Origin of the sequence: Siminovitchia jepli (assembly GCF_047228825.1) — a bacterium.
Classification (GTDB): Bacteria; Bacillota; Bacilli; order Bacillales; family Bacillaceae_C; genus Siminovitchia.
In genome coordinates this window covers 1-41,850 of record NZ_JBFEGN010000028.1, presented here as the reverse complement: position 1 = coordinate 41,850, position 41,850 = coordinate 1, and the positions used below count along the sequence as shown (strand labels likewise).

Sequence of the window (41,850 nt, the reverse complement as noted above, 5' to 3'; positions counted from 1 at the left end):
TTAACAAGCAGGTTGATAACGAGGGCTTTGATTGCTTCACCGGGAGACATATCTGTTCGCTGCGGATCCCAAGATACACGCTCGTTTATATGGCCAACCACATTCAGTGAATCGCAGAAATGCGCGATGACGGAAGACGAGCGTGCATGGATGATTTGTAAATCATCGGCCAGCTTTGGCACAGGAATCACTCCATTCATAGGTTGTTCAGAATGGATTCGACGCAGTGAATCAGGATTCCTTTTATTAAACAAAACAATTCAAATTTCTACATTTATTGATATGCGGAAGATGGGATGCATATACATATATTTCTACAAATAATGGAATATCCCTTTTTCTTTTTCCCCACAGTTTCCTTCCAAAATAGCGTTTGCCCATCTTCAAATAAGGACGCCTTAATGGCATAACTTGATTACCGCTGACAGGTAATCCACAAGAAAAATCGAGATCCCCTCTTTATAGAGATAAGAAATTAGGGTCATCTTTTTTATAAACGGTTAAATTTTTTTCAAAACGGTGCGACTTTTTTAGTTTAACGGTTCCAAATCCACCTCAAAGCCCATGTCCTCAAGCATTTGCCAATCTTTTGTTCCTTCCTGCCCTTCGGTTGTTAAATAGTCTCCGATGAAAATGGAATTGGCCGGATACAGACCGAGCGGCTGAAGGCTGCGCAAATTGACTTCCCGCCCCCCTGAAATTCGAATTTCTTTCATCGGATTAATGAATCGAAACAGACAGAGCACCTTCAAGCAATAACGCGGATTTAACTCATTCGTCCCTTCAAGGGGCGTCCCATCCACTGCGTGAAGAAAATTGACCGGGATGGAGTCCGCGTCTAGCGCCTTGAGACTGCGCGCCATATTGATGATATCTTCTTTCGTTTCCTTCATGCCGACAATGACCCCGGAACATGGCGAAATCCCGGATTCTTTCACCGTTTCCACCGTGCTGACACGATCATCATATGTGTGCGAAGTCGTAATATTGGCATGATGCCGGCTTGACGTGTTGATATTATGATTGTAGCGGTCCACTCCCGCTTCCTTTAAGCGGACAGCCTGTTCTGGCTTCAGTATGCCCAAACAGGCGCAAATGGTCATATCCTGATGGATGGATTTGATTTCCTTTACGGCATCGATCACGATATCCAATTCACGGTTGGCCGGGCCGCGTCCGCTTGCCACGATGCAGTACGTTCCTGCATGCAGTTCGGCAGCCCTACTCGCCCCCGCCACAATTTCGTCTTTCTTCATCATGGCATATTTTTCAATTGGCGCCTTCGATACGATTGATTGGGCACAATACCCGCAATTTTCCGGACACAGTCCCGATTTTGTGTTGATGATCATGTTCAGCTTCACTTTGTTGCCGTAAAATTGTTTCCTCACTTTGTACGCTGCATGAAGAAGCGGCAGCAATTCTTCATCCGGGCTTTCCAGAACGGCCATCGCCTGCTCATCTGTCAGCTCTTTTCCTTCAAGTACCGTGTCAGCCATATGTTCATATACACTCATTATAACACTCTCCCCTATTTCCCCGTTTTAACGATTTTCCTCATCCGATGTGCAAACACTCCGGCAAATACCGCCAAAATAATATCCTTTGGAAGCGGAACCGCCATCCATGCCCAAGCTATTTTATAAGAAAAAGCCTCTGGAGCCTGTGCCCAAAGTTTATAGGCCATATACATCCAATTCGTACCAAACAAATAACTGACAGCCGTTCCAATCAATGCTGCCGTGACGAAACGGAACACGCTCCTGTTTTTTTCAACCATTTTTCCTGTTATGTATGCCGTAAAAATAAAGGCAATAATAAATCCGAAGGTAGGGCTTAATATTTGGCCAATCCCTCCGTGAAAACGTGCAAAAACCGGAGCCCCCGCAAGGCCGATCAGCGTATATACTCCCATGGAAATAGCCCCAAGGCGCCCTCCGAGAAACGCCCCTGCCAGAACCGCGAAAAAAGCCTGCAGTGTGATAGGAACTCCGCCAACAACCATGAAGGGCAAAAAAGAGGTGATATTGGCTCCTATCATCATCAGGGCGGAAAATAAGCTGATATATACCATATCCAGTGTTCGCAGCCTGCTTTTACTGCTTACCGACGACATGCTCATTTATTTATCACTCCTTTTTCATACTATGTAGAGAATAATAGATTTCCAGCAATATTGTCAACCTATTATTAATAATAGTTAACAATTGTAACAAATTTCACCTTCAAGGTACCAATCATAAAGCACGAATGTTGGAGGGGGAAACGAATGATCCTGAGGGACTGTATCGAATCATGCGGCGAAGTGGCCAAACTGCAGAGGAAACACAAAATCGGGTACAATCCCGAGGGTTTGTAACCCGATGGTAGAAGGAGTCCCCTTCTATTTAAAATCGTTTTGGAACAGCCTCTTGTCCAGATTTATTAAAGGGCGCCCTCTTTTGGACGCCCAGATTTTTATTTAAACACTTTGAACCGCTCTTTAATGCTTTGAAATTCTTTTTCACCCGGATGGGCCGTCGGTTTTCCAAATGGCATTTGGGCGAGCAGCTTCCAGTCGGAAGGGATGCCCCATATTTTTTGGACAGCTTCATCAATCAGCGGCTGGTAATGCTGCAGGGATGCTCCGAATCCTTCGATTTCCAATGCCGTCCAAACGATATATTGCAGCATGCCGGATGACTGCAAGGAATAATCCGGAAACTTATCGGCGTAAGTCGGGAATTGCTCCTGCAACGATTTTACGACAGACAGGTCTTCAAAAAACAGGACGGTTCCATACCCCTTCCGAAAGCCTTCCATTTTTTGAGCAGTAGGCCCGAAATTTTCTTCGGGAACTATTTCTCTTAAAGCAGCTTCCGTTATGTTCCAAAGCTTGTCATGATTTTCCCCGAGCAGCAATACCACCCTGCCGCTTTGGGAGTTAAAAGATGTCGGGGCATATTTGATGGCATTAGCGAGCAATTCTTCAATCTGCTGGTCGGAAATATCCGACTCCTTGCTAATGGCGTAGTAGGAACGCCTTTCTTTCACAGCGGTAAAAAAATCTTGTTTTGTTTGAATCATCATGCATGCTCTCCTTTATGTTCAACTTCTAAATAAATTCGGATACCAGATGGGTCTTTCGTCATTATGATGTCATTTTTCACAAAAATGGATGCATTGATTTTTTCCAATTGCCGGGCCGCTTTTTCCCGTTCTTCTTTACTCGGAAAAAGAATGGAATACCGTTTTAATCCTGTACTGTTTTCTTCAGGGGGAGGCGCATCTATACTGTTCCACGTGTTTAAACCGATATGATGGTGGTAGCGATGTTTGGAAATAAACAATGCTTGGCTGCCATAATGGAGCATCTTGTCAAAACCGAGTCCATTACAGTAAAAATGCTCGGAAGAAGCCAAGTCCGCCACTTGCAAGTGGATATGCCCCATCACGGCTGCGGCAGGCATTCCTTGCCAGCCGGCCGCAGAAGCTTCCTGCATCAGGTTTTCTGCATCAAGCGCTGTTGTCGTCATAAACACTTGATCATTCTTCCAGCGCCATTCTTCTTTCGGCCTGTCTGCATATATTTCAATTCCGTTTCCTTCCGGATCCGCCAGATAGATCGCTTCACTGACATGGTGGTCGGATGCACCTTGCAAAGGAAGGCGGATTTGGATAAAATGCTTTAATACATCAGCGAGATACGGGCGGTTCGGCAAAAGAAACGCCATATGATACAGTCCGGCCGTTCCGGGCGCCCTTGGCTTCGCATTTTTACTTTCCGCAAGCGTAAGCATGACGCTTTTTTCATCTGCTGTAAACGATGCGGAACTCCCGGTTCGATTCAGCAACTGCAGGCCAAGGATGTGTTGATAAAAACCTGCGGTGCGCTCTATATCCCGGACGGTCAGCTGAATTTCACCCACAATAGGATGAGCCATTTAGTGCCTCCCTTCTCAATAAGCTTACTTTATGTAAGTAACTTTATATTAGTTAACAAATGATGTCAAGTCATGTAAAATATATTTTATATAAATCATGCTTCTAATGATATAATAATGTTGAGCGAGGTGAGGACAATGAATGCGAATAAATGTCCGAAGTTTGAAAAAGCGATGGGTATATTGGGGCAGCGATGGACAGGACTGATTATTCACCAGCTTTTGAATGGCCCGCAGCGTTTCTGCACTGTGGAAGCAGCCATGCCGATTAGTGCCCGCGTCTTATCAGAACGCTTAAAGGATCTAGAAAAAGAAGGCATTGTCAAACGTGAAGTATATCCGGAAACCCCGGTAAGAATAGAATATTCGCTGACTGAAAAAGGATTAGCACTTGGTCCCATCATGAAAGAAATTGAAAAATGGAGTGAAAAGTGGATCGAAATCCCGGCAAAATCTTAAAGGCCGATTGCTTTTCATAAGACAGTCGGCGTTTTTTTGTTTATCCCGCTTTAACTGGCAGTAAGACCCCCCTTCAAAATTTGCGGTAAAACGAGAATGGTAAGTGGGGGATAGGAGAGTCCTCCACTGATTGCAGTTTCACTTTATTGTATCCTCACTTATTTACATTAAAAAGAAAGGAGATAGAAAAAATTGAAAAACGAAATCATTAACAGATTTACTTCTTATGTAAAGATCGATACGCAATCGGATGCAAGCAGTGATTCATGCCCATCCACTCCCGGACAATGGACACTGGCCCGGCAGCTCGCGAAAGAATTAAAAGCGATTGGAATGATCGATGTCACAGTTGACGAAAATGGATATGTTATGGCTACCCTCCCGTCCAATACGGATAAAGACGTGCCGACGATCGGATTTTTGGCCCATATGGACACGGCCACCGATTTTACCGGTGCGGGGGTAAACCCGCAAATGATTGAAAGCTATGACGGGAAAGACATCATTTTGAACGAAGAAAAACAGATGATCTTATCCCCAAAAGAATTTCCGTCATTGCTGGATTATATCGGCCATACGCTCGTAACGACAGATGGGACGACACTGCTTGGCGCCGACAATAAAGCAGGAATTGCCGAAATCATGACGGCGATGGATTATTTGCTGAAGCATCCGGAAATAAAACACGGGAAAGTAAGGGTGGCCTTTACCCCGGATGAAGAAATTGGAAGGGGTCCTCACAGGTTTGATGTGGAAGCGTTTAACGCCGCTTTTGCCTATACGGTGGACGGCGGCAGGCTAGGCGAGCTGCAGTACGAAAGCTTCCATGCTGCAAGTGCGGAGGTCACATTCAAAGGAACCAATATACATCCGGGATCCGCCAAAGGCATTATGGTCAATTCGCAAAAGCTTGCGATGGAATTTCACGGACAGCTTCCCGCCCATGAAACCCCTGAATGGACGGACGGATATGAAGGCTTTTTCCACCTTTTATCGTTCCAGGGCAACGTGGAAGAAACAACGTTGCACTATATCATCCGTGATTTCGACCGCCAAAAATTTGAAGAAAAAAAAGCGCTCGTTCAAACCATTGCCCGCGGGCTTGATGAAAAATACGGCCAGGGCCGCGTGTTCGTCAATATAAAAGACCAGTACTACAATATGCGGGAAAAAATTGAGCCCGTTAAAGAAATTGTCGATATTGCCGCGGATGCCATGAAACAATTGCAAATAGAACCGGTCATTCTCCCCATCCGCGGGGGTACGGACGGATCCCAGCTATCGTTCATGGGACTGCCGACACCAAACCTTTTTACGGGGGGAGAAAACTTTCACGGCCCTTATGAATTTGCATCCGTCGATGTAATGGAACAAGCCGTATATACGATCGTAGAAATTTGTAAATTATTTGAGGAACGCGCGGAAAGCTTTAACCATCATGGTCGATAAATTGATTTATTAATTTATTTTCGCCAAAACAGTTGACTTTCAACTATCTACCTGACATAATACTTAAGACAATTTCATCTTTCTGCCTTTAAATCGGTCCCGTGAGGCTGGCAAGGTGTTCGATCAACCGTATGCATACGGTGGACTTTTTTATGGATCATACAAAGCACCTTGCCATTTTCGGACAAGGTGCTTTTTTGCGGACAAAAATAATCATAGGAGAGAATAACATGAGCCAACGAGAAATTCAGGTCCATGAACGACTGCCCATTTTAAAAAGCTTGCCACTCAGTTTCCAGCACTTATTTGCCATGTTTGGTTCCACCGTTTTGGTTCCGTTATTGTTTAAAGTGGACCCCGCGACCATTTTACTCATGAACGGCATTGGCACGTTGCTTTATATACTGATCACAAAAGGAAAAATACCCGCTTATCTCGGTTCCAGTTTTGCTTTTATTTCTCCGGTATTTGCCGTTTTGGGCAACTATTCGGGAGGAGAGGGTTACGCATATGCACTCGGTGGATTCCTTGTTGTCGGGATTGTCCTTATACTCATAGCGCTGATCGTAAAACTGGTCGGAACGGCATGGATTGATGTTATTTTTCCCCCTGCCGCCATGGGAGCGATTGTCGCCGTCATCGGTCTCGAACTGGTTCCGGTTGCAGCCGGAATGGCAGGTTTGGCAAAACCGGAGGACGCCGCGGCCAATTGGGCGCCCGATCCCCAGGCCATTACCGTCTCTTTGCTGACGCTTGGCATTACGATCGTATGCTGGGTCACGATGCGCGGGTTTTTAAAAATCATCCCCATCCTGCTTGGGATTGTTTCCGGATATTTGATTGCCTTAGCGATGAACATGGTTGATTTGACTGCCGTCCAGCAAGCGGATTGGATTACAACGCCCACATATTATGCAATGAAATTCAATTGGGCGGATGTCTTTCTCATCCTGCCCGCTGCCCTTGTACTTGTGCCGGAGCATATCGGCCATCTTGTCGTCACAGGAAACATTGTCAAAAAAGACCTGGTCAAGGACCCCGGGTTGGACCGCTCTTTAATGAGCAACGGGATTTCGACCATCATATCAAGCTTTGTCGGTTCCACCCCCAACACAACGTATGGAGAAAATATCGGTGTTTTGGCCATTACAAGGGTTTATTCGACCTGGATTATCGGCATCGCGGCATGCATTGCCATTGTTCTTTCGTTTTGCGGCAAATTGGCGGCGCTCATTTCATCAATTCCTGCGCCTGTCATGGGCGGCATATCACTTCTGCTCTTCGGGATCATCGGAGTAAGCGGCATCCGGATGCTTGTGGAGGCGAACGTCAATTATAACACTTCATATAATATGATCTTGACGTGTGTTGTCCTGGCCATCGGCATCAGCGGCGCATCCATTCACATGGGCACTGTTCCTTTGTCCGGAATGGGATTGGCTACGGTCGTTGCCATCATATTGAGCTTGTTCTTTAAACTGTTGGAAAAACTGAATTTAACGAATGACTAAAAAGCCGGGCGCAAGCGCCCGGTCTCCATGTTTCAAGCTGTTTTTTGCACTGTATTTTGGCTTCCAGGTTCCACAACCACGCAGGCGGAAGCGTCCCCCACTATATTCACGGATGTCCTGAGCATATCCAAAATCCTGTCAATCCCGGCAATTAAGGCAATTCCTTCAAGCGGCAGATTTACGGCAGCCAGCGTCATGGTCAGCATCACCAATCCCGCACCCGGCACACCCGCCGCTCCAATCGAAGCAAGCGTTCCCATAAGCGCGGCGATTAAAATTTGCGCAAACGTTAATTCAACACCGAAATACTGGGCTACAAACATGACGGCAATCCCTTGATAAATGGCCGTTCCGTCCATGTTGATCGTTGCGCCGAGCGGCAAAACAAAGCTTGTCGTCGTTTTTGATATTCCCAAATTTTCCTCGGTGTTTTTCATGGTTACCGGCAGTGTTCCTGAACTGCTGCATGTTGCAAAAGCGACGGAGGCGGCAGGAAAGATTCCCTTAAAGAAATAAAGCGGATTCATCTTTCCGAATGTTTTTACCGCAGCCGAATAAACGAGGGCAACATGGACGATGACAGCGACAACCATTGCGATGATCACTTTCATAAGCGGCAGCAGGACGGATGCTCCGTACGTTCCGACAATGGGGGCCAGCAAGCCAAATATGCCGAGCGGAACAAGTTTCATCACAATGCCGGTAATTTTATACATCACTTCAGCCATTCCCTCGAAAAACCGCTGGACAGGAGCGGCTTTTTCACCAACGAGAGAAATGCCAATTCCGGTAAAAACCGCAAAGAAAATGATTTGTAATACGGCACCGGTCGTTAAAGCTTCGATTGGATTGGTCGGAATAATGTTTAATAGCGTTTCAATGACGCCTTCAGTCTCGGCTGCTTCAATAGCTTCCCCTTGGGCAGCCACTTCGACACCCGCGCCCGGCTGAAAAACAAATCCCGAAAAAAGTCCGAGCGCAATGGCGATAAAACTGGTCACAAGAAAGTAGACAAGCGCCTTTCCCCCGAGCCTCCCCAGTTTTTTCGCATCACCAGTACCCGTTACCCCTACAATAATCGTGGACAATATAAGGGGGACAATAATAAATTTAATAAGCCTTAAAAACAAATCCCCCAGCGGCTGAACAACTGTTGCTCTTTCCCCGAAAATCCATCCTGCCAGCACAGCAAGGATAAAGGCGGCCAAAATTTGAAACATAAAGTTCTTTCTCATGGGCAGATCTCCTTTGTTCCTCAAGGTGATTGAGGGAGAATTCAATCATCATGAAAGTTGCTGATATATTCATCCCGTTGTAAAACTGGAATGTCCGGCACATCGGCATTCAAATATTTCAGCCCCATCCCGGTATTCACTGTGACCACTGCATCATTTTGATCAACCAATCCGGCACTACTTAGTTTTCGTGCCGCCAAAAACGCTGCCGCTCCTTCCGGGCATACAAAAGCGCCTTCTGTTTGGACAATTCGTTTTTGTTCCTCCAAGATTTCATGATCATTTACGGCCAATGCCACGCCGTTCGTTTCGTAAATGGCTTTCAGCACCAAAAAGTCCCCCAAAGCTTTCGGAACATTGATCCCAAAAGCAACTGTTTTGGCGTCATCCCAAAATTCCGATTGCGTTTTTCCCTCCTCCCACGCTTTTACAATGGGAGCACAGCCTGCCGATTGGACGACAACAAGTCTCGGCATTTTATCTTGATCAATCCACCTTAGTTGCTGTAATTCGCGAAATGCCTTGTAAATCCCGATTAACCCGACTCCACCCCCTGCAGGATAGATGATGACATCAGGGACTTTCCAATGCAGCTGCTCTGCAATTTCATAGCCCATTGTTTTTTTGCCCTCAATTCTGTACGGCTCTTTTAAGGTGGAAGCATCGTATAAATGGAAATCGGCAGCGGCTTTGGCAGCCATTTTCCCCGCATCGCTGATCCAGCCGTTCACGAAGAATAGTCTGGATCCTGTTGCTGCAACTTCGGAACGGATGAATGGAGGAGCATCAACAGGCATGATAATAACCGCTTCGATTCCCGCTTTGGCTGCATAAAGGGACCAGGCGGCTCCGGCATTCCCGTTTGTCGGCATGACGAGTCTTCTTACCCCAAGCTCTTTCGCTTTGGATATGCCAATCGCGGCGCCGCGGGCTTTAAATGTACCTGTAGGAGACAAACCTTCATCTTTCATCCACAACTTGGGCAAGCCCATTTCAGTCCCGATTTTCTTCATCGGGATCATCGGAGTCATCCCTTCGCCAAGTGAGACAATATTGTCGGGATTTTTGACAGGCAGTAATTCATGGTAACGCCAAAGGTCATTTCTTCTTTTTAAAAAATGTTCCGGTTTTAATTGCATGGAGATGGCTGCCAAATCGTAGTTTACGAGAAGCGGGGACCCGCACCGGCACAGCTGTTGTACTTCGTCAGGCTTGAACACCAATGAACACTTGGCACAGGATAAGTGCGATATATGGCTAAATGACATACATTCTCCTCCCTCGATACATCATATGCCCCGTTTGGCCGCTTTATTAAAAAAGAGGAGATTAATTAAGAACAAGCATTTTTTTATCCACAAAAAACGGGAACCCGCATCAGGCTCCCGCAAATTCGTTTTCTGTATTATGCCAATATCTCTTCATCAGATGGAACTTGAAGTCCAAGACCTTCGGCCACTTTCGTTCCGTACTCGGGATCCGCTTTGTAGAAATGGCGGATTTGGCGAAGTTTGATTTCATCTTTTTCAACCGGCTTCATGGAAGCGACGATATTCGCAACAAGCCGCTCGCGCTCTTCCTTGGTTAAGAGGCGGTACAAGTCGCCCGGTTGTGTGTAGTGGTCATGATGGTCATAGCTGGTGCTTGCCGCAACTCCGGAGACAGCATATTCAGCTTGCTTATTTTCCGGTGTTTCTTTTGGACCGCCGTAACTGTTTGGCTCATAATAGACGGACCCGCCGCCATTGTCATCAAAACGCATGGCCCCATCGCGCTGATAGTTGTTAATACCATTGATCGGACGGTTAATCGGCAGAAGCTGATGATTCGTTCCGACACGGTAACGGTGGGCGTCATGGTAGGCAAACAAACGGCCTTGGAGCATTTTATCCGGTGATACGTCGATGCCCGGAACGAGCGTGCCTGGAGAGAATGTCGCCTGCTCGACTTCTGCAAAGTAGTTTTCGGGGTTGCGGTTCAGCACCATCTTTCCAACTTCAATGAGCGGATAATCCTTTTGCGACCATACTTTCGTGACGTCAAACGGATCAAAGCGGTACGTGTCGGCATCTTCAAGCGGCATGATTTGTACATGCAGCGTCCAGGAAGGATAGTCGCCATTTTCAATGGCATTATACAGGTCTTCGGTATGGTAATCCGGATTTTCTCCGGCCAGTTTTGCCGCAAGATTTACATCAAGATTTTTAATGCCTTGATCGGTCTTAAAGTGGTATTTTACCCATACACTTTCACCTTCGGCGTTCGTCCATTTAAATGTATGGCTTCCATAACCGTTCATATGGCGGAATGTTGCCGGAATACCGCGGTCTGACATTAAAATGGTTACTTGGTGAAGCGATTCAGGCGACAAGGACCAGAAATCCCAAACCGCATTCGGATTTTTCAAATGTGTTTTCGGATCTCTTTTCTGCGTATGAATAAAGTCCGGGAACTTAATCGCATCACGGATAAAGAATACAGGCGTATTGTTTCCCACCAAGTCATAATTGCCGTCTTCCGTGTAAAATTTCACGGCAAATCCGCGCGGATCCCGGACGGTGTCCGCTGAACCGAGTTCTCCGGCAACTGTTGAAAAACGGATAAACATGGGCGTTTTCTTGCCAACTTCCGATAAAAACTTGGCTTTCGTATATTTCGATACATCATTCGTTACCTGAAAATACCCATGTGCCCCGGCACCCTTTGCGTGAACAACCCGCTCGGGAATTCTTTCCCTGTTAAAATGAGCGAGCTTTTCCAATAAATGAACGTCTTGAATGAGCGTCGGTCCACGGGAACCGGCAGTAATGGAATTTTGGTTGTCTCCTACAGGCGCACCCCAGCTCGTCGTCAAGCGGTGATCTTTTTTCGTCACAATGCATCCCACCTTATTTATAATAATTCTAATCTTTTTCATCATAACATGGTCAATAATGAGTTTCAAGTTAAAATAATTATCATTTTAAAATATATATCATAAACAGCCTCCCTTAACACCACTTTGAGGTTTTGTCTATTTTTTAAAGAATATATTCAACCAAACAGACGATCAGTACTTTACAGCATCCGAAGTATTATTGAGAACTATTTTCAACGTAAGATGCATGAGTATTATATTTCGAAATATTTAGGCATTTTGATCAACGATTTATTTTTGATTGTTCCAAGTTCGTCTATGAACATATCTTTTTCAGTAGTATAAGATAGGCTGTGGAATACAAAAATCAAACAATTTGCTCATTTTTGGTCAACTCAAAAATACTCAAAAAAAGGCTGCCCTCAGGCAGCCATTTATATGCTCAATATTTCTTTTATGTCTTCTTCAGACAGGCTGGACAGCATTGTTTCTCCGGGCTGAATAACCTGCTCGATCAGCTCCCTTTTCCTTTGCTGAAGATGATAGATCTTTTCTTCAATGGTGCCTTTTGTAATCAGCCGAATGACCTGAACGACATTTTTTTGTCCAAAGCGATGGGCCCTCCCTGCCGCCTGATCTTCTACAGCCGGGTTCCACCATAAATCATACAAAATGACCGTATCGGCTGCTGTCAGATTGAGCCCCGTACCGCCTGCCTTTAACGAGATAAGGAAAATGGCCTTCTCGCCTTCATTAAACCGTTCACTCATGCGCAGCCGTTCCTGCGAAGGAGTTTGGCCGTTTAAATAAAAATGCGGATAACCGGCCTTTGTCAACATGGCTTGAATGATGTCCAGCATGCTCGTAAATTGAGAAAAGATGAGGAGCCGTTTCCCGTTTGCAATGGAATTTTCGACAATTTCCATAAGCTGTTCCAATTTTCCCGAGGTCCCATGATAGTTTTCCAAAAAAAGCAGGGGATGGCAGCAAAGCTGACGCAATCTCGTGATCCCTGCCAAAATTTTCATCCGGCTTTTTTGGAATCCCTCTCCTTGCAGGGAAGCAGCCGCTTCCTGCTGGATGCGCTGCAAATAGCCAACATACAGCTCTTTTTGTTCTTTTGACAGCTCTGTAATATGGGTCGATTCAATTTTGTCAGGAAGCTCTTTTAACACGTCAGACTTAAGTCTGCGCAATATAAAAGGCCTGATCATGTTTGAAATTTTTTCGGGCTCCATCTTTTTGAAATCTTTCAGCCCCGGAAACAGCCCTGGCAAAATCGCCTGGAAAATGCCCCATAGTTCATCTACGGAGTTTTCAATAGGCGTTCCGCTTAATGCAAACTTCCTCGATGCCCGGATTTTCCGGACTGCAGAAGCAGCCTTCGTCGTATAATTTTTAATAAACTGGGCTTCATCCAAAATCAGCGTATGAAACTGTTTGTCTTTATACCATTCTATATCCTGTCGAAGCGTTGAATAGGAAGTGATCAAAATGCCGGCCTCTTTCCCATTCAAAATTTTTTTTCGTTCACCTGGTGTCCCCGAAATAACCGCTGTTTTGACGCCGGGAGCAAATTTGTCCCATTCGCTTTGCCAATTATAAATCAGGGATGCAGGAGCAACGATTAAATGCTGGTTTCCCTCCATCACCGATAATAAATAAGCAATGCTTTGCAGCGTTTTTCCAAGCCCCATGTCATCGGCCAGAATTCCGCCCAAATGATAATGGGACAGCGAGCGGAACCATTGATAACCCGTTTTCTGGTATTCCCGCATCGAAGCCTGCAATCCTTCCGGAAGCGGATATGTCTGTTCCTCCGGCCTTTTTAAATGATCAAGCAGCATGCGGAAAGACGGGTCGTACTGCTTTTTCGTGCGGAGCGCTTCATCCACCTGCATGCCTCTGTAAATCGGCACTTCCAATTTGCCCTTTGCCACTTCACTGCTTTTAATATGGAAATCGGCAAACATCTCCTGGAGCGACCGAAATTCCTCGGTTTCAAGAGATAAAATCGCTCCGCTTTTGAGTTTGTAAAACCGTTTTTTTTCAATGGTGTTTTCCATGATTTTTGCAATTTCTTCCTGATCGACCCCATCCATTTGAAAACTGATTTCCAGTAACCCGAAAGATTCATCTGTTCGAACCGCCGCTTTCGGCACGGGCTGCTCTTCCAATACCAAAAGACGGAGGCGTTTGGTCATATACAATTCACAGCGTTCGCCAAGAGCCGGCAAAATAGTCAATATAAATTCGTAAAGCTCCTCTTCATCAAGCCGCAGATGGAGCTCCTTCCCGTTATATTTCATCCCCGCATTCTCAATAATGTTCATGATTTCCTGCTCTTTTTCCACGTCCCTGATTAAAATGGTCTCACCCTGCCCCTGCGGCTGAAAAGGATCAACCAGAAAGTCTCCATAACGGTATTCAAGCCTGGCCTTAATCGTATCTTCTTCGAGATCGAGATACGCCTTTGCCGTCAGCGGCACCTGGATAATTTGTTCTTTTACCTTTTCCGCCACTTGAACGGTACCGACTTTTTTCAGCCTCGGGAGCACTTCCGAAACAAATGCGTCTGCATGATCGGTCGGGATAAATACCCGGTTCGTTTTATTTTCAATATCCAAAATTTTTTCTATGAGCGGCAAAATTTCCGCGGCCGGATAATAAATCATCCCGTTCAAAAAAACAAGTCCATATGGCTTCATAAAAACGGTATTTTCCATATGCGGCAAAAGAAGTTCCAATTCCTTCTCTTCGTTTTTGTCGAGTTCAAACCGAAACGGAAAGGGTTCATCCAACACTTTTATTTCGGAAAAAGAGCTTCTTTCCAATTTTCCGACGGCGTTTCTCTGTGTCAATTTTTCCAAAAGTGACTTGGCAAAGAGCGGGGGAATCATGACGGAGCGGGCCGTTGAATAAATCGCAGTGCCCGAATTATAATAGCGGAGACCCTCTGCGTACAGCCGTTCGTTTTCGATCATTGCCAAAAGCTCATATAATATTTCCCGGTCTGCCGAAGTTACTGCATGTTCTTCGGGGCTGTAAGTAAATTTAGCGGTAAAAGGGTGTTCACGGCCTTCCTTTATATTATGGATGAATTCGCCCACATTTCGTACAACATATAAGTGATCTACACCCGCTTTTATTTCAACGAACAAAGCTTGTGGATTGGAAAAATCGCAGTCATATTGGATTTTCATTGGCTTTTTTCCAAACGAAGAAACGGGAGATTCAGCGGGCGCAGCAACAATCGATTGAAGCAGTTCTTCCGCGGCATAATATTTCCCGTTGTCCAAGTACTTCGCCATCTTTATGATATCCGCTTCCTGTTCGCACATTTTCAGCATCACTGCCACGATATGCTTGCATTCGCCATATTGCATAAACGCTTTGCAGTCACAGGAAATGGTGATAGGCTCCTGGTTTTTATTCAGTTGTACTTCTACCATGTAAGAATGACTGCCCTCTACATATGCCCAGCAAGTCCCATTAAAATGTTCAAAGTTTAATTTTCCAACCCGATCCTGAAAATAATACTCCCTCCCACGCCTGTAAAAGATGGGGGTGAACATTCTCTCGACATCGCTTTTATTAAAAGGTACCAAAATAGTGATGCCAACCTTCTTTCTATCCTTTATTTCAATTTTTCTATATCTAACCTATTTTATCATTAGATGTCAATATTGAGCAAAACTGCATGAAGATGTCTGAAACGAAGTGATGACGTCGGTTGCTTTGGTGAAAAGCGCCTCCCCGCAATTCGTCTTGTGCTTGTCGCTGGGATTCCCAAACTAAACCGATCTCCCATGATAGGTTTGGGGCGAAAGTCTCGCTGCCCGAATCATGCAAGATTAAACCGATCCATCACCCGTTTGCCGCCCATGGCAAAAGGGAAAAGCCATAGGAACCTTGCGGAAGGGAGTGTGTACGTGAAAGAAAACATTGGCCTCAACCTGGCATTTTTGAAAAACGTTTCAATAAAGGATATTTTTCCATTTTTTGTATATGTCGGTTTCATTTTTCTTGCCAAAAATGGAATCATCTTTCTTCTAAAAAAGACTTTCCGTTCAGTCCAATCAAAAAACAATTGGATCCCTACGGTTGAAGCGATATTCAATTGGGCTTCATTTTACGGAACCATCATTTTATTTCTTTTTTATTTTTCAAAAGAAAATTGGCTGTTTGCACCGTTATATAGTGTAAAAGGACTGGATGTCTCGCTTTTTCTTATTTTGGTGGCCATTTTGGTGATCACTTTCGCAAATCGTGTTGTTAAAACGCTCACCAAACATTTAATGCCGATCTTATATGACCGGTTTTCGGTTGATGCCCGGATGAGATACACGATAAACCGGTTAATTTATTATACGGTGATGATCACGGCGGTCATTGTGAGTTTTTCAATTGTTGGTTTAAACTGGAAAGGAATTGCGATCGTTTTTAGCACGCTTGGGATTGGGATCGGATTTGGATTGAGAAATGTTGCCGCGAACTTTGTTTCAGGACTGATTATATTGTTCGAAAAGCCGCTCGAAGTAGGAGAGGTCGTAGAAGTGGACGGTGAAATTGGGGTTGTTTCAAAGATTAGGCTCCGCTCTACCTCTTTGTATCTGTATAAAGAAGGAACACTCATCATACCAAACCAATATCTCATTGAAAATGTCATTATGAACAGGTCGAATTCTCCTCTTTTTGCAATCGTTCATGTTGGTGCGGCATACGGAAACGATACAGAAAAAATCAAAGCACTTTTAAAAGCGGCCGTTAGTGAAGGAATTAAAGAGATAGAGGGAGTGCTTCCGGAACCTTTACCGGCAGTCCGGTTTGTCGATATTCGTGATGCTGCCCTGCTTTTTGCCGTAGAGGTACCCGTAAAGGATGCCAAAGTAAAAGAGAAACTTGAGGACAAGCTGCGCCATCATATTATCTCGGCCTTTTATCAAAACAAGATTCAACTCGCTGATTCTCCGACGGATATCGATGAACATTAAGAAAAATCATGAATGAATCTATAAAATCTGCCATAATAAAAAAAAGAGGATGAAAGGATGATGCATATGTCTACTTTAATACAGCTTAATACAACAGATGAATGGGAAAAAGTCTTGCATAAAACAAACGAGGGACCTGTATTCGTTTTTAAACACAGCTCGACATGCCCGATCAGTGCCAACGCCTTTAAAGAATATGAGAACTTTCCATCAGACATGGATAAATATTTCTTAATCGTCAGTGAAAGCCGGACTGTCTCTGATCAGATTGCGAGCGACCTCGACATCAAGCACGAATCTCCGCAAATCTTCCTCATCAAAGACGAAAAGGCTTTATGGAATGCATCCCATTGGGATATTACCGAAAAAAATATCGAAGATGCGGTAAAAGAGCATTTAAATGCGTAGCTGAGGGAAGGTGCCGGCCGGCCATCGTACAAAAGACTTCCGTCGGCATCTGTGATTCCCTTTAATTCATCCACCCTGAAACCTCTCCCCATTGAAATGGGGAGGTTCCGGGACCCTAAAGGGTCACGATTCCATTGCGACAAATCGCAATGGCGCGTGTGTACTTTGGGCTTTTCCCTTTCCAGATGAGGTTCTGGTTTCGGACTGGAGCTTTTCCACACGACGTTCGCGTACAAATCGTTCTGTCGAACGAGGGGACTCGCTCGAGGCTTCCCTTGCGGTCGGCTCTCACAACTTAACGTACGCATCCGGTGTTTGACCTATACAACACCAATAGACATTGACACCCACTGTCTCATGACAGGAGATATGCCTATCTTTCGTGGGTTTCATCACGACAAAGGTTATATCTATATCATTTAGAATCCAATACTGGAAATGTGTTTTTCACCTAAAGAGCGCATTTTTTCTTCGAATGATTGATACATCTCATAGAACTTATTAAACTCATTCAAGCATTTTTGCCGATCTGCTTTATCAAGCGTTTTGTTTACATTCTTAATGAGCCAGGCTGAGAAAATATCCCGCTGGATTTTTCGTCCGCAGGGAAGGTTGTGGAAGCGGAGCGACAAAGGCTTTTTGACAAATGTATCTGCGATTGGGCAGTACTGACTGGCCTTTACAGTCCAGGTATTGACATAAATCAATTGTCTGCCCTGGTATTTCAGTTTCCGGTCAAGTATCTCCAAAAAGGCGGCAGGTGCCTTGATCCCGATTCGTTTTCCTAACCGGGTTTTGTGCAGCCCGTTGTAGTTCATCCGTTCCGTATATACTTCATTGCCTTCGGAAAGAATTTCATTCGCAAGTTTGTTATGCATCATTTTCCTTGCAGCTGCTATTTTCCGGCAAATCTCCTTTAACTCGTATAGAGTCTTCCAATAACGTTTGGAGCGAATCCATTTATCTTTGTTTCCTTTTTTAAAGGTCCCGTCATCATTGAATTTGTTGGGGTTTGTTGCCCGCCTTGATCGGTCCATCTTCCGGAGCAGGATGCGGCGTTTTCTGTCCAGCTCATCCAAGCCTTTGCAAAACTCTTGTACGTTCACGCTTTTGTCGCTGACTGTGGCTACTGTGGAAATGCCGTTATCAACGCCGACTTTCCCTTCAACCGGTTTCCTCTTTTGGGGCGGGATGCCTTTCATGACCAGCTGCAGATAAAACTTCGTTCTGCCACGGATGATTTTGCGCACAATCCGGCAATAAGCGATTTCATCGTGCAAAGCTGCTTCCAGGTATGGATCTTTACCTGGTTTTGGCATTTCTGCTTTTATTTTTAATCCGTTCCACTCCACAAAGCCGTTTTTGTATCTGATCCCTGATTGATTGGTTTTGCCTTCGAGTGTATGAAAATCTCCATACTTTTTAAAATGGACCTTTTTTGTTTTTGGGTTGAAAAGATAACCTTCGATCGATTCCCAGACATTAAGTGCCATTTTTTGCACGACATGGGCGTCTAAATGCACCTTTTGTTTGTGCTTTTCGTTTTTGGGCTTTTTGCCAAAGAAGTGTTTTCCCATATTCTTGACGGTACGCTCCGCACCGGTTTTGCTGACATCATATGCCTCTCGGATCTCGTTTAATTTTTTTGTGCGTGTCTTGGATTTCTCTTGTTTGAGCCAAAATTGATACGTTTCATCTTTTCTCATTTGTTGAATGTGATCCAGCATTTTTCGCTTGCAGGCGTTATAAATATGGCGGCCGATTTCAAGGCGTTTCTCTAATATATGAACTTGAAAAATCTCCGTTTTGAGGAATAGTTCTACGACATAGTGGGGACCTTTTTTCGCCATATTTACCCGGCCTCCGAACGTAAGTTCTGTATTAATAATATAATATTTAAAAAATAAAAGCAAGGGCCGATTTCTTTTTTAAACCTATGTTTCTGGCATTCATCCCGGCATTGAAATACCGGGCCTTCTGCCAGTTTTTTCCCCACTGATTGTTAGTTGAGCAAATCGGGCTTTTACCGGCAGCAGTCCCCCACTTGCCATCGCCGTTTTACCGCAAATTTTGAAGAGGGGGACTTACTGCCAGTTCAAACGGGGTAAAGCGAAACCGTTTCTTTTTTAACCTGAACATTGTACGATAAACATAAATATTTCAGTTACGTATTGGAGGCTGTAAATCATGCTGACTTTTAACCCGGATGATATGACATCAAAAGATGTATATAAAATGATGACCGGAACGATTGCCCCACGCCCGATTGCATTTGTCACAACCGTTGCAACTGAAAAAGGAGTGATTAATGCGGCTCCTTTCAGCTTTTTTAATATCGTTTCCAGCAAACCGCCGATCATCTCGCTGTCCATCGGCAGAAGAAACGGCGAAATGAAAGACACTTCCCGCAATGCCGTGGCCAGCGGGGAATTAGTTGTCCATATTAGCACGGAACATATCATTAAAGAGATTAACGAAACGGCAGCAACCCTGTCGGCCGATGAAAGTGAATTGGAATTGACTTCCCTTCAAACGGCCAAAAGTACAAAAGTGAATGTACCGGCTGTTGCAGAAGCGAAGGTACGGTTCGAATGTAAAGTGGAGCACCATTACGAAATAAAAAATGATGAAGGCGTGACAGCGGCTGACCTTATTTTGGCACGGATTATTTACATTCATATGGCAGAAGACGTATATGACGCAGAAAAGGGGTATATTCTAACGAACGAACTCCAGCCTGTCGCCCGCCTGGCGGGAAATGAATATGCGGAAATCGGAAAAATTTACAAGCTTATAAGACCAAAATAATTTTCAGGGTCGTTCAGATTGCTTGAACAGAAACACTAAGCAATTAGCCGACGTGTTGTGAATTAAAAAAAAACGCTAAAGGGAGGTATAAAATAGTGCCTGCAATAAAGTTTATCCCATAAAAAAGTATTGATATGTCCAGACGGGACAACATAATGACGGGGAAAATTGATTCATTCGGAGGGATCCCGTCATGGAAAAAAAGAACTATTATAAACCGGCAAAAAAGGCTCCAAAAGAAGGGCTTGAACCAAGCCCTACCGGATACGGGTTCATGTCCGTTACGGAAAACGAAGGGGAAAAGAAACGGAAAGATGATGAAGAAAATGAATCGTTGTATGGAATGGAAAAAGGGACAAGCCTTGAATCTGCAGATTTTCCTGTAACCGACAATCCTTATTTCAGCGATCAGGAAGGGGTGTAGACATGGCAAAAAAAGAAAGATTGAATGAAGAAGCGGCTCCCAATAACAACATGTCTTATGCCGATATACAACGGTCTTTAAACTACGAAACCGCGGAACAGCTTTCCGATGATGGAGAAAGAAACAAGCTGGCCAAAAGACGAGGCTTAACCAAAGGTTAAAGCGCAATAATCAGTGGGGGTTTTTTCATCCCCCACTGATTGTCAGTTGAACCAATCGCCATCTGTCACCACCTCTATCGATTCACCCCAATAGCTTGGCTGCCAACGACTTGGCTTTGGCAGTATCTTTTGTGCCATGGACAAGCAGGCGGCCGTCGCGGAATAAAACAATCCGATGCCCGTCAAATTGACAGGCCACTAGATGCGGGTTGGATATAAGATTTGTTACAATCGGGCGAATGGTTTTGGAAAGCGAGCCGAGCTCCACTGTCCGTTCACGTGACAATGTGATTTGCACCGTATCCCGGCCGCATAAAATTGCTGTTTTCGTTTGTTTCTCTTTGGACAAAAATGGAAATACAGCCTGTTCAGAACAACTTGGACAATCCGGGCGCCGCAGCGGCCTTACATCAATGGCCGCTTGATCGCCCGTCCAAAGATCAAATGATTTCAGCCTGTAATCCACTTCTTCTCCTACAATATATTTGAATGCATTTGCCACCTGATGGGCTGCAACCACCTGGATGATCGGACTGATTACCCCTGCTGTATCACAGGTGAGCGTTTGCGGCGGCAGCGTATTGAGCAGACAATGGAGGCAAGGCCGATCTTTCCAGCCAATTGAATAGATCAGTCCATAACTGGCTACCACTGCCCCCATAAAAAACGGTATATTCACTTTTCTGGACGCATCATTCATTAACAGTCTCGTTTCGATATTGTCTGTCGCATCCACAATCAGTGTTTTTCCCTTGGCAAGCACTTCGGCATTTTCTGCTGTTACATCCGCAACAATCGTTTCAATGTCGACTCCGCTGTTAATCTCGCCAAGCCGTTTTTTGGCTGCAACCGCTTTTGGAAGCTGGTCCATTACATCTTGTTCGGTATAAAGCTGCTGTCTTTGCAAATTGCTCCAATCAAGAATATCCCGATCTACAATTGTCAGTTTCCCTGCTCCTGCACGAACCAGCATTTCGGCACTCGCCGATCCAAGCGCTCCTGCTCCGACAATTAAAATATGGGACTGAGCAATTTTCTTTTGTCCGGATTCACCGATCGGTTCAAATAGCACTTGCCTCGAATAACGGCTATTCACGATGAAAGCAATCCTTCAACCGGACTGCTCGGCACCGCATAATCCCTCTCTTCGATCCGGCCGGCTTCAAATCCGAGCCGGCCGGCTTCAATGGCCAGCTTCATGGCAAGGGCCATCTTCACCGGATCCTTTGCTCCCGAAACGGCAGTGTTTAACAATACGGCGTCCGCTCCCAATTCCATTGCGTAAGCCGCATCCTTCGGAGAACCGATTCCTGCATCAATAATGACGGGAACCGTTGATTGCTCAATAATAAATTTGAGGTTTAAAGGGTTTAAAATTCCCCGTCCCGAGCCAATTGGGGAAGCGCCCGGCATGACTGCATGTACACCGAGTTCTTGCAATCTTTTAGCGAGCACGACATCGTCTGAAGTATAAGCAAGTACAGTAAAACCCTCCTCCAAAAGCATTTCAGAAGCTTTCAGCGTTTCAACAGGGTCAGGAAGCAGCGATCGGTCACAGCCGATAATCTCCACTTTTACCATATCGCATAAACCGGATGCACGTGCAAGGTTTGCCGTCCTGACCGCTTCCTCTGCCGTTTTGGCACCTGCGGTATTTGGAAGAAGTGTATACTTTGTCAAATCAAGCATTTCCAAGAAATTGGGCTGGGAAGATTCAAATACATTCATCCTTCTTACGGCAAACGTAAGAATTTCAGCCTCCGATACGCGAACTGCTTCTTTTTGTATTTCGAATGAAGGGTATTTTCCGGTACCTAACAACAATCTTGAACGAAATGTTTTTTCTCCTATTTTTAACATGCTTATCCTCCTCCTACAAAATGGATCATTTCAATTTCATCCCGTTCACGGATCTGTTTTCCATAATCGGACTTTTGAACAATTTCCTTGTTTACTTCAACGATCACAATCCTTTCGGACAAGCGAAGATGGCCCAGCAAATCATGGACGGTCGACACACTTTCGGGCAGCTTATAAGACTGGCCGTTTAATTTTATTTCCATCTGTCTTCCCCCTCTCATATAATAAACTGGCAAGCCTCATGATAAGATTCCGCGGCAGAGACAGGAACCTCGCTGTCAAAAATCGATGACATGACGGCAATGCCTGCGGCCCCCGCTGCATTCAGTTGAAGAATATGCTTCGGTTGAATGCCTCCAATCGCGTAAATCTCGGTGTCATCATGTTTCTCGGCAATTTCTGATAACTCTTGAAGCCCGCGCGGGGGCAAATGCCTTTTGCTGGCTGTTTCAAATACATGCCCATATAATATCCAATCAGCTCCGCGCCTGATTGCCTGATCAGCCTCTGCCGCAGAATGGACGGAACAACCCGCTAATAGCCGGGGAAACCGGCTTTTTACCATTTGAACATCCAACCCGTGCCCCGGAAGATGCACTTTTCGAATGTTTGCCGCCACAGCTACATCAATCCGATCGTTTATGATAAGCTTTTCGGAAGAGACTCCCCCATTCAATACAAATTGGATCAGCTTCATACATTCATCGGCCGTTTTTGATTTTTCCCTGATGATAAAATGATCGACAAACGGCTCTGCTTCCACCATTATTTTTCCTAATTTTTCGATCGGCCACCTATCATTTGTAACAGCTATCAGCTTCAACGGCATTCCCCCTTTAAACGCAAAAAACCACTTTCCACAAAGGAAAGCGGCCATAATTGTCACACAATCGGCATGCCACTTCCCTCCGCAGGTTCCAGCCTGTTCAGGTGATAAGGGTATCAGAGTACACACTCTTCTCTCAGTCCTTTTTAAGGATTCCCCCAGTGTTTCTTGCATTTATGAATATTCTTGTAATCATGATAGCATTAACCCGGCAAATTTGAAAGCTTCCTAAATTTCTTTTGTGATCTCTTCATAAAATTGGTCATACTGGTCCGCCACTTCAAAGTCCAATGCCGTCAGTCCACGGGCTCTCCAGGAAGAAATTTTGAGGGTCACAAGCTTGTAGTCGATCGATATAAAAGGGTGGTGCTGCGCTTTTTCCGAGGCCTGTGCCACTTTGTTTACAAATTCGATACCTTTTAAATAGTCGCGGAAACGATACTTTCTCACAATCCATTTTTCATCAACAAGTTTCCAATTGCCATTTTTCTCCAATTTCGCCGCTATTTCTTCCTGCGACAACCGCTTCATAAATATCCCTCCAAAATAAGAATATCATCATTTTTGGCGAGCAAAATAAATTTCAATTGGCACGTAAAACGAATGATTGGACGTGCTGTTGCAAACACATTATCATCTTTTATAAGAGAAACCAAGGAGTGATTCAATTGTTAAAATCACCTGACATAAAACTGTTTGCCGGCACCCCGTTGTCTGTTCTCGATTTGGCCCCCATTACAGAAGGAAGCACGGCAACAGAAGCTTTTAAAAACAGCGTGGAATTGGCACAGCATGTCGAACGTTTTGGATTCAATCGCTACTGGCTTGCCGAGCATCACAACATGCCCGGCATCGCCAGTTCGGCTACATCGGTTCTCATAGGACATATTGCAGGCTCCACAAAATCCATCCGTGTCGGAGCGGGCGGGATCATGCTCCCGAACCATGCGACACTTGTCATCGCTGAACAATTTGGAACCCTGGAATCGCTGTATCCCGGCAGGATTGATTTAGGCCTCGGACGGGCGCCGGGAAGCGATCAGGCAACCGCCTATGCACTCAGGCGGACGCTCAACAGGGGAGCTGAAGAGTTTCCGCAGCAGGTGGAGGAGCTGGAGGATTATTTCCATGGCAAAGCACAGGTGCGCGCCATCCCCGGTGAAGGCCTGAAAATTCCGATTTGGCTGCTTGGTTCAAGTGACTTCAGCGCCCGGCTGGCCGCTTATAAGGGGCTGCCATTTTCTTTTGCCAGCCATTTTGCCCCTCAATACACTATACCGGCCATACAGCTTTATAAAAATAATTTTCGTCCATCGGCCACTTTAGACCGCCCTTATGCGATGGTCGGAGTCAACGTGATAGCGGCTGATACGGATGAAAAAGCAGCCTGGCTTGCCACATCCCAACAGCAGCAATTCCTGAGCCTGGTACGCAATATGCCGTCGCAATTAAAGCCTCCAATTGAAGATATAGAAAAAGTCTGGTCGCCTTTTGAAAAGGCATCTGTCGAGCAAACGCTTGATCCAAATTCCACCATTATTGGAAACCCGGATACAGTGAAGCAAAAGCTCAAAGCGTTTATTGACAGGACTGAAGCAGATGAAGTCATCATCAACTCGCAGATCTATTATCAGGAAGACCGTTTGCGCTCGTATGAAATACTGGCCGAAATGATGGACTGATTTTGCCTCAGTGAAAAAGCAGATCTACTCTGTTTTTTATTCCTGACAATTACCAAAGAGCAATTGCACCGTCCGTTCTTGATTCTGTTCCGGCCACCAACACGCCCGTTTTGGGATTTCTCCATATAATTTGTCCCCGGCCGAAATTATTTGTCTCAAGGGCAATCCGAATATCATGTCCCTGGAATGCCAAGCTTTCCGCAAAATGGTGAGGGAAACGATGTTCCACTTCCACCGTTTTCCCTTTAATCCATTGCCAACGCGGTGCATCAAGCGCTGCCTGAGGATGAAGCCCGAAATCTACAGAGTTCATAATCACCTGGACATGGCCTTGGGGCTGCATGAATCCGCCCATTACGCCAAACGGGCCGACCGCTTCATCGCATTTCGTCAAAAATCCGGGGATGATGGTATGAAATGTTTTCTTTCCGCCTTCAAGGGCATTCACATGGTTCGGATCCAAAGAGAAGTTTTTCCCGCGGTTTTGCAGGGCGATGCCCGTGCCAGGGACAACCAAGCCGGAACCAAATCCCATATAATTGCTCTGGATAAAGGAAACCATATTCCCTTCTTTATCGGCAGTCGCCAAATAAACCGTTCCCCCGGTAGACGGCCTGCCCGGTTCCGGCATGCTTGCTTCGGTCGTAATCAGCTTGCGTCTCTCCTCGGCATAGGCATCACTTAAAATTTCCTCCACAGTGTACTTCATATGCTCCGGATCTGTAATATGCTTATATCCATCAACGTAGGCAAGTTTCATCGCTTCAATCTGCTTGTGATACGTATCAAGCGATTCTTTTCCCGTAAACTCAAAACCTTTTAAAATATTCAATGCCTGAAGAGCCACGATCCCCTGTCCGTTTGGAGGAATTTCCCAAACATCATACCCATGATAATGGATGCTGATCGGATCAACCCATTCGGCTTTATATTCCGCCAAATCCTCCTCCGTAATGAATCCCCCTGTTTTTCTTGCGAAAGCAACTATTTTCTCCGCAATCTCACCACGGTAAAAAGATTCTCCGTCTGTTTCCGCGATGGACCGCAAGGTATCGGCATGCCCTTGAGACCGCCATACTTCTCCTACCGCTGGAGGGTACCCATCCGGAGCAAATGTATCGAACCAATGTTTGAATACATCAGCTTTCAGGTCCTCAGAATATTCCATAAATGCTTTTCTCCAAAATCTGCTCAATGTAGGGGAAACTGGATATCCTTCTTCGGCATATGTAATGGCATCTTTCAGCACATCTATTAACGGAAGCTTTCCGAACCGTTTGGAGAGCTCAACCCAGGCACCGGGGGCACCAGGGACCGTAACAGGAAGCCATCCGTACTTGGGCATCTCCTCATATCCAAGCTCCTTTACCTTTTCAATGGATAAGCTTTTGGGTGCCCGTCCGCTTCCGTTCAATCCATGAAGTTTTCCTTTCGTCCATACTAGCGCAAACGCATCGCCGCCAATCCCGTTGGATGTCGGCTCACACACAGTCAGGCACGCTGCAGTCGCTATGGCCGCGTCAATAGCATTCCCTCCTTTTTGGAGGATCCCCAATCCCGCCTGGGCAGCAAGCGGCTGTGATGTGGCGACAACGCCCTTCATGGCATAAGCTGAGTTCCTTGTAATGGGATAAGGGTGTGACAAATGATTAAACGTAATCAATAGACTCTCTCCCCTATTTTCTTTAAAGCGCTATCAACGCACTTTGTACTAAGTGATAAACAAAATGGCCCATACTCCATTTCATCGTACGAAATTAAAAAAATATTGTCAATATAATTCTTGACAAAAAGAAAACAATCATCATATATATCTTTCACTATTATAGATAAACGATATATAATACTTTCGATTTGTTTCCTAATCCAATTTAGTTATCATCATTGCGAAACAAAGAATTGATTCCATTGAACAATATGATTTTCGAAATAAAATTATTCATTTTTCATTGATTCCGTAGAAAATATCGATTATAGTTGTTCATATCGAAAGTTATTTTTAGATTAAACAAACCATTTGATTTTTCAAAAAGGAATGTGAACAATGAAAACCAAAGATAATTTTGATGAAAATCATTTGCCGGCCATGAAATTGAACGAAACGGACAAAAAGATTATTGAAATACTGCTGGACAATGCCAGAATCTCGTATACCGATCTTGCCAAGGAAATCGGCCTGTCCCGAGTAGCCGTTCAATCCCGAATCCAATCGCTGATTGAAGATGGGGTCATCGAGCGTTTTACCGCTGTCGTCAACCCGATTAAAGTTGGCATTCAGGTTTCCGCTTTTTTCAATGTGGATGTAGAACCGAAGTATCTCGACGAAATTGCCGAAAAACTTGCGTTGCATCCGGCTGTCACAAGTCTTTATCATATGACAGGGCCAAGCACCCTGCATATGCACGGCGTCTTTAAAAGCATGAAGGAAATGGAAGAATTTTTGCTTGAAACGCTGTATTCCACCAAGGGAATCATGCGCGTGGATACACAAATGCTTTTAAAACGCTATAAAAGCAGAATGGGGCTTAAACTATAACACTTTGGATTTGAAAAATAGGAGGGATTGGAAATGGACCTCAAGGGATACACGGCATTGTCAGGCGCCATGCTGCGGGCTGGAATATTCGGTTATGGAGGAGGGCCTTCCGTCATTCCTCTGTTCCGTCATGAAGCTGTAACCCGCTATAAATGGATGACAGATCAAGAATTCGGCGAACTGTTGGCATTCGCCAATGCTTTGCCAGGGCCGATCGCCACGAAACTGGCGGCACAGCTCGGCTACCAGCAAAAAGGAGCGTTAGGAGCCGCAGTGGCCATCCTAGCCCATATTTTACCTACAACCATTGCGATGGTCGCTTTACTAGGTGGCCTATACGCTATGAAAGAATCAGTGATTGTTGCAGGCATGATTGCAGCCGTCAGACCGGTGATTGCTGTCCTGCTCGGAATTACCGCTTACGAATTTTGCGCGAAAACCTGGGGAGGGCTTGGAAAAGTGATCGGTGCTGGCTTTGGCCTCCTTGCTTTCTTGCTTCTTGGCATATTAGACGTGCATCCGGCAATCGTCATCATTGCCTTTCTCGCATATGGCACTATCCATATCAGGGTGTCCGAATGGGCTAATAAGAAATGGGGCAAGAAGGAAAGAATGAGGGAAAAAAGCGGGGGAATATCATCATGATGATTTATTGGGATTTATTCTGGGCTTTTTTTGTCGCCAATATTTTGGGTTACGGCGGCGGGCCCGCATCCATACCATTAACACAGCAGCAGGTAGTTGACCATTACGGGTGGATGACCAATACGGAATTCGTTGATATGCTGGCCGTTGCCAACGCCCTTCCCGGCCCGATTGCAACAAAGATTGCCGCTTTTGCAGGATACCAGGAAGCCGGCTGGCTCGGGCTCATTGTTGCCTCCATAGGCACGATAGCACCCTCTGCCATCGCCATCATTGTATTGCTGAAAATATTAAATCAATTTAAACAATCGCCTATCGTCAAAGGGATGACGATGCTGGTGCAGCCGGTAATCGCAGTCATGATGATCCAGCTGACTTGGCAATTCAGCTCCGTCTCCTTCGACTCCATCGGCATATGGCAATCCATTTTTATCGGCGTCATCTCGTTGGTCGCTATTATGTGGTGGAAAATCCATCCGGCGATCATGATTGTGGCTGCATTTGTTTATGGAGGGGTCGTGCTGCCTCATTTTATGGCTTAGAACGAAATGGGGCTGTCCAAAAGTCGAAAAAGCGACTTTTCGGACAGCCCTATTAAAAACCATATAATTAACTCGTCAGCCTATCAGCTTCATCGACTCCAAGATCTGTAATGTCTCTCTTGAAGATCTTGGACATGATGAACATATAAATAATGCCAATCACAACCCAAACGATTCCTCCAATGAATGCATCGGCATGCAAATGCGCCCATAGAACACCCGTAAAAGCCGCACCAAGCGTCGGCATGACGATGTAGGAAAATACTTGTTTCGGAGTTTGGTATTGTTTCTTTTTAAATACAAAGTATGCGATAACGGACAAGTTTACGAAAGTGAACGCTATCAAAGCCCCGAAGTTAATTACAGCAGATACCAGTTCAAGGCTTGGCCCCATCGCAAGCAAGCTGACGAGCCCCACGAATATGACGTTGAACAGCGGCGTTCTGAACTTCGGATGCACGTATCCAAAAAGCCGTTTCGGCAAAACGCCGTTTCTTCCCATAACATACAGAAGTCTGGAAACACTTGAGTGTGAAGCCAGTCCGGATGCGATGGTCGCTGCGAATGCTCCGGACAGGAAGATCAATTGGAATACGACGCCGCCGACATACAATGCAATTTCAGGAAGCGTATCATCGACAACATTGAATACCGAAACGTCAGGGAACAATGTTTGTGCAAAGTATGCACCGATGAAAAATACGGCTCCCCCGATAAGGACAGTGAAAGCGATCGCTTTTGGCATGATATTAATATCCTTTGCTTCTTCCGTGTACATGGTGATCGCGTCAAAACCGATGAATGAGAAGCATACAACAGTTGCACCGGTTAACACGGCGGTTATATGCATGTTCGCCTGGAACAACGGCTGGATAGTTAACAGTGTTCCGGTTCCCATTCCTTTATATAGCTGGATGGATCCCAATACAACGAAAGCAGCCATCAAAACCAAAGTGAAGACAACCAAAATAACGTTGACGCCCGATGTTGATTTCATGCTGATCGCATTGATGACTGTTACAAAGGCGACATAGATAAGCACCCATATCCACGCGGATGCGTCAGGGAAAAGCGATTCCATGTACAGCCTGATGATGACGGCGTTTACAAGCGGCAGGAGTAAATAGTCAAGCAATGAAGCCCAGCCGACAAGGAAGCCCAACCGGGGTCCCATTGTCTCCCTTGTATATGTGTAAGCAGACCCGGCACTTGGAAATACCTGAACCATTTTCCCATAACTGATTGCCGTAAAAAGCATAACGATTAAACCGACGATATATGCCAAGGGGACCATTCCCCCTGTTTGTTTGGAAACGATTCCAAAAGTATCGAATACAACTGTGGGAGTCATATAGCCTAATCCGAGTGCAACGATTGCCCATAAACCGAGAGATCTTTTCAACGTTGCGTTATTTTGCATGTAACAGCCCCCTGGCAAAATTAGATTTGGTATTGTTCGAAGGAAGGATATTTTCCGAAAGCAATCGGAAAATATCAACCATCCAACTTTTTATTGTGAACGATTACACAGGCTTGTAATCCGGACTTTTCCATTCCATTAATGCAGCGTACTTCAATGATTCGGCATCTTGCGGCAAATAGTTTGGCATAATGGCCTTAAATTCAAATCCATTTCTCAGCTGAAATGTCATGACAGGATCATACAGCTCACCCTTGACCACTTTTTCTGCATATTGCTCGGGTGTAAGCTCGTGGGCATGTTTATGATAGTTTGGGATACGCCCTCCAAACAGAATGCTCTCCAAGTTAAAGGCTTTTACAATTTCTCTTCTTGCTTGATACAGCCGCCTTCCAACTTTGAGGCCCCTGTATTCGGGATGAACAACAACTTCTGTTCCATACAGGTTTTTCCCCTGTGGGTTGTGATTTCTTATATATCCTTTGTCTGATATATCGTCGAATGAGTGATCGACCCCATATTCTTCAAAGTTTACGATCACACTTGAACATGATCCGATAATGCTTCCGTCTTCATGTTCAATGACTACCTGGCCTTCGGGGAAAATCTCAATTTGGCTGGCCAAGTGTTCGGGTTGAAAGGGGATTGACGGATCTCCGAACCCGATTGCGGCCATCTCGTTTACTTTATAAATGTCCCGCAGTTCCATGTGTCTGGCCCCTATTTGTTCAAGAGCTTTTGCCAACTCTTCCTTCAAAACGATAGCGCCTCCCTTTTGTTTGTTGGATGGCGCGCAATGTTGGCTTGCACACCATCCACACCCTATATTAATTTTCATAAATGGATACGAACTTTTCTTCCAAGTATTCTTCCAAGCCGTACTTTCCGCCTTCTTTGCCCATTCCGCTTTCTTTGATTCCACCGAACGGGGCTTGAATAACAATCGGAGCCGGATCATTGATGCCAATAATGCCAAACTCGAGTTCTTTCATCATTCTTAAGCCACGGCCCAAGTTTTTGGTATAGCAGTAAGCAGCAAGGCCATACAATGTGCTATTCGCTTTTTCAACCACTTCTTCTTCACTTTCAAACGTGAATACAGGTGCGATGGGTCCAAATGTTTCTTCGGTCGCGATCACCATGTCTTCTGTCGCATTCAAGATGACAGTAGGCTCAAAGAAGTAGCCGTCCCCTTTTTCGTAATTGTAGACTTTACCGCCGGCCACAACTTCCGCATTGTGTTTTATGGCATCTGCCACTTGGTTTTCCATCGTCTCAAGTGCTTTTTTGTTGATTAACGGGCCTACGTCCGTACCTTCTTCCAGTCCATCGCCAATTTTTAGTTCTGCCGTACGCTTGGCAAGCTTTTCTGCAAATTCCTTGGCAATGCTTTTATGTGCATATACACGATTCGTACTGATACATGTTTGGCCGGAGTTTTTGAATTTGGAAAGCATGACACCTTCAACAGCAAGGTCGATGTCCGCATCTTCAAAAACGATGTAAGGAGCATGCCCACCCAATTCCATTGATACTTTTTTCAATGTATCTGCCGAATCACGGACTAACTTTTTACCCACATGAGTGGAGCCCGTGAACGTAAGCTTGCGGACATCGGTACTTGAAGTCAATTCTCTTCCAATTTCTTCTGAAGGTCCGACAACAAGGTTTACTACTCCCTTTGGAAGACCGGCTTCGTGGAAGCATTCGAACACTTTTATGGCAGATAAAGGTGTCTGCGATGCCGGCTTGAGAACAACTGTACAACCTGCTGCAAGTGCAGGTGCAATTTTTCTTGTAATCATTGAAAGCGGGAAGTTCCATGGCGTGATGGCACCGCACACGCCAACCGGCTGTTTGATCACCATCAGGCTTTTATCGTGATGGGAAGCGGGAAGGACATCACCATAGATTCTTTTCGCTTCTTCCGCATACCAGTCCAAATAGCTGATCGCACTTAAAACCTCCCTTTTCGCATCCGGAAGCGGCTTTCCGTTTTCAAGTGTAATGATTTGGGCAAGCTCATCCTCTCTTTCTTTCATGAGCCGAACCGCTTTAAAAAGAAATGCACTTCTTTCGTTTCCTGTTGTTTTCTTCCAGGTTTTAAAAGCTTCTTTCGCTGCGGCAATTGCTTCTTTTGTTTCTTCCGCACCGCAAACGGAAATCGTATCAATCACTTCTAGTGTGGCAGGGTTCGTAACTTGTTGTTTTTTCTCTGTTTCACGCCATTCTCCATTAATGTAAAACATGAAAATGCCTCCTTATCCATACGTTTATTTTAATTTGTTTTTAAAGGCGGTAATTGATTCGTCAAGGATTGAAATGATTGTCTCCACTTCTTTTTTATTAATGATGAGTGGAGGTGCAATGGCGACCCGGTCCATGCCAAGCGGCCTCAAAATAAGCTTTCTGTCAAAGCACTCATCCACAATGGTTGGAGCAGCTTTTATTTCAGGTGCAAACGGTTTGTCATTTTCCCGGTCTTCCCTGAGGTCGAAAGCGGCGAGTAATCCGATTACCCTTGTATTCGTTACAATGTCGTGCTTTTCTTTTAAATAGTCAAGACCTTCACGCATCACTTGTTCCATTTCTTTGACGTTGTCCAAAACATTGTCACGCTCTAAAATTTCAATGTTTTTTAGCGCGACTGCACAAGCCGTCGGATGTCCGCTATATGTGAATCCGTGTGAAAGAACTCCGTTGAAGCTTACGATTGTGTCACGGAATTCCTTGTTCATCACGACTGCGCCAAGCTGAGAATATCCGCTTGTAATTCCTTTTGCGATGCTCATCAGGTCAGGGACAACATCCCAATTTTCAACGCCAAACATGGTTCCCGTACGGCCGAATCCGCAAATGACCTCATCTGCAATAAACAGGATGTTATTTTCATCTGCCAATTTGCGAACAGCCTGCAAGTAGCCTTCTGGGGGAATATTGACGCCGCCAGCTCCCTGTACAGGTTCGATAATGATTGCAGCAATATTGTCCGCCCCTTCTCTTTCGATCGCTGCACGGATGGATTCTTCATAATTCGGATCGGTTTTGTCTCCTTGTTCCGCGTTGACCAGGTGAGCAGTGGCGTGTACGAACAGCCCCGGAATATTGGATCCCGAAAACTCATGGAATGCCTGAAGTGCTGTCGCTGTTTGAGCGCCGATTGTTACACCGTGATAAGCGTTTGTCACGGCAATGATTTTTTTCTTGCTTGGCTTTCCTTTTATTTCCCAGTAAAATCTGGCCAGTTTGAATGCGGTATCATTTGATTCCGAACCTCCGGACGTATAAAACACGGCTTCCAGGCCGCCAGGTGTCATATCGGCAAGTTTTTTTGCCAGTTCGATTGCGGGTTCATTTGAAAAACCTTTAAAAGAGGAAGCATAAGCGATTTTCATCATTTGTTCTCTTGCCGCGTCAGCAAGTTCCGCGACTCCGTGCCCCAAGTTTACATTCCATAACATGGACATTCCATCTATATATCGATCTCCATTTACATGGTCGGCATAAATGCCTTCCCCTCCTGCAAAAATAATAGGCGGCCCCTGTTCTGCAAGCAATTTGGGATCTGTCGTCGGATGGATATAATGTTTTTTATCTAATTCGATCAGCTCTTGAATCTTGGAATTTTTTGCTACTGTACCAGCCATAGCGGCACCTCCATTATTTATTCTTGCCCAAAACATTATGCAAGTTCCGTGCCACATCAGGAGCCGCATTACAGTAATGCACCATCCCTCGATTCAATCACCTTTTGGATCTTGCATACCAGAGGTTCTGCAGTGATTTTCACAAAGTGCTATGCTTATATGAGTTGTATTATTCAATACTGCATAAAAGAATAAGTTGACGGAAATACACCGAAGCAGCCCAATTCTGACATCCGCTTGTCTCGGCTATGATCATTCAGTTTTGAATATTGATATTAACGAACTGAAATATCTTCTTTTTCACGTCTTCGGTTTAATATTTTCTGATATTTTCTGCTGACGGAAGATTGGCTGATGCCAAGTGCCTCCGCTGCTTTTGTTGTTGTCTTGTACAAGTTCATCGCCTGGGAGATGAGCTGTTCCTCAACGGCTTCAAACGCTTCCTGAAGCGGCATGATATTCGTGATGATCGGCTTTACTTTTTTCATCGGCTCATTTAGCTTTAGCACTTGGCCCACGACGCTGGCATCGATCAGTTCGTCGTCTGCTGTAACGACAAGCCGCTCAACGATATTTTGCAGCTCGCGGATGTTACCCGGCCACGTGTAGGCTTCCAATAAATTCAGCGCATCGGGCGTTAAATGGTAATTGCTGTTATGGCGCTCATTCAGCTGTTTAAGGAAATGGTGTGCAATTAAAGGAATATCTTCACTCCGCTCTCTCAAAGGCGGTACATGGATGGGAATGACATTCAGCCGATAAAACAAGTCTTCACGAAACGTGCCGTCCGCCACCATTTCCCGCAAATTTGTATTTGTTGCTGCAATAATTTGAACATCAACCGAGAAGGACTGCGTGCTTCCGACGGGCGTTACTTCGCGTTCCTGCAGGACACGCAGCAGCTTCACTTGCAGCCTTAAAGGAAGTTCCGCAATTTCATCCAAAAAGAGGACCCCTTGGTCTGCCTGTTTAAAGTAGCCGTCTTTCCCTCCGGGATCAGCACCGGTGAAAGCCCCTTTGACATATCCAAACAATTCGCTTTCCAAAAGCATTTCCGGTATCGCTCCGCAGTTTACCTTCAGAAACGGCTTGTCTTTTCTGGCACCAAGCTGGTGAATGGCGTGCGCGATTACTTCTTTTCCGACGCCGGATTCACCTTGGATCAGAACCGTCGATGAAAACTTGGCCACCTTATGAATTTGGGTAACAATATCCTCCATCTTCTGGCTGCAGTAAATTAACTGCCTTTGCAGTTTTTCCCGCGTTCTGATTTGATCGAGCTCTTCCTTATAGCGGGCCGAAATCTTTTTCATCTCACGAAGTTCATCACGGAGGCGTGTTGCTTCGGTAATATCCCGGGATGCTATGATAATCCGTTCTATTTCTCCGTCTTCACCGAGAATGGGATTCCCGACAGCAAGCACTTTCTTCCCGGCCGGCGTTTCCTGTACAACTGAAACTTTCTTTTTCTTTTCCAGGACAAGCCTTGTTACAGAAGGCATAAACAGCCCCTGCTTTTCGAGCTCAATAATATTTTTCCCAACTAGTTCACTTAAATCAACACCCCAAAAGTCCGGAACCGCGTTTTCGCTGAACCTGAGGAGCACCCCCTTCGCATCCACAACCAAAATTTCATCATAAATGCTCGATAAAATGGCATTGAGGTCCTTATTCAAATTTTTCACCGACTCAAGCTCCATCGCCATCTGTTCAACCATCGGCAAATCCTGAACAATAATAATGAGGCCTTCCACATTTTTGCCGTCATTAATAATAGGGCTGTAATCGACAAGCAAACCGGATTCATTTGTTACCTGAATCTGGTTTAATACTGTTTCGCCAGTTAAAAAGACATGTTTTAAATGGTCGGGATCGAAAATAGCACTAGCGGACTGATTGAGCACTTGTTCCGGTGTAAAACGGGTCATCTCCAGGGCAGATTCATTGTAATTGACGATGATTCCACGATTGTCCACAATAAAAATCCCCATCGGAATCGATGCGATCAATACTTTCAAAAAGTTCATATCTTCGCTTTCTTGCTTAAACAATTCAATGAGTAAATCCTCCCGCAGAACGTAGCCGGTGATTGAACCGCTTTCATTTTTGATTAATGAGATATCCTTTCCCAAAACTTGGAAAATGGCAGAAAAAGGGAGGTTTTCCGACAGTGTGCTCAGTTCTGTCACTGGCTGGGCGTATTGCTTCAACTGTTCCAACTGCAACTCTTCATTTTCTCTGTAACGTACAGGCAAATCTCTTAAATGAATATAGCTGCTAATCTCCTGATTCTCCTCCAAAAAAATAAACCGATGATTTTTGGACAATAAGTCATGCCAATTTTGGCCAGGTTCGTCTACAGATAACTTTACGATCGGTTGAATGATATCTTTGGATAAGAAGAACACGTTACCAATCCCTTCACTATGTCTTTTCTTGTCGTTTTTAATATTATAACAGAAAAAATAATATTATTATGTGCTTTTGAAAATAATTATTCAAATTAGCATGAACAAATCCATTCTATGCATAGAATCTTATTTATCGAAAATAGCCCTGAACTATTCTTTTATGAATAGTTTATGCGAAAAGTCATAGGAATTTTGGTTAATCGCAGTGTTTCAAGATATATTATCAATAGTCCGAATATATTCATAGATTGGCACATAATTTGCATTAAAAATTAATAAGTTTTGTCGAAGTGAAATTTTCTGACTTTACAACAGCAACCAAGAAAAAGGAGTGTTACATTTTGAATGATCTTATGGTTAAAATGGACAACGTCGTCAAAAGTTTTGATGGGAACGTTGTTGTCAAAAACATCAATATGGATATCAAGAAAGGAGAATTTCTGACACTGCTGGGTCCTTCGGGATGTGGAAAAACGACGACGTTGCGCATGATTGCCGGATTTGAACAACCGACAGACGGTGATGTATTGATAGATGGAAAAAAGGTGAGCGGCGTTCCCCCGCATAAAAGGGATGTCAATACAGTATTCCAAAGCTACGCCCTTTTTCCCCATATGAATGTGTATGACAATGTGGCGTTTGGGCTAAAGATGAAGAAAAAGGGGAAAGAGGATATAAAACGGCACGTAATGGAAGCGCTTAAACTCGTCCAGCTTGAAGACTTCGTGGAACGAAAGCCCGACCAGCTCAGCGGCGGGCAAAAACAGCGCGTTGCAATCGCCCGCGCCCTCGTCAACAGCCCTAAAGTGCTCCTTCTCGATGAGCCGCTCGGTGCACTTGACCTGAAATTGCGCAAACAGATGCAGGTCGAATTAAAACACCTTCAACAGCAGCTCGGCATTACATTTATATATGTCACCCATGATCAGGAAGAAGCCTTGACGATGTCCGACCGAATTGCGGTCATGAATAACGGCATTATTGAACAGCTTGGAACGCCGGATGAAATATATGAACGGCCCGCTTCCCGTTTTGTTGCCGATTTTATCGGGGAAACGAACCTTTTTGAAGGAAATGTCGTGGAAATAAACGATTCCCATGCCTTCCTTGACTTTTCAGGCCATAAAATCCCCGTTGTCCAGACGAAGCCGCTTTCTTTAAATAGCAAAGTGGCAATGGCTATTCGTCCTGAAAGAGTAAAGCTCCATAAAGAACCGAACGGAAAGGGCTTCGTTATTCCCGGGAAGATCGTCGAGCATATTTATGTCGGATCGATTATAAAAACAGTTGTCGCTTTTCCGGACGGTAACCAATTTACCATAAACGATGCGCCGGAAGTAGCCCATTCATTCGCCGTTGGCCAGGATGTCTTCGTGAACTGGGAACCTGATAAGGCGGTGGTCATTTCATATGAATAGCAACGTGGCTCCCGCGGAAAAATCTCCCGTTATCAAAAAGAATAAGCGAAATCCCGGACGGTTAATGGGAATGGCTTGGACACTTTCCCCCGTCACCTTTTGGCTCGTCTTGTTTTTTGTGTTTCCGCTTCTATTTATTTTGTTGATCAGCTTCGCTACACGCGGTTTATATGGCGGCGTAGAATATACTTTTACAATTGAAAATTATACGCGCTTTTTTGATCCGCTATACTTGAAAATTTTATGGGATTCCATTGTGATTGCCGGATTTACAACACTGATCTGCCTTGTTTTCGGTTATCCTTTTGCCTATATTATTGCGAAATCTCCCAAAAAGTATCGTAACCTTTTGTTGATGCTTGTCATTGTGCCATTTTGGACGAATTCACTTGTTAGAACATATGCCTGGATCGTTCTTTTGCGGACCGAAGGCGTTATCAATATGTTTTTATTGAAAATCGGAATCATTTCTGAACCGCTTGCGATGCTGTATAATCACGGAGCCGTGATGGTTGGTTTGACGTACACTTTGTTCCCGTTCATGGTGCTGCCGTTGTATGCTTCCATTGAACAGCTGGATAAATCTTACCTGGAAGCGGCAAGCGATTTGGGAGCCAAACCGCGGCAGGCGTTTACAAAGATTACGCTGCCGCTCACAATGCCGGGGATTGTTGCAGGCTGCCTGCTCACCTTTATCCCGACACTTGGCCTGTTCTTTATCCCCGACCTGATGGGCGGATCTAAATCATTGTTAATTGGAAACTTGATTAAAAACCAATTCCTGACAGCCAGAGACTGGCCGTTTGGCTCTGCTGCTTCCATGATTTTAATGGTGCTCACATTAATTTTTATCCTGATCTACTTGAGGGTCGGCGGCAACAAGAAAGGGATCGAGGTGATATAGATGGATCTCCGATTTAAAAGCTTGCCATCTATCTTGTATGCAATTTTTATTTACAGCTTTTTATATGTACCCATTATTGTCTTAATCGTCTTTTCTTTTAATAAATCGAGATTGAATGCCGTTTGGACTGGATTTACGTTCGAATGGTATGGCAAGCTGATGCAAAACACCGATGTGCTCGCGGCAGCCAAAAACAGTTTAACTGTAGGTGCCGTCTCCACCATTGTCGCCACCATGATAGGTACAGTGGCAGCAGTTGGCATGTATCGCTATCACTTCAGGGGCAAAACCGCCTTGGACGGAATGCTTTATTTACCGATCATTATACCGGAAATTGTCATGGGGATTTCCCTTCTCGCGTTTTTCGCTCTTGCCAATATTCCTCTTGGCATCATGACGCTCGTCATTGCCCATATCACATTTTGTATCCCGTTTGTCGTCGTCATCGTACGGGCAAGATTGGAGGGATTTGACCGTTCCATGGAGGAAGCGGCGAGAGACTTGGGAGCAAATGAATGGCAAACCTTCACCAAAGTAACCTTGCCCATTATCGGTCCGGGTATCATGGCTGGCGCGCTGTTATCTTTCACTCTTTCGATTGACGATGTGATCATCAGCTTCTTCGTCGCCGGTCCAAGCAGCACAACGTTGCCTTTGAAAATTTTCTCGATGGTGAAGTTCGGCGTATCTCCTGAGATCAATGCCCTATCCACATTGATGCTTGTGATTACCCTGTCAATTGCTGTATTTGCTCAACTCAGACTAAACAAATAAAAAAAAGCCGATTCAATTTGAAATGGCCGGTACTTCAGCAAGTACCGGCTATATTAGAAAATAAAATTTTTTAAAAGTTAAAAAAAGGGGGAATATTGTGTATTTTTCCAGGAAAACCGGCAAGTATGTCTTTTTTTGATTATGGCATTCATTGTCGGGACCGTCGCAATGGGATGCGTTAAAAGCGGCACTTCCGGGGGATGAGGCCGGTTCAAATGACGGCGAGGATGGAGAGCTTTCAGGCGAGCTGAATTTATTTATTTGGTCTGAGTACATGCCTGACAAGATACTCAAACAGTTTGAAGAAGAAACTGGAATAAAAGTCAATTACAATGTTTATTGGTCCAACGAAGAAATGCTTGCCAGGATCAGCGCCGGTGCAACAGGTTATGATCTTTCAGTGGCAAGTGATTACATGGCAGAAATCATGAGGAAGCAAAACCTGCTTGAAAAGGTGGAGAAGGAAAACATCACCAATCTTGATAATCTGGACACTGAACTTTTAAACCCAGACTACGATCCGGGTAATGAATATTCCATCCCTTATATGTGGGGAAATGTTGTGATTGCCATCAATGAAGATAAAGTTGATAAGGAAATCACCAGCTTTGAAGATTTATCGAATTCAGAGTTTAAAAACTCCCTCGTTGTACTCGACGATCAAAGGATTCTAATCGGTATCGGCAATAAACTTCAAGGCGAGTCGATAATTCAACTGATTCCAAAGTCATTCAAAAATCGAAAGACCTGTTAATGGACTTACTGCCAAACATCAAGGCATTTGACAGTGACAGCCCGAAAACAATGCTAGTTAACAGCGAAGCCAAAGCAGGAATAGTCTGGGGCGCAGAGGCCTATTTGGCAGAAAAAGAAAACCCATCCATTAAAACGGTACTTCCTGATGAAGGAACAAATATTTGGTTCGACAACTTTGTCATACCTGCCGGTACGCCAAACAAAAAGAATGCTGAGACCTTCATTGACTTTATTTTAAAACCCGAGGTCACTGCGGAAATTATCGAAGACTTCCCGTACGCCAATCCGAACCTGACGGCACATGAGCTGATTGACGAAGATATCATGACACACCCTGCCGTCTATTCCAACGAAAAATTCTTGGAGAAGAGTGAAATTTTTAAAGACATCGAGGACGCCATCCTGGAATATGACCGCGTTTGGTCTAAAATCAAGCAGTAAAAGATTAGCGTATATTTTGACGCTTTGCATAAGAGGAGGTCGTACTATATGAAAAAAAGGATTGGCAATATCATCGCAGCCATGGTCATCACCTTCCTGCTGACAAGTATCTTCTTATCAGGCTGCGGAACAGGTAATACTTCTGGTGGAAACGAATCAAAAGAATTGAATGTTTTTAACTGGACAGAGTACATTCCTGAAATCACCATTAAAAAGTTTGAAGAGGAATATGGCGTAAAAGTGAATTACAGCATGTTCTCATCCAATGAAGAAATGTTGGCAAAAGTGGCGGCAGGCGGAGGCGTTTATGACCTTACAATGGCGAGTGATTATATTGTCCCTGCCATGGTTGAACGCGATATGATAGAACCGGTTGATTTATCAAATATCCCGAATTTTAAAAATCTTATAGATGACTATATTGATCAGGATTTTGATCCGGGAAATAAATATTCTGTACCTTTCATGGGGAATACTTTGTCCCTTGGTGTCAACCCGGATTCAATCGGGGTTGATGTATCCGAAATTAAACGCTACACCGATTTATGGACCCGAAATTGAAAAATAAATTAGTTGTCTTGGATGACCAGCGCATGATTATCGGGATGATCCTTAAGTCTCTCGGGTACAGTGCAAATGATACAGATCCGAAACATCTGGACGAAGCCAAGAAAAAAATGGTTGAACTCATTCCAAATATCAAGGCGTTCGACAGTGACAGTCCGAAGCAGATGATGGTGAATGGGGAAGCTTCCGTAGGGCTCGTATGGGGTCCGGAAATTGCCTTGGCCCAGAAAGAAGGAGCGAACTTCGAAACCATTATTCCTGAGGAAGGTCTCCTGATCACGATGGACAATTGGGTTATTCCAAAGGACGCAAAGAATAAGGAACTGGCAGAGAAGTTTATCAACTTTATTTTAGAGCCTGAAATCAGTGCGGAAATTGCTGAGCATCAGCCGTATATCAATCCGAACAAAGAAGCACGCAAACTGATTGATGAAAATATTCTTAATAATATCGCCATTTATCCGCCTGAAGAGGAAATGGAACGTCTTGAGTATATCGAGGATATCGGTGAAGCGATCCAGTTATACGACCGTGTCTGGTCGGAAGCGAAAGGAACACAATAGTCTGATACTTAGAAGAGGCCAACTTTCCTATCTTTTTAAATGTATATGATTAAATATTCAATAACACCCAAATAGTCTATCTCTATAGAGAGGAGTCGGCAAATGTTAAAATAGGATATCAGCGATTTGCATGGCCATTTGCCTTTTTATTGCTAATCAATGTCATTTTAACGGGCTGCGGTGAAAAAAGCCCTCCGAAAACTCAGGAGGCATCCGGTGGAGCAGGTATTTCAGGAGAATTGAACTTATTTAACTGGTCGGAGTACATGCCGGACAGTGTGATTGCGAAGTTTGAGAAAGAATATGGAGTAAAAGTGAATTACAGCGTATATTCATCCAATGATGAAATGCTGGCAAAAATCAATGCGGGCGCTTCAGGTTATGACATCGCCGTCGGAACCGATTATATGGTGGAAATTATGAGGGATGAAGGCTTGCTTGAACCGATAAACCTGGATAACATCACCAATTTAAGCAACATTGATGATCAATTCCTGGACAAGTCATTCGATCCCGGAAATAAGTATTCTGTCCCTTATATATACTCTCGGTATTCCAAACGAGTAAATTCCTGAATTCCCAAAAATTTACTGGAAATGGAGTGTAATCTGATGAGGAGATGGTCATTT

At 44.6% G+C, this 41,850-nt stretch carries 41 protein-coding genes and 1 riboswitch; of the genes, 20 read left to right on the top strand and 21 right to left on the bottom strand.

Going from position 1 to position 41,850, the window contains the following annotated elements; all coding sequences use genetic code 11:
• The 5 genes from AB1L08_RS11285 to AB1L08_RS11265 form a co-directional block, all read right to left on the bottom strand.
• Positions 1–182 (bottom strand): DUF4277 domain-containing protein (locus tag AB1L08_RS11285; protein ID WP_413064752.1); only part of this gene is annotated, 182 nt, incomplete at its 3' end.
• 348 nt (positions 183–530) lie between these two features.
• Positions 531–1,517: a biotin synthase BioB gene (gene bioB / locus AB1L08_RS11280; protein ID WP_413064751.1), complete on the bottom strand. Its 987-nt coding sequence runs from the start codon at positions 1,515–1,517 to the stop codon at positions 531–533.
• Positions 1,518–1,531: 14 nt separating this feature from the next.
• A complete protein-coding gene (locus AB1L08_RS11275) occupies positions 1,532–2,122 on the bottom strand; it encodes a biotin transporter BioY (protein WP_413064750.1) in 591 nt (196 codons plus the stop codon).
• A gap of 335 nt (positions 2,123–2,457) precedes the next feature.
• Complete coding sequence (locus AB1L08_RS11270; RefSeq protein ID WP_413064756.1) at positions 2,458–3,066, bottom strand: nitroreductase family protein; 609 nt, start codon at positions 3,064–3,066, stop codon at positions 2,458–2,460.
• Positions 3,066–3,923: a VOC family protein gene (locus AB1L08_RS11265; protein WP_413064749.1), complete on the bottom strand. Its 858-nt coding sequence runs from the start codon at positions 3,921–3,923 to the stop codon at positions 3,066–3,068. Before AB1L08_RS11265 ends, AB1L08_RS11270 begins: the two co-directional genes overlap by 1 nt.
• Positions 3,924–4,061: 138 nt before the next feature.
• Between AB1L08_RS11265 and AB1L08_RS11260 the strand changes: the two genes are divergently transcribed.
• From AB1L08_RS11260 to uraA, 3 genes are all read left to right on the top strand, one after another.
• A complete protein-coding gene (locus AB1L08_RS11260) occupies positions 4,062–4,382 on the top strand; it encodes a winged helix-turn-helix transcriptional regulator (RefSeq protein ID WP_413064748.1) in 321 nt (106 codons plus the stop codon).
• A gap of 192 nt (positions 4,383–4,574) precedes the next feature.
• Complete coding sequence (gene pepT, locus AB1L08_RS11255) at positions 4,575–5,831, top strand: peptidase T (protein ID WP_413064747.1); 1,257 nt, start codon at positions 4,575–4,577, stop codon at positions 5,829–5,831.
• 230 nt (positions 5,832–6,061) lie between these two features.
• Positions 6,062–7,342 (top strand): uracil permease, encoded by a 1,281-nt coding sequence (gene uraA / locus AB1L08_RS11250; RefSeq protein WP_413064746.1) that lies wholly within the window; start codon positions 6,062–6,064, stop codon positions 7,340–7,342.
• Between the two features lie 32 nt (positions 7,343–7,374).
• Here the strand turns inward: uraA and AB1L08_RS11245 are convergent, their stop codons facing one another.
• The 4 genes from AB1L08_RS11245 to AB1L08_RS11230 all read right to left on the bottom strand — a co-directional run bounded on the left by AB1L08_RS11245 (position 7,375) and on the right by AB1L08_RS11230 (position 14,886).
• Entirely contained in the window at positions 7,375–8,577 is a 1,203-nt protein-coding gene (locus AB1L08_RS11245; RefSeq protein ID WP_413064745.1) for a dicarboxylate/amino acid:cation symporter, read from the bottom strand.
• A gap of 41 nt (positions 8,578–8,618) precedes the next feature.
• Positions 8,619–9,845 (bottom strand): threonine synthase, encoded by a 1,227-nt coding sequence (locus AB1L08_RS11240; protein ID WP_413064744.1) that lies wholly within the window; start codon positions 9,843–9,845, stop codon positions 8,619–8,621.
• A gap of 137 nt (positions 9,846–9,982) precedes the next feature.
• Complete coding sequence (gene katA, locus AB1L08_RS11235; RefSeq protein ID WP_413064743.1) at positions 9,983–11,452, bottom strand: catalase KatA; 1,470 nt, start codon at positions 11,450–11,452, stop codon at positions 9,983–9,985.
• 416 nt (positions 11,453–11,868) lie between these two features.
• Positions 11,869–14,886 (bottom strand): DEAD/DEAH box helicase, encoded by a 3,018-nt coding sequence (locus tag AB1L08_RS11230; RefSeq protein WP_413064742.1) that lies wholly within the window; start codon positions 14,884–14,886, stop codon positions 11,869–11,871.
• 480 nt (positions 14,887–15,366) lie between these two features.
• Here AB1L08_RS11230 and AB1L08_RS11225 point away from each other — a divergent pair, with 480 nt between their 5' ends.
• The gene (locus AB1L08_RS11225) at positions 15,367–16,428 is read left to right on the top strand and encodes a mechanosensitive ion channel family protein (protein ID WP_413064741.1); all 1,062 of its coding nucleotides are present in this window, start codon (positions 15,367–15,369) and stop codon (positions 16,426–16,428) included.
• Positions 16,429–16,494: 66 nt separating this feature from the next.
• Positions 16,495–16,836 carry a bacillithiol system redox-active protein YtxJ gene (ytxJ, locus tag AB1L08_RS11220; RefSeq protein WP_413064740.1) on the top strand — a complete coding sequence of 114 codons (342 nt, stop codon included), beginning with the start codon at positions 16,495–16,497 and terminating at the stop codon, positions 16,834–16,836.
• 419 nt (positions 16,837–17,255) lie between these two features.
• Here the strand turns inward: ytxJ and AB1L08_RS11215 are convergent, their stop codons facing one another.
• Positions 17,256–18,686, bottom strand: a complete 1,431-nt coding sequence (locus AB1L08_RS11215) for an RNA-guided endonuclease TnpB family protein (protein WP_413064739.1) — start codon at positions 18,684–18,686, stop codon at positions 17,256–17,258.
• Positions 18,687–19,023: 337 nt separating this feature from the next.
• On the opposite strand from AB1L08_RS11215, the gene AB1L08_RS11210 reads away from it, so the two are divergent.
• The 3 genes from AB1L08_RS11210 (at position 19,024) to AB1L08_RS11200 (ending at position 20,229) form a co-directional block, all read left to right on the top strand.
• Positions 19,024–19,644, top strand: coding sequence for a flavin reductase family protein (locus AB1L08_RS11210; RefSeq protein WP_413064738.1), 621 nt, complete (start codon positions 19,024–19,026; stop codon positions 19,642–19,644).
• Between the two features lie 193 nt (positions 19,645–19,837).
• Positions 19,838–20,068, top strand: a complete 231-nt coding sequence (locus tag AB1L08_RS11205; RefSeq protein WP_413064737.1) for a hypothetical protein — start codon at positions 19,838–19,840, stop codon at positions 20,066–20,068.
• 2 nt (positions 20,069–20,070) lie between these two features.
• Positions 20,071–20,229, top strand: coding sequence for a hypothetical protein (locus tag AB1L08_RS11200; protein ID WP_413064736.1), 159 nt, complete (start codon positions 20,071–20,073; stop codon positions 20,227–20,229).
• Positions 20,230–20,311: 82 nt separating this feature from the next.
• On the opposite strand, the gene AB1L08_RS11195 is transcribed toward AB1L08_RS11200, so the two are convergent.
• The 5 genes from AB1L08_RS11195 to AB1L08_RS11175 all read right to left on the bottom strand — a co-directional run bounded on the left by AB1L08_RS11195 (position 20,312) and on the right by AB1L08_RS11175 (position 23,446).
• On the bottom strand, positions 20,312–21,325 hold the full coding sequence (locus AB1L08_RS11195) for a ThiF family adenylyltransferase (RefSeq protein WP_413064735.1): 1,014 nt from the start codon (positions 21,323–21,325) through the stop codon (positions 20,312–20,314).
• Complete coding sequence (locus tag AB1L08_RS11190) at positions 21,322–22,089, bottom strand: thiazole synthase (RefSeq protein ID WP_413064734.1); 768 nt, start codon at positions 22,087–22,089, stop codon at positions 21,322–21,324. The genes AB1L08_RS11195 and AB1L08_RS11190 overlap by 4 nt, the downstream gene beginning before the upstream one ends.
• Positions 22,090–22,091: 2 nt before the next feature.
• Positions 22,092–22,292: a sulfur carrier protein ThiS gene (gene thiS, locus AB1L08_RS11185; protein WP_413064733.1), complete on the bottom strand. Its 201-nt coding sequence runs from the start codon at positions 22,290–22,292 to the stop codon at positions 22,092–22,094.
• Between the two features lie 14 nt (positions 22,293–22,306).
• Positions 22,307–22,912: a thiamine phosphate synthase gene (locus AB1L08_RS11180; protein WP_413064732.1), complete on the bottom strand. Its 606-nt coding sequence runs from the start codon at positions 22,910–22,912 to the stop codon at positions 22,307–22,309.
• A 63-nt stretch (positions 22,913–22,975) separates the two neighbouring features.
• Positions 22,976–23,085: riboswitch (TPP riboswitch) on the bottom strand.
• A gap of 58 nt (positions 23,086–23,143) precedes the next feature.
• Positions 23,144–23,446: a 4a-hydroxytetrahydrobiopterin dehydratase gene (locus tag AB1L08_RS11175; RefSeq protein WP_413064731.1), complete on the bottom strand. Its 303-nt coding sequence runs from the start codon at positions 23,444–23,446 to the stop codon at positions 23,144–23,146.
• Between the two features lie 137 nt (positions 23,447–23,583).
• On the opposite strand from AB1L08_RS11175, the gene AB1L08_RS11170 reads away from it, so the two are divergent.
• On the top strand, positions 23,584–24,597 hold the full coding sequence (locus AB1L08_RS11170) for an LLM class flavin-dependent oxidoreductase (RefSeq protein ID WP_413064730.1): 1,014 nt from the start codon (positions 23,584–23,586) through the stop codon (positions 24,595–24,597).
• 49 nt (positions 24,598–24,646) lie between these two features.
• On the opposite strand, the gene AB1L08_RS11165 is transcribed toward AB1L08_RS11170, so the two are convergent.
• Complete coding sequence (locus AB1L08_RS11165; RefSeq protein WP_413064755.1) at positions 24,647–26,200, bottom strand: gamma-glutamyltransferase family protein; 1,554 nt, start codon at positions 26,198–26,200, stop codon at positions 24,647–24,649.
• A 441-nt stretch (positions 26,201–26,641) separates the two neighbouring features.
• Here AB1L08_RS11165 and chrS point away from each other — a divergent pair, with 441 nt between their 5' ends.
• From chrS to chrA, 3 genes are read left to right on the top strand one after another with little or no spacing between them, the layout of a single operon-like run.
• The gene (gene chrS / locus AB1L08_RS11160) at positions 26,642–27,133 is read left to right on the top strand and encodes a chromate efflux transcriptional regulator ChrS (RefSeq protein ID WP_413064729.1); all 492 of its coding nucleotides are present in this window, start codon (positions 26,642–26,644) and stop codon (positions 27,131–27,133) included.
• A 33-nt stretch (positions 27,134–27,166) separates the two neighbouring features.
• Positions 27,167–27,778, top strand: coding sequence for a chromate efflux transporter ChrB (gene chrB, locus AB1L08_RS11155; protein WP_413064728.1), 612 nt, complete (start codon positions 27,167–27,169; stop codon positions 27,776–27,778).
• Positions 27,778–28,320 carry a chromate efflux transporter ChrA gene (gene chrA, locus AB1L08_RS11150; protein ID WP_413064754.1) on the top strand — a complete coding sequence of 181 codons (543 nt, stop codon included), beginning with the start codon at positions 27,778–27,780 and terminating at the stop codon, positions 28,318–28,320. Before chrB ends, chrA begins: the two co-directional genes overlap by 1 nt.
• Before the next feature lie 67 nt (positions 28,321–28,387).
• On the opposite strand, the gene AB1L08_RS11145 is transcribed toward chrA, so the two are convergent.
• The 5 genes from AB1L08_RS11145 to AB1L08_RS11125 all read right to left on the bottom strand — a co-directional run bounded on the left by AB1L08_RS11145 (position 28,388) and on the right by AB1L08_RS11125 (position 35,795).
• Entirely contained in the window at positions 28,388–29,740 is a 1,353-nt protein-coding gene (locus AB1L08_RS11145; protein ID WP_413064727.1) for an APC family permease, read from the bottom strand.
• A 103-nt stretch (positions 29,741–29,843) separates the two neighbouring features.
• Positions 29,844–30,497 (bottom strand): GNAT family N-acetyltransferase, encoded by a 654-nt coding sequence (locus AB1L08_RS11140; protein ID WP_413064726.1) that lies wholly within the window; start codon positions 30,495–30,497, stop codon positions 29,844–29,846.
• A 70-nt stretch (positions 30,498–30,567) separates the two neighbouring features.
• Complete coding sequence (locus tag AB1L08_RS11135) at positions 30,568–31,989, bottom strand: NAD-dependent succinate-semialdehyde dehydrogenase (protein ID WP_413064725.1); 1,422 nt, start codon at positions 31,987–31,989, stop codon at positions 30,568–30,570.
• 24 nt (positions 31,990–32,013) lie between these two features.
• On the bottom strand, positions 32,014–33,387 hold the full coding sequence (locus AB1L08_RS11130) for an aminotransferase family protein (RefSeq protein WP_413064724.1): 1,374 nt from the start codon (positions 33,385–33,387) through the stop codon (positions 32,014–32,016).
• Between the two features lie 275 nt (positions 33,388–33,662).
• On the bottom strand, positions 33,663–35,795 hold the full coding sequence (locus AB1L08_RS11125; RefSeq protein ID WP_413064723.1) for a sigma 54-interacting transcriptional regulator: 2,133 nt from the start codon (positions 35,793–35,795) through the stop codon (positions 33,663–33,665).
• A gap of 344 nt (positions 35,796–36,139) precedes the next feature.
• Here AB1L08_RS11125 and AB1L08_RS11120 point away from each other — a divergent pair, with 344 nt between their 5' ends.
• The 8 genes from AB1L08_RS11120 (at position 36,140) to AB1L08_RS11085 (ending at position 41,796) form a co-directional block, all read left to right on the top strand.
• Positions 36,140–37,216 carry an ABC transporter ATP-binding protein gene (locus AB1L08_RS11120; RefSeq protein WP_413064722.1) on the top strand — a complete coding sequence of 359 codons (1,077 nt, stop codon included), beginning with the start codon at positions 36,140–36,142 and terminating at the stop codon, positions 37,214–37,216.
• A 64-nt stretch (positions 37,217–37,280) separates the two neighbouring features.
• Positions 37,281–38,120 (top strand): ABC transporter permease, encoded by an 840-nt coding sequence (locus tag AB1L08_RS11115; RefSeq protein ID WP_413064753.1) that lies wholly within the window; start codon positions 37,281–37,283, stop codon positions 38,118–38,120.
• On the top strand, positions 38,121–38,894 hold the full coding sequence (gene potC / locus AB1L08_RS11110; protein WP_413064721.1) for a spermidine/putrescine ABC transporter permease PotC: 774 nt from the start codon (positions 38,121–38,123) through the stop codon (positions 38,892–38,894). It abuts the gene before it with no gap.
• A 151-nt stretch (positions 38,895–39,045) separates the two neighbouring features.
• On the top strand, positions 39,046–39,648 hold the full coding sequence (locus AB1L08_RS11105) for an ABC transporter substrate-binding protein (RefSeq protein WP_413064720.1): 603 nt from the start codon (positions 39,046–39,048) through the stop codon (positions 39,646–39,648).
• Positions 39,648–40,091: an extracellular solute-binding protein gene (locus AB1L08_RS11100; RefSeq protein ID WP_413064719.1), complete on the top strand. Its 444-nt coding sequence runs from the start codon at positions 39,648–39,650 to the stop codon at positions 40,089–40,091. Before AB1L08_RS11105 ends, AB1L08_RS11100 begins: the two co-directional genes overlap by 1 nt.
• Before the next feature lie 48 nt (positions 40,092–40,139).
• On the top strand, positions 40,140–40,652 hold the full coding sequence (locus AB1L08_RS11095) for an ABC transporter substrate-binding protein (RefSeq protein ID WP_413064718.1): 513 nt from the start codon (positions 40,140–40,142) through the stop codon (positions 40,650–40,652).
• Entirely contained in the window at positions 40,649–41,221 is a 573-nt protein-coding gene (locus AB1L08_RS11090) for an ABC transporter substrate-binding protein (protein ID WP_413064717.1), read from the top strand. The genes AB1L08_RS11095 and AB1L08_RS11090 overlap by 4 nt, the downstream gene beginning before the upstream one ends.
• Before the next feature lie 239 nt (positions 41,222–41,460).
• Positions 41,461–41,796 carry an extracellular solute-binding protein gene (locus AB1L08_RS11085; RefSeq protein WP_413064716.1) on the top strand — a complete coding sequence of 112 codons (336 nt, stop codon included), beginning with the start codon at positions 41,461–41,463 and terminating at the stop codon, positions 41,794–41,796.
• The last annotated feature ends 54 nt before the right edge of the window (positions 41,797–41,850 follow it).

Coding starts and splice junctions, on each gene's coding strand:
- bioB (WP_413064751.1), bottom strand. CDS start 1,517: ATGAGTGTATATGAACATATGGCTGACACGGTACTTGAAGGAAAAGAG.
- AB1L08_RS11275 (WP_413064750.1), bottom strand. CDS start 2,122: ATGAGCATGTCGTCGGTAAGCAGTAAAAGCAGGCTGCGAACACTGGAT.
- AB1L08_RS11270 (WP_413064756.1), bottom strand. CDS start 3,066: ATGATTCAAACAAAACAAGATTTTTTTACCGCTGTGAAAGAAAGGCGT.
- AB1L08_RS11265 (WP_413064749.1), bottom strand. CDS start 3,923: ATGGCTCATCCTATTGTGGGTGAAATTCAGCTGACCGTCCGGGATATA.
- AB1L08_RS11260 (WP_413064748.1), top strand. CDS start 4,062: ATGAATGCGAATAAATGTCCGAAGTTTGAAAAAGCGATGGGTATATTG.
- uraA (WP_413064746.1), top strand. CDS start 6,062: ATGAGCCAACGAGAAATTCAGGTCCATGAACGACTGCCCATTTTAAAA.
- AB1L08_RS11245 (WP_413064745.1), bottom strand. CDS start 8,577: ATGAGAAAGAACTTTATGTTTCAAATTTTGGCCGCCTTTATCCTTGCT.
- AB1L08_RS11240 (WP_413064744.1), bottom strand. CDS start 9,845: ATGTCATTTAGCCATATATCGCACTTATCCTGTGCCAAGTGTTCATTG.
- AB1L08_RS11230 (WP_413064742.1), bottom strand. CDS start 14,886: ATGGTAGAAGTACAACTGAATAAAAACCAGGAGCCTATCACCATTTCC.
- ytxJ (WP_413064740.1), top strand. CDS start 16,495: ATGTCTACTTTAATACAGCTTAATACAACAGATGAATGGGAAAAAGTC.
- AB1L08_RS11215 (WP_413064739.1), bottom strand. CDS start 18,686: ATGGCGAAAAAAGGTCCCCACTATGTCGTAGAACTATTCCTCAAAACG.
- AB1L08_RS11210 (WP_413064738.1), top strand. CDS start 19,024: ATGCTGACTTTTAACCCGGATGATATGACATCAAAAGATGTATATAAA.
- AB1L08_RS11205 (WP_413064737.1), top strand. CDS start 19,838: ATGGAAAAAAAGAACTATTATAAACCGGCAAAAAAGGCTCCAAAAGAA.
- AB1L08_RS11200 (WP_413064736.1), top strand. CDS start 20,071: ATGGCAAAAAAAGAAAGATTGAATGAAGAAGCGGCTCCCAATAACAAC.
- AB1L08_RS11190 (WP_413064734.1), bottom strand. CDS start 22,089: ATGTTAAAAATAGGAGAAAAAACATTTCGTTCAAGATTGTTGTTAGGT.
- thiS (WP_413064733.1), bottom strand. CDS start 22,292: ATGGAAATAAAATTAAACGGCCAGTCTTATAAGCTGCCCGAAAGTGTG.
- AB1L08_RS11175 (WP_413064731.1), bottom strand. CDS start 23,446: ATGAAGCGGTTGTCGCAGGAAGAAATAGCGGCGAAATTGGAGAAAAAT.
- AB1L08_RS11165 (WP_413064755.1), bottom strand. CDS start 26,200: ATGAAGGGCGTTGTCGCCACATCACAGCCGCTTGCTGCCCAGGCGGGA.
- chrS (WP_413064729.1), top strand. CDS start 26,642: ATGAAAACCAAAGATAATTTTGATGAAAATCATTTGCCGGCCATGAAA.
- chrB (WP_413064728.1), top strand. CDS start 27,167: ATGGACCTCAAGGGATACACGGCATTGTCAGGCGCCATGCTGCGGGCT.
- chrA (WP_413064754.1), top strand. CDS start 27,778: ATGATTTATTGGGATTTATTCTGGGCTTTTTTTGTCGCCAATATTTTG.
- AB1L08_RS11145 (WP_413064727.1), bottom strand. CDS start 29,740: ATGCAAAATAACGCAACGTTGAAAAGATCTCTCGGTTTATGGGCAATC.
- AB1L08_RS11135 (WP_413064725.1), bottom strand. CDS start 31,989: ATGTTTTACATTAATGGAGAATGGCGTGAAACAGAGAAAAAACAACAA.
- AB1L08_RS11130 (WP_413064724.1), bottom strand. CDS start 33,387: ATGGCTGGTACAGTAGCAAAAAATTCCAAGATTCAAGAGCTGATCGAA.
- AB1L08_RS11115 (WP_413064753.1), top strand. CDS start 37,281: ATGGGAATGGCTTGGACACTTTCCCCCGTCACCTTTTGGCTCGTCTTG.
- potC (WP_413064721.1), top strand. CDS start 38,121: ATGGATCTCCGATTTAAAAGCTTGCCATCTATCTTGTATGCAATTTTT.
- AB1L08_RS11100 (WP_413064719.1), top strand. CDS start 39,648: ATGGACTTACTGCCAAACATCAAGGCATTTGACAGTGACAGCCCGAAA.
- AB1L08_RS11095 (WP_413064718.1), top strand. CDS start 40,140: ATGAAAAAAAGGATTGGCAATATCATCGCAGCCATGGTCATCACCTTC.